Below are 56500 nucleotides of genomic sequence, written 5' to 3'. Positions count from 1 at the left end.
AGGAGAGGACGATCAGCAGAAAGCCGACGCCGATCATGGTCCGGGAAATGGGGATACGGCTGCCTTCCTGTGTGCCGTCGGCGGGAACTGCGCCGATGTCGGCTTGCGCTGCGTGAGTCATGGCGGCTCCTGAGGATGAATGGGTCGCGGCAGGGCGCGGCGGACGCATCGCCGGTACGGATCCGTACGGGCGGCTGCGACGGGACGCGATGCGGAGAGAAGAAGAGGCGGGAAGCGGTGAGCTGAACACGGACTGCGTCTGGTCGCGTCGGCGAGCGGCCGCCGGCCGGCGGCAGGGCGGCAAGCGAGCGATGGGCTGCCGTGCGGGTCGGATACCGCATGCGGAATTCAGCCGTATTTCGCCCGTCGGGGACGTCCGTGGCTATGGCGTCTTCGACAGCCGGACTTCGTGCGGACTCTTATGGGGTCACACGGTCGGCATTGGCAGAACCATGAAGGGAAGTCCGTTGCGCGTCAAGATGTGAACACCGAATTTCTTGGCGTTCCTCGTCATTCCTGGTGGCTCCCGCACTCTTGACGCAGAGAAGAGCGCCAGTGCTATCGTTAGCATCACGTGGCTGTGACAGAGTGATGCGACGTGCCCCGGCATCTCGCGACCCAGGCGTGGCGCCCGGACCGACCACAAGTCGGGGAGCGCCGGCCCCCGCCCGAGCCCAGTGAACCTCCCCACCTCACCCGCGCACGATTCTGCGAGGACGACCTTCCATGAAACCACCGAGCCGCCCCGGCACCGTGCTGCTCACCGACCACGCCTGGCCCGACGACTCCGTCGAGCGATCCGTCATCGAGCGGGCGGGCCACACCCTGGTGACGGGCCCCGCCGAGCCCGCCTCCGCCGAGGTGATCGAGGAACTGGTCGCCGAGTACCGCCCCGCCGGCGTCCTGACCTGCTGGGCGCCCGTCTCCGCCACCGCGATCGCCACCGCGCCGGAACTCCGGGTCGTCGCCCGGCTCGGAGTGGGGCTGGACAACATCGCCGTGTCCACGGCCACCGAGCGCGGGGTGTGGGTCACCAACGTGCCCGACTACTGCGTGGAGGAGGTCTCCGACCATGCCGTCGGCATGGTGCTCGCCTGGACGCGCGGACTGGCCGCGTTCGACCGGGAGGTCCGCGCGGGCCGCTGGAACCCCGCGAGTGCCCGGCTGCGCCGACTGTCCACGCTGACCTGCGGCGTCGTCGGTTTCGGCAGGATCGGCCGCGCCACGGCACGCAAGCTCGGCGCCTTCGGCTGCCGGATCCTGGCCCATGACCCGCATGCGCCGAAGGACGTCCCCGGTGTGGAGATGGTGGCGCTGGACGAACTGCTGCGCCGCGTTGACGTGGTGATCCTCCACCTGCCGCTCACACCGGACACGTTTCACGTCATCGGAGCCGAGCAGCTGGAGCTGATGCGGCCGGGCGGTCTGCTGGTCAATGTCAGCCGGGGCGGCCTGGTCGACACGGACGCGGTGATCAAGGCGCTCGACGGCGGACACCTGGACGGTGCCGCCTTCGACGTACTGGAGACCGAACCGCATGTCCCGGCAGGACTGTCCGCACAGCCCGGCGCGTTGCTCACCCCGCACGTCGCCTTCTCCTCCGACGCGTCGGTGACGGAACTGCGCCGCCGAGCAGCCGAGGACGTCGTACGGGTCCTGGCGGACCAGACGCCGGCCCACCCCTGCAACAGCCCTCAGGACCTGCCCGCCGGGCCGGGTGGACGGCGATGAGCGCGGCCTCCGCACAGATCGGACCGGGCCCCGTGCCCGACACCGGGCTGACGGACTTCCTGACGGCCGAGGGTCTCGCCGAGCCCGGTGAGACCGCGACCTGGACACCGCTGGCCGGTGGCGTCTCGTCCGACCTGTGGCGCGTGGATCTGCCGGGACGTTCCCTCTGCGTCAAACGCGCTCTGGCCAAGCTGAAGGTCGCCGCCGACTGGGAGGCACCGGTGTCGCGCAACGCCTACGAGTGGGCGTGGATGCGGTTCGCGTCCCGGCACCGCCCGGACAGCGTGCCGGAGCTGCTGGCCCACGACCCCGGAGCGGGCCTCTTCGCCATGGCCTACCTGCCCCCCGAGCGGTATCCGATGTGGAAGGCGCAGCTGCTGTACGGCGAGGTGCGGGTGGCGACCGCGGCGGCGGTCGGGAGACTGCTCGGCGCTCTGCACGCGGCAAGCGCGGGCGACGCCGCCCTCGCCGGGGAGTTCGCGACCGACGACAACTTCCACGCCCTGCGCCTCGAGCCGTACCTGCTGGCCACCGCCGCCGTACACCCCGCTCTCGGCGATGTCCTCCGGAGCCTCGCCGACCGTACCGCCGCCACGCACCTGGCGTTGGTGCACGGCGACGTCAGCCCCAAGAACATCCTCGTCGGGCCGTCGGGGCCGGTGCTGCTGGACGCCGAGTGCGCCTGGTACGGGGACCCGGCCTTCGACCTCGCCTTCTGCGTCAACCACCTGCTCCTCAAGAGCCTGGTGGTGCCGGGGCGCCGCGACGACCTGCTGCGGTCGGCTCGCGCGCTGGCCGAGGAGTACGTCGAGTGCGTCGACTGGGAGCCCCGCCCGGCCCTTCAGCAGCGGGCCGCGACCCTGCTGCCGGCGCTGCTGCTCGCTCGCGTGGACGGCAAGTCCCCCGTGGAGTACCTCACCCACGAGGGGCATCGGCTGCTCGTGCGCGGGGTCGCGTCGACACTTCTGCGGGCGCCCGTGTCCACGGTCGAGGACGTCGTGGCCGCCTGGGAAGCGGCTCTCGCGGCTCGGACCGAACCGGACACGCGGCCCTGCTGACAACGGATGCGACGGTCCGGCGACCGGCTCGACGGTCCGCCGGACGTGAGCGAGGAGAGACATATGCGCAGAGTCGTCACCGGTCACGACGAGAACGGCAGATCGGTCGTCGTCAGCGACGGCCCGGTCCCGCGCAGCCGGGAGTTCACCAGCCTGCCGGGCTGGGTGTCCCGGCTGCCCTGGGCCACGGAACCCGGCCAACCGCCCAGCAGGACCGGGGAGGACCCCACCCCCAAGGTCACCAGCCTGCTCCCCGCACCCGGCGGGACCCGGTTCATCGTGCTCACCTTCCCGCCGGAATCAGCGCTGGCCGACCCGGCCTTCGACCCGGTGGCCTTCGACCGGGAGCAGCGGGCCGACTCGCCCGGCCTCGCCGAACTCATCGAACCCGACGGCATGCACACCACTCCGACCGTGGACTACGGCATCGTGCTGACGGGCGAGATCGTCCTCGAACTGGACGACGGCCGGTGCACGCCGCTCTCGGCCGGGGACATCGTGATCCAGAACGGCACCCGTCACGCCTGGCGCAACCGCAGTGGACAGGCGGCAACCGTGGCCTTCGTCCTCATCGGTGCGGACACGACGACTGACGCCAACGACTGACGGGGACGACCGACGGGCCGAAAGGGACCGGCCGGAAGCCGTACCGACGCGTCAGGGAGCGGCGTCGAGATCCACCTCGATGTCCTCGGCGTCGGTCCAGAATCCGTCGTCCGCGTCCTGGAGGCGGGCGGCGGCGTGATCCATGTGCAGGCGTGCGGCCGTACGCGCCGCCTCGGCGTCGCGCGCCTCGATGGCGGCGAGGATGGCGTGGTGCTCCGCCCGGACCGCTTCGATGAAGTCGTTCCGGCGTGCCTCGTTCGCCCGTGTGACGCGGATGCCGCCGCGCGACACGTCGCCCAGGTACCGCAGGGTCGAGACCATCACCGTGTTCCCGGTCGACTCGGCGATGGACCGGTGGAAGGCGAGGTCCTCGTCCACGCCGTCGCCGCCGGCCGCGACCGCCGAGTCGATCGCGTCCAGGGCCTGACCCATCCGTGCCAGGTCGAGGGGCGTGGCCCGGGTGGCGGCGAGATGGGCCGCCTCGCCCTCCATGGCGCGGCGCACCTCCACGATCTGCAGCACCTTCGCCTTGGTGTCGGCGGCCTCCAGGTCGAGCGGCCGGGTGCGCCGCGGCAGGACGAACACGCCGATGCCCTGGCGCGGTTCGATCAGGCCCGCGTTGCGGAGCCGCGACAGCGCCTCGCGCACCACCGTGCGGCTGACGCCCAACTGCCTGACCAGCTCGACCTCGGTCGGCAGTCGGTCGCCCTCGGCCAGCCGTCCCGACTCGATCTCCTCCGAGAGGGTCGCGGCGACCTGATCCGCGAGCCGGACGGGACCGCTTACCTTGGAAAACATGGTTTTCAGTCTATAGGCCCGGGTCTCGTCGTTCCGCTTTCCACTAGGCCTTGACCAGGACCGCTTCAGGGTGGTCGGCGAGGTAGTCCCGCACGACCGATTCGAAGCTCGGGTCGGGCTCCAGCCCGAGCGCGGCGGCGCGGGTGTTGTCGAAGGCGGAGGGCCACGATCCCACGACCGCCTCGACGTCGGGATCGGGCGCGACGGTCACCAGATCGGCCGCGGCGTCGCCCGCCACCCGTCGCAGCGTGGCCAGCATCTCGGCGACCGAGACCGTGAGCGCGGGGAGGTTGACGGGCAGTCCGCCGTCGAGGCGGCCCTTCCCGCTGCCGCGCTCGGCTGCCGCGATCCGGAGGATCCCCTCGACCGTGCGCCGTGGTGACGCCAGGGCCACCCGCAGGTCGGGGCGTACGGGGCAGATGGCGGGGAGGCCCGCGACCGGCTCGCGGACGATGCCCGACAAGAAGCCGGAGGCGGCGGCGTTCGGCTTGCCGGGGCGTACGGACACGGTCATCAGCCGGGCGACGCGCCCGTCGATGAAGCCCCGGCGCGTGTAGTCGGCGACCAGCTGCTCGCAGACGAGCTTCTGGATCCCGTAGCTCGACCGGGGCGTGGGCAGGGTCGACTCGCTGACCACCGGCGGGAGCGGCAGTGCCGGGTCGGAACCGTAGACCGCCACGCTGCTGGCGAACACCAGGCGCGGCGCCGGCCCGCCGGCCGCCGACCGGGCCCGGGCGGCTTCGAGGAGGGCGCGGGTGGTGTCCAGGTTGGCGCTCATCCCGAGGTCGAAGTCGGCCTCGCACTCGGCCGAGACGGCGGCGGCGAGGTGGATCAGCACGTCCACCGGCTCCGCGAACACCTCGTCGAGACACTCGACCAGGTCACCCCGCACGATCTCCACCAGGGGATCGGCCGCCTGCGGCGCCCCGGGCGGGACGAACCGGTCGGTGAGCACCAGTCGGTCGATCGGCGCACCACCGAGCGTCCGGGTGCTCAGCAGGGTGCCGGTGATCTCGCGTCCCAGAAAGCCGAAGCCGCCCGTGATGACGATCCTCATGCGCTGTCTCCTCGGTAGTCGGTCAGCCAGCCGAGGCCCTCGCTCGTGCCGGCCCGGGGGATGTACTCGCAGCCGATCCACCCGTCGAAGCCCAGGTCGTCGACGACGTCGAACAGATGCCGGATGTCGAGCTCGCCGCTGTCCGGCTCGTGGCGGTCCGGCACGCCGGCGATCTGCAGATGACCGACCCGGCCGGTCGGCAGGTCGCGGCGCAGCGTCGTGGTGAGGTCCCCTTCGACGATCTGGCAGTGGTACAGGTCGAGTTGCACCTTGAGATTCGGGGCGCCCACCTCCCGTACCACCGCGTGGGCCTCGGCCTGCCCGGACAGGAAGTAGCCCGGCATGTCGCGGCCGTTGATCGGCTCGACCAGGATGTCGACCTCTGACCCGGCGGCTCGTTCCGCCGCCCACTCCAGGTTGGCCAGGTAGGTGTCGCGGTGCTCGGCCAGCTCCTTCGGAGTCACGCCCGGCGCCACGAGACCGGCCATCACGTGCAGTCGCGGGCAGTCCAGCGCGGCGGCGTACTCCAGAGCCCGGGCGATCCCGGAGCGAAGCTCCGCCTCGCGGCCGGGCAGCGCCGCGATCCCGCGTTCTCCCGACTCCCAGGCCCCGGGAGGCGCGTTGAAGAGCACCTGCCTGAGCCCGTGGTCGTCGAGCCTGCGCCGCAGCTCCGCGCTGTCGTAGGCGTAGGGGAAGAGGTATTCGACGGCGGTGAAGCCGTCCGCCGAGGCCGCGGCGAAGCGGTCGGGGAAGTCGTGCTCGGGATACATCATGGACAGGTTCGCTGCGAACCTCGGCATGCTGGCTCCTGTGAGGGGACCGGGGAGGACCGGTCAGCGGTTGACGGTCTGCTTGTCGGTGGTGAGCACCGCGGCGGCGCCGACGACGAGACTGAGCGCCAGGACGTACATCGGGAGCGATGTCGAACCGGTGGCGTCCTTCACCGCGCCGATCATGTAGGGACTGACGAAGCCGGCGAGGTTGCCGACCGAGTTGATCACGGCGAGGCCGACCGCGGCGGCGGTACCGCCGAGGAACGCGGTGGGCAGCGACCAGAACAGCGGCGAGCAGGTCAGCACACCGGCCGCGGCGACGGACAGCGCGACCAGGGACAGCGCGGTGGACCCGGCCCAGCCGGCCGCCAGCGAGAAGCCGACGGCACCCATGAGGCTCGGGACGACCAGGTGCCAGCGGCGTTCGCGGCGCTTGTCCGCCGAACGCCCGAACAGGTTCATCGCGACGAGAGCCGCCAGGAACGGCACCGCGCTGAGCACGCCGATCGCGAGGTTCCCCTCGATGCCGGTGGACTCGATGAACGTGGGCATCCAGAACGTCAGGGCGTACTGACCCATCACGAAGCAGAAGTAGATGAGGCACATCAGCCACACCCTCGGCTCGCGGAAGGCGTCCCAGACCCGTCCGTGCACGGTCTGGTGCGCGGCGTCCTCGGCGATCGCCCGCTCGACGACGTCCTTCTCCTCGTCGGTGAGCCACTTCGCGTCGCGCACGCCGTTGTCGAGGTAGAACGGGGTGGCCACGCCGATCAGAAGGGCGGGGATCGCCTCCAGCAGGAACATCCACTGCCAGCCCTGCCAGCCGTTCACACCCTGGAACCGGTCCATGATCCAGCCGGACAGCGGGTTGCCGAAGATGCCGGCCACCGGGATGGCGGACATGAACATCGCGATCACCCGGGCCCGACGCCGCGACGGGAACCAGTACGTGCAGTACAGGATCACCCCCGGGTAGAACCCCGCCTCGGCGGCACCGAGGAGGAACCTCAGGACGTAGAACATCGTCTCGTTGTGGACGAACATGAACGCCGCCGAGACGACGCCCCAGCTGATCATGATCCGGGCGATCCAGGTGCGGGCGCCGACGCGCTGCAGCATCAGGTTCGACGGCACCTCGAAGAGGAAGTAGCCGATGAAGAACAGTCCGGCGCCGAGGCCGTACGCCGCCTCGCTGAACCCGAGGTCGTCGGACATCTGGAGCTTCGCGAAGCCGACGTTGACCCGGTCGAGATACGAGACGACGTAACAGAGGACGAGGAAGGGGACGATACGCCGTACGACCTTGCGGAAGACGGCGTTCTCACGGGCGGCGTCGGGAGCTGTGGACGCCGATATAGGCATGGACATGGTGATCCTTTGAGCGGCTCAGGGGAATTCTCCGGCAGGGGAGAGGCGGGTCACCACGCGGCGTTGAACGTGGACCTCAGTTCATCGAGCGCGTGAGAGGGGAGCGGCTCGGGGCGACGGTCGGTCAGGAGCCAGAGACGTGCCGTCTCCTCGAGTTCTTCGAGGACGGCGAGAGCGGTGGCCGCGTCGGGGCCCCAGACCACGGGGCCCAGCCGGTCCAGCAGCACCGCCCTGATGGGCGTACGGCTCGCCGCGCGGTCGGCGATGAGAGCGGTCACCAGGTCGGCCACGCGGGGGTCGCCCGGCCGGTGGTAGGGGATGAGCGGGACGTGCCCGACCTTCATCACGTAGTACGGCGTGATGGGCGGCAGCACGTCCTCGGCGCTCCAGACCCCGGCCAGCGTCAGCGCGACCAGGTGCGTGGAGTGGGTGTGGACGACGAACCGGGCCGCGGGGTCGGCGGCACAGATGCGGCGATGGAGCGTCAGGGTCTTGCTGGCACGGTCGCCCGCGACCTGTTCACCCGCGGCGTCGACCAGCGCGAGGCGGCCGGGTTCGAGGAACCCCAGGGCGGCGTCGGTGGGCGTGATCAGATGGTGGTCGCCGACCTTGGCGCTGATGTTGCCCGCGCTGGCGTGGACATAGCCCCGGGCGAACAGGCTGGTGCCCACCCGGACGATCTCGTCGCGAGCCTGCTCGACGCCTTCGTCGAGTGCTGTCGGCTGCGGGTTCATGCGGCCTCCTCGTCCAGGAGTGCGAAGGAGCGGGTGAAGAAGTCGGGGCCCCCGAAGTTGCCGGACTTGAGGGTGATGTGGAGCGTGTCTCCGTCGGGCAGCGCCGCCGCGCACCAGGGCACCCCGGGGTCGATCTGCGGCCCGATCCGGAGTCCGTTGATGCCGAGCGCCTGGACGACCGCCCCCGAGGTCTCTCCCCCCGCCACGACGAGCCGGCGTACGCCGCGTTCCACCAGCCCCTGGGCGACGCGGGCGAGCGTCCGTTCCACGAGCTCACCGGCCTCGGCGGCACCGAGCCGGCCCTGGACGGTACGGACCGTGTCGGCGGACTCGGTGGAGTACACGAGCACAGGACCGTCGGCCAGGTGCGACTCGGCGAAGGCCAGGGCCTGCCCGACCACGTCCTCGCCGGCGGCCACGCGCAGCGGGTCCACGCTGAAGGCGGGGCGGCCGGTGCGCAGGTACTCGAGGACCTGACGGTTGGTCGCCGTGGAGACCGAGCCGGAGACGACGGCTCGGTGACCGGCGGGAGGCGGCAGTTCCGCGGCGGCGCGGGTGGGCTTGAACCCCCAGTTGGCGGGCAGACCGATCGCCAGCCCCGAGCCCGCGGTCACCAGTGGGAACCCCTGGACCGCCACGCCCAGACGCACGAGGTCGTCATTGGAGACGGCGTCGACGACGGCGATTCCGACCCCGTCCTCCCGGAGGGCGTCGACGCGGGCCCGGATCGCCTCGGCACCACCGGCGACGACCGTGTGGTCGACGAGACCGACCTCGCGCGTGGTCTGCGCGCCGAGGACGGAGACCAGATTGGAGTCGGTCATGGGGGTGAGCGGGTGGTGGCGCATGCCGCTGTCACTGAGGAGCACGTCGCCGACGAAGAGATGCCCCTTGAAGATCGTGCGCCCGTTGTCGGGGAACGCCGGCGTCGCCACCGTGAAGCCGGTGCCCAGGGCGTCCATCAGCGCCTCGGTCACCGGCCCGATGTTGCCGGCCGGTGTCGAGTCGAACGTGGAGCAGTACTTGAAGTAGATCTGCTCGGCGCCCATGGACCGCAGCCAGGCCAGTGCGCGCAGCGATGCCTCGACGGCGTCGGCGGCCGGGACGGTACGCGACTTGAGGGCGATGACCACGGCGTCCGCGTCCATCGTCTGCTCGTCGCCCGCCGGTGGTGGGTCGATCAGCTGGACCACGCGCATGCCCGCGCGCACCAGGTTGTTGGCGAGGTCCGTGGCGCCGGTGAAGTCGTCGGCGATGCATCCGAGTCGGATTCCCATGTCAGGCCTCCACCGGCTTCGGCAGGTCGACTCCCGGGAAGATCTTGATGACCGCGCTGTCGTCCTCGGCCCCCAGTCCGGACGCCGACGCCTGGAGGAACATCTGGTGGGCGGTGGCGGCGAGAGGGAGCGGGAACCGTTCCGGCCTCGCGGAGTCCAGCACCAGCCCCAGGTCCTTGACGAAGATGTCGACGGCCGAGAGGGGTGTGTAGTCGCCGTCGAGCACATGGGCCATGCGGTTCTCGAACATCCAGGAGTTGCCGGCGCTGTGCGTGATGACGTCGTAGAGCGCCTCGGCGGGAACGCCCACCTTGATGCCGAGGGCCATCGCCTCGGCCGCGGCGGCGATGTGCACGCCCGCGAGCAGCTGGTTGACGATCTTGACCTTGGAGCCGAGCCCCGCGCGCTCGCCCAGACGGTAGACGGTGCTGCTCATGGCCTCGAGCACCGGGTCGGCGAGGGCGTACGCCTCGGTGGAGCCCGACGTCATCATGGTGAGTTGACCGGCCGCCGCCCGGGCGGCGCCGCCGGAGATGGGAGCGTCCAGGTACAGGACCCCCCGCTCGGCCAGACGGCCTTCCAGCGCGGCGGACCAGCCCGGATCGACCGTGGAGCACATGACGAAGACGGAGCCGGGGCGGAGCCCGCCGGCCGCGCCCCCGGCACCGAACAGCACGGTCTCGACCTGCGCGGCGTTCACCACCACGCCGACCAGGACGTCCACCGAGGCCGCCAGCTCGCCACAGGTCCCGAACGCCGTCCCGCCCTCGCGAGCGAAGTCCGCGGCCGTCTCCGGACGCAGATCGTGAACGCCGACGTCGTATCCCGCCGCCCGCAGGCTCCGGGCCATCCCGAGGCCCATGGCTCCTAGACCCACCACGCCCACACGCGGTCGTCCGGGCTTGTTCTGGTCGCTCATGAACATCCTCGCCTTGCCGTACCGTCCGGCGGGCGGCTGCACTCAACCGACCGCCGTGAGATCAGGTCATATGATGACCTGAGGACAGCGAAATGAGTGGCGTGATGTCCGTCACACAGCCTCTTCGTGGGGGGCGCCTCACCCCGGCGTGCAAGGCATCGAGAAGATCGACCTGCGAGTCCACCAGATCCTGGAAGGAAGCAACGAGATCATGCGCGTCATCGCGGCCCGAAGCCTGACGGAGGCACTCGGATGACCGACGTCCTCTTCCGCACGACGGGCCGGGCCGCCCACATCGTCCTCAACCGGCCCAAGGCCCTCAACGCCCTCACCCACGCCATGGTGCGCCACATCGACGAGGCCCTGACCGACTGGGAGCGGGACCCGGCCGTCGAGACCGTCGTCATCACCGGTGCGGGGGAGCGCGGCCTGTGCGCGGGCGGCGACATCCGCGGCATCCACGACGACGCCCGCGACGGGGACGGCTCCGCCTCGGCCGCGTTCTGGCGCGACGAGTACCGCCTCAACGCCCGCATCGCCCGCTACCCCAAGCCCTACGTCGCCGTCATGGACGGCATCGTCATGGGCGGCGGTGTCGGCGTCTCCGCGCACGGCAGCGTCCGGATCGTCACCGAGCGGTCGAGGATCGCCATGCCCGAGACCGGCATCGGCTTCGTCCCGGACGTCGGCGGCACCCACCTCCTCGGCCTCGCCCCGGGCGAACTCGGCACCCACCTCGCCCTGACGGGCACCCAGATCGGCGCCGGGGACGCGCTGCTGTGCGGCCTCGCCGACCACTACGCACCGTCCGAGGCGCTGGGGCGGTTCGTCGACGACCTCGCCGGCATGCCCGTACGGGAAGCCCTGGAACGGCATGCGCAGCCCGCACCGGAAGGGGAACTGGCCGGGCAGCGCGGGTGGATCGACTCCTGCTTCGCCTCCGACACGGTCGAGGAGATCGTCGAGCGGCTGCTCGCGCACGGCGACCCGGCGGCCAAGGAGACCGCCGAGACCCTGCTGGCCAAGTCGCCCACCTCGCTCAAGGTCACCCTCACCGCCCTGCGTCGCGCCCGCCGGCTCGGCTCGCTGGAGCGGGTGCTGGAGCAGGAGTACCGGGTCTCCTGCGCTTCCCTGACCACGCCCGACCTGGTCGAGGGGATCCGTGCCCAGGTCATCGACAAGGACCGCGACCCCCGCTGGTCACCGGCGACCCTCGGCGAGGTCGGCGACGCGGACGTGGAGCGCTTCTTCGCACCCCTCGGCGAGCGCGAACTCGGCCTCGCCGGATCCGGGTGAGCCGGACACCCGCCGCGGGCTGTCGCACGTGGTGTGCGGCAGGGGCCGGGAAGTGCGAACCCGAGCAGAGCTGTGCTGGTAGGCGCCCAGTAGAGTGCCCCTCTGTCGCCCACGACAGCTGCCCCCGAATCCCGAGGTACCGCGCAGTGAACCCCGCACGTCCCGCACCGACCGCCGCCGTGACCGTCGTCGGGATCGGGGCCGACGGCTGGGAAGGCCTGACCGACGCCTCCCGTGGCGTGCTGAGCGAGGCCGAGGTCCTGATCGGCGGCCCGCGCCAGCTGGATCTGCTGCCCCCGCGGTGCGCCGGGGAGCGGGTCGCCTGGCCCACGCCCCTGCGCCCCGCGGTACCCGGCCTGCTCGCGGCACACGCCGGCCGCCGGATCGCCGTACTGGCCAGCGGGGACCCGATGTTCTACGGCATCGGACGCGCCCTCGCCGAGGAAATCGGGGAAGCGGGCGCCCTGCGCGTCCTGCCCCACCCCTCCTCCGTCTCCTATGCCGCCGCCCGCCTCGGCTGGCCGCTGGAGGACGTCGAGGTCGTCACGCTCGTCGGCCGGCCCGCCGCCCGTCTCGCCGCCGCCCTGCACGACGGCCGGCGGCTCCTCGTCCTCAGCGCGGGCGCCGGCACGCCCGGCGAGGTCGCCGCCCTGCTGCGGGACCGGGGATTCGGAGCGAGCCGGATGCGGGTCCTGGAGCAACTCGGCGGCGCGCGGGAGCGCATGACCGACGAGGCCGCCGCGGACGACTGGCCGGAGGCACGGCCACCCGGCGACCCCCTCAACATCGTCGCCGTCACCTGCCTTCGCGCCCCGGACGCCCCGCGCCTCGGTGCCGTGCCCGGCCTCCCGGACGACGCATACGAGCACGACGGCCAGCTCACCAAGCGGCACGTCCGCGCCGTCACGCTCAGCACGCTGGCCCCCGCCCCGGGGGAACTGCTGTGGGACATCGGCGGCGGCTCGGGCTCGATCGCCGTCGAATGGATGCGCACCCACCCCTCGTGCCGCGCGATCACGGTCGAGCGGGACCCGGTGCGCGCGGCGCGCATCAGCCGCAACGCCGACCGCCTCGGGGTACCCGGCCTGCGGGTCGTCACGGGCGCCGCGCCCGCCGCCCTGGCCGAACTGCCCGCGCCCGACGCCGTGTTCGTCGGCGGCGGTCTCACCGCGCCCGGCCTCCTCGACGCCTGCTGGGAGGCCCTGCCCACCGGTGGGCGGCTGGTCGCCAACACCGTGACACTCGAGTCGGAGGCGCTCCTCGCCGAGGCCCACCGTCGTCACGGCGGCGAGCTGGTGCGGCTCGCGGTGGCGCACGCCGTGCCCGTGGGCGGCTTCACCGGGTGGCGGCAGGCGATGCCGGTGACCCAGTGGGCCGCGTGGAAGACCCTCGACACCCCTTCGGGAGCCAACAGATGACCGTGTACTTCATCGGCGCCGGACCCGGTGCCGCCGATCTGATCACCGTGCGCGGCGCCCGCACCCTCGGGGCCTGCCGGCTCTGCCTCTACGCGGGCAGCCTGGTCCCGCGCGAGCTGCTGGCCGAGTGCCCGCCGGACGCACGGCTGGTGGACACCGCGCAGCTCACCCTGGACGAGATCACCGCCGAGCTGCTCCGCGCCCACGAGGCGGGACACGACGTGGCGCGGCTGCACTCCGGGGACCCGTCCGTGTTCAGCGCGGTCGCCGAGCAGATGCGCCGGCTGGACGCGGCCGGAGTGCCCTACGAAGTGGTCCCCGGAGTCCCGGCCTTCGCCGCCGCGGCGGCGTCCCTGAAACGGGAACTGACCGTGCCGACCGTCGGCCAGACCGTGATCCTCACCCGCGTCGCCCAGCGTGCCACCGCCATGCCGGACGGGGAGGACCTGGCCACCCTCGGCCGCAGCGGCGCGCTGATCGTGCTGCACCTGGCGGCCGGCTATGTGGACCGCGTGGTCGCCGAACTCCTCCCGCACTACGGCGCCGACTGCCCGGCCGCCGTCGTCGCCTACGCCTCCCGCCCGGACGAGGTGATCATCCGCGGCACCCTCGACGAGATCGCCGGGAAGACGAAGGAGGCCGGGGTGCTGCGCACGGCCGTGATCATGGTCGGCCGGACCCTGGGTGCCGAGGAATTCCGGGACAGCCACCTCTACTCGGCGGAGAGGGAGCGTCACGTGTGCTGAGCGGTTCGGGGAGACTCGTCCGGCACCCGGGCCCTCAGGCCACCGAGCTGCGCCCCACCACCGTGCCCGCCCGGTCGACGCAGATCACGTCGACCGCCACCGGCGCACCGCGCAGCACCGCCAGCGCCTCGTCACGGGCGGTCCTGGCGACCAGGTCACCGAGCGGCACACCGGCGGCCATGCACAACTGGAGCGCGGCCAGCCCGGTGTTGGCCTCGGCCACCCCGGCCCGCAGCGCCTCGTCCGCGCCGCCCCGCCGGGCCAGTTCGGCGAGGAAGCCCTTGTCGACCTGGGAGCGGGCGGAGTGCAGATCGAGATGGCCGGCGGCGAGCTTGGACAGCTTGGCGAAGCCACCGCAGATCGTCAGCCGGTCCACGGGATGGCGGCGGATGTACTTCAGCACGGCGCCCGCGAAGTCGCCCATGTCGAGCAGGGCGTCCTCGGGCAGCCCGTACTCGGCGACGACCGTCTTCTCCGACGTCGACCCGGTGCACCCGGCGACATGCGTACGGCCCGCGGCCCGCGCCACGTCCACACCCCGGCGGATGGAGTCGATCCACGCCGAGCAGGAGTACGGCACCACGATCCCGGTGGTGCCGAGGATGGACAGGCCGCCCAGGATGCCCAGCCGCGGGTTCCAGGTGGAGCGGGCGATCTCCTCGCCGTGGTCGACGGAGACGGTGATCTCGACGTCGCCGCTGCCACCGTGCCGTGCGGCTACCTCGGACACGTGCTCGCGCATCAGCCGGCGCGGGACGGGGTTCACGGCGGGCTCCCCCACGGGCAGCGGCAGGCCGGGGCGGGTGATCGTCCCGACCCCGGGCCCCGCCCTGAAGACCACCCCGGCCCCGGCGGGCAGCCGCCGTACCGTGGCCCGGACCAGCGCGCCGTGCGTGACGTCCGGGTCGTCGCCCGCGTCCTTCACGACGCCCGCCATCGCGTATCCGTCGCCCAGGTCCTCGGCCGCCAGCGCGAACGACGGTGTCTGTCCCTTGGGCAGAGTGATCGTCACCGGGTCGGGGAACTCCCCGGTCAGCAGTGCCGTGTACGCGGCAGTCGTGGCCGCCGTCGCACAGGCGCCGGTGGTCCACCCGGGCCGCAGGCCGGTGTGCTCCAGCTGGGCCCTGCGGCCACCCTTCACTTCGCTGCTCATGAACGGACCTGGACTCCCATGCACGTACTGATACTCGGCGGGACCACGGAAGCCCGCCGCCTTGCCGAACTGCTCCACGGCACACCCGGCCTGACCGTGACCAGTTCCCTCGCCGGGCGGGTGGCCGGCCCCCGGCTGCCCCCGGGCGAGGTCCGGATCGGCGGCTTCGGCGGGGTGGAGGGGCTGACCTCGTGGCTCGTCGAGCACCGGGTGGACGCACTCATCGACGCCACCCACCCTTTCGCCGGGACGATCGGTTTCCACGCGGCACGTGCCGCCGCCACCGCCCATGTTCCCCTGCTCGCGGTGCGGCGCCCCGGCTGGGTCCCGGTAGCCGGTGACGACTGGCGCGAGGCCGGCTCCCTGGAGGAGGCCGCGACGCTGCTGCCCGCACTCGGCCGCCGCGTGTTCCTCACCACCGGACGCATGGGCCTGGCCGCGTTCGCCGCCCTGGACGACCTGTGGTTCCTCGTCCGTTCCGTCGACGCGCCCGAGGCCCCCCACCCGCTCCGCATGGAAGTGCTGCTCGACCGTGGCCCCTTCACCCTCGACGGCGAGCGCGAGCTGCTGCGCCGCCATCGCGTCGACGTCGTCGTGACGAAGGACAGCGGGGGAGCCGCCACGGCACCCAAGCTCACGGCCGCGCGGGAGGCCGGGCTGCCGGTGGTCATGGTCCGCCGGCCGCCGTTTCCCGAAGGGGTGCGGGAGGTGGGGGAGCCGGAGGAAGCGGTCCGGTGGATCAGAAGCCGACGCACTTTCCCGGCTGCCGACTGAAACCTGACGGGGGCTTTGCCGCCTTGGGCTTGTACCTGCCATGAGCTCGCAGAAGTCTGGAGGGCGCGGCTGAGAACAGCCGATCGCCGATCAGTAAGGCCCACGCCTCCATGACCACCGCTCACGCACCCGCCCGCACCACGATGACCCGCAAGGAGTGGACGAGCCTCGGCGGAATGTCCGCGTTCATCCTCGCGCTGCACGTCATCGGCTGGTTCACGCTCGTGGTGATCGTCGCCCCGGAGCACTACAGCCTGGGCGAGCGGACGTTCGGCATCGGGGTCGGCGTCACGGCCTACACCCTGGGCATGCGGCACGCCTTCGACGCCGATCACATCGCCGCCATCGACAACACCACCCGCAAGCTGATGGGCGAGGGCCGACGCCCGCTGTCGACCGGCTTCTGGTTCTCGCTCGGGCACTCCTCGATCGTCTTCGTGCTCGCCTTCCTGCTCTCCCTCGGCGTCAAGGCACTGTCCGGGCCGGTCGCGAACGACGGCTCCGAACTGCACAACGCCACCGGCTGGATCGGCACGGCCGTCTCGGGAACCTTCCTCTACCTCATCGCGATCATCAACATCGTGATCATGGCGGGCATCTGGAAGGTGTTCCGCCAGATGCGCACCGGCCACTTCGACGAGGCCGCCCTGGAGGAACAGCTCGACAAGCGCGGCTTCATGAACCGGCTTCTGGGCCGCCTGACGAGGTCGATCACCCAGCCGTGGCAGATGTACCCGCTGGGCCTGCTCTTCGGCCTGGGCTTCGACACGGCCACGGAGATCGCCCTGCTGGTGCTGGCCGGTTCGGGCGCGGCCTCCGGCCTGCCCTGGTACGCGATCCTGTGCCTGCCGGTCCTGTTCGCGGCCGGGATGTCGCTGCTCGACACCATCGACGGCTCGTTCATGAACTTCGCCTACGGCTGGGCGTTCTCCCGGCCGGTGCGCAAGGTCTACTACAACCTCACCATCACCGGCCTGTCCGTCGCCGTGGCGCTGCTCATCGGCACGGTCGAACTGCTGGGCCTGATCGCCGGGCAGGCGGACCTGCACGGCCCGTTCTGGGACTGGGTGTCCGGCCTCGACCTGAACATCATCGGCTACGTCGTCGTCGGCCTGTTCGTCGTCACCTGGGCGGTGGCCGTTGTGGTGTGGAAGGCCGGACGGATCGAGGAGAAGTGGACGCAGGGCCTGGCCCGGCCCGCCCCGGCCCCCGCTTCGGTGGCCGAGGAGAGCTGAACCGGGCCCCACGTGCCTACGCCTCGGGATACCGGCGCGGAGTCCAGACGAACTCCTCGCCGTCCCCACGCCGGACGGCCCGCGTCTGCGAGGACCCGACCAGCAGGATCGTGCGCATGTCGACCTCGGCCGGGTCCAGATCGGTCAGCCGCACGATCCGGACCCGCTCACCGGAGCCGCCCACGTCCCGGGCCACCACCACCGGGGTGTCCGGCGCACGGTGCTCCAGCAGCAGCTCCCGGGCCTTGCCCACCTGCCAGGTACGGCTGCGGGAACCGGGGTTGTACAGGGCGAGCACCAGATCCGCCGAGGCCGCCGCCCGCAGCCGTTCCTCGACGACCTCCCACGGCTTCAGCCGGTCGGAGAGGGAGATCGTGGCGTAGTCGTGCCCGAGCGGTGCGCCCGCGCGGGCCGCCGCCGCGCTGGCCGCGGTCACCCCCGGCAGCACCCGCACCGGTACGTCCGCGTACTCCTTCTGAGAGGCGACCTCCAGCACGGCCGTCGCCATGGCGAAGACGCCAGGGTCGCCGCCCGAGACGACCGCGACCCGCCGCCCCCGGCGCGCCAGATCGAGGGCGAACTCGGCGCGCTCCGACTCGACCCGGTTGTCCGAGCCGTGCCGGACCTGCCCGGGCCGCCGCGGCACCCGGTCGAGATAGGTCGTGTAGCCGACCAGGTCGTCGGCGGCGGCCAGCGCACCCCGCGTCTCGGGCGTCAGCCACAGCGGACCGGCCGGCCCGGTCCCGACCACCACGACCTCGCCCCGCTCCCGGACATCGGGCCGCTCGGCGTCGACCTGGCTGGGCAGCACGGCCACCGAGAAGTACGGCACCGACTCCGGGTCCACGTCCGCCAGTTCGGCGAGCCGCTCCCCGGCCATGGTGGCCCGCTCCACATAGCGCGCCTCGCCGAGCCGTCCCGAACTCTCCAGCGCGCCGCGCACCTTGGTGAAGGTACGCCCCAGCTTCATCACCACGGCCACGTCCGTCGCGGCGAGCCGTGCGGTCAGCTCCTCCTCGGGCAGCGTGCCCGGCAGGATGGTCAGCACCTCCTCGCCCTCGGCGAGCGGCGTGCCCAGCCGGGCGGCGGCGGCCGACACGGACGTGACGCCGGGGACGACCTCGGTGTCGTAGCGGTCGACCAGCCGCTTGTGCATGTGCATGTAGGAGCCGTAGAAGAGCGGATCTCCCTCGGCGAGGACCGCGACCGTCCGTCCCGCGTCCAGGTGCGCGGCGAGCCGGGCCGACGCCTCGGCGTAGAACTCCTCCATCGCGCCCTTGTAGCCGCCGGGGTGGTCGGTGGTCTCGGTGGTGACCGGGTAGACCAGCCGCTCCTCGATGTGGTCGGCGCGGATGTGCTTCGCCGCGATCGAGCGCGCGATGGAACGTCCGTGCCGCGCACTGTGGTACGCGATCACGTCCGCCTCGGCGATGGCCTCCACGGCCCGTACGGTCATCAGGGACGGGTCACCGGGGCCGAGCCCCACCCCGTACAGCTTGCCGCTCACTCTTCCTCGCTCGCGATCGCGTTGAGCGCGGCGGCCGCGATGGCACTGCCCCCGCGACGGCCGCGCACGACCAGGTGCTCCAGGCCCGACGGGTGCGCGGCCAGGGCGTCCTTGGACTCGGCGGCCCCGACGAACCCGACCGGGACACCGATGACGGCGGCCGGTCGGGGCGCCCCCTCCTCGATCATCTCCAGCAGCCGGAACAGGGCGGTGGGCGCGTTGCCGACGGCGACCACCGAGCCCTCCAGCCGGTCCCGCCACAGCTCCATCGCGGCGGCGCTGCGCGTGGTGCCGAGCTTCACCGCCAGCTCCGGCACGGACGGGTCGGAGAGCGTGCACAGCACGTCGTTGTCGGCGGGCAGCCGCTTGCGCGTCACGCCGCTGGCCACCATCTGCACGTCGGTGAAGATGGGCGCCCCCGCGCGCAGGGCCTCGCGGGCACGGGCCACGACCCCGGGGGAGTAGGCCAGATCCCGTACGAGGTCGACCATCCCGCAGGCGTGGATCATCCGGACCGTGACCTGGCTGACGTCGGCGGGCAGGGCCGCGAGGTCCGCCTCCGCGCGGATGGTGGCGAAGGACTGGCGGTAGATGGCCGGGCCGTCCTTCTCGTAGTCGTACGTGGTCACGGTGCTCTTCTCGCTGCCTTCGGTCGTCATGGTCGTCTGAGGGGTCATGAGGTGATCGCCGCCAGCGCGGTGGCGAGTCGGGCGGGGACGCCCATCGAGGCGGTCCGGGGTTCCCGACCGCTGACGGCGGTGGAGAGCAGATAGCCGCCTCCCGGAGCGGCGACCACGTCGACGCGGTCGCCCCGGGGGTGTCCGCAGCGGCGCTCGCACCCGGACCAGTACAAGGGCAGGCCGCTCGGCCCGATCGCGTCGAGCGCCCCGGCCGCGTCGGTCCGTACGTCCGCCCGCGACTTGGCGCATCCGGGACTGCCGATGCAGGCACCGACACGGAGCCAGGGGGAGCCGGGATCGGTGACCAGGCCGGTGGCGGCGAGGCGGGTGATGGATTCCTCCAGGTCTGTCCCCTGTGTGGGAAGAACCACACCGCGCCACGGCGTGAGACGCAGCTCACCGGCGGCGACGTGCGTCAGTTCCCGCCACTGGTGCGCCGAGAGCCGTCCCAGCGGAACGTGCACCGAGAGGCCGGCACCGAGGGTCCCCGGGGGCGGACCGGCCGTGCGGCCGGTCTCCCGGCTCCGCCGCTCGTGCCGGACACCCTCGGCCCGCAGCCGCTCACCGACCGCGTCGAGCAACTCGTCGCCGGAAAGGGACAGTTCATCCACGCGCCAGACGCGTGCCCCGCTCGTCCGCGACGCTTCCAGGAAGGTCTCCGCGGCGACCAGCGCGGCCCGGGCCGCTTCCGCCACACCGACGTGCAGCGCTTCCCCGGCCGCTCCGAGCGCGAGTTCCGCGCCGCCGTCCGCCGTCGCCCGCACCGTCACATCGGCACCGAGTCCGGCCACGTCGCCGCGGCCGTCGTCGAGCGCGAACAGGAAACGTCCCGACAGGTCCCGCGCCGCCTCGCTCGCGCACAGCGCCGCGTCGAGGGCCGTCAGCCAGGGGCGTACGTCCAGCACGCCCCGCCCGTCGAGTCCGGACAGGGGTGAGGCCACGATGTTGCGCACCCGCTCGTGCCCACGCGAGGGCAGCAGCCCGGCCGCGTCCAGCGACTCGGCCAGCTCCCCGGCGCATCCGTCCGGCAGACCCCGCAGTTGCGCGTTGCCGCGCGAGGTCAGATGCAGGTCTCCGTCGCCCAGCTGTTCGGCCACCTCCACGAGCGTCTCCGCCTGCGCAACGGTCAGCACACCACCGGGAATCCGGACGCGAGCGAGCGCTCCGTCGTCCGCCGCGTGCAGCCGCAGCGTCCCCGGACAGGCGTCACCGCGGTCTCGTGGGACCGCTGTGGCCTGGGGCGATGAGCGCGGGGCAGCCGTGGACATGGCGGCGAGCATACCTACCATCACACCTGGTGTATGCCGTGCCCTCTTCCCCTGGCACTTACTATGATCGCGGCGGGTCATCCGGTCCGCCATCGCCACGACGGCGACAGGGGAGGAAGCCGGTGCGAGTCCGGCGCGGTCCCGCCACTGTGAGTCCGGCCCATGCGGCCGGGCGAGTCAGGAACTCCCTTCCCCGAGCGCTCGGCATCGCCCGAGCAGGGGAGACCCCATTTCGAACCACCCGGGGCGCGGACACCCCGAGGAAGGCCGACGCCGCATGATCCTGCTCCTGTCGACGTCCGACACCGATCTGCTGAGCGCCCGCGCTGCCGCGGGTCCGGTGCCCTACCGCTTCGCCAACCCCTCCCGTCTCGCCCTGGACGACCTCCCCGGCCTCCTCGACGGGGCCGACCTGGTCGTCGTACGTCTCCTCGGCGGCATCCGGGCCTGGCAGGACGGCCTCGACCTGCTGCTGGCCGACGGCCGCCCGGTGGTCGTCCTCACCGGCGAACAGGCCCCGGACGCCCAGCTCATGGAAGCCTCCACGGTCCCCGTCGGCATCGCCGCGGAGGCGCACGCCTACCTCGCCCACGGCGGCCCGGCCAACCTGGAGCAACTCGCCCGTTTCCTCTCCGACACGGTCCTGCTCACCGGCCACGGCTTCGAGGCACCGGCGGCGGCACCCACCTGGGGCCCGCTGGAGCGCACGCCCCGCGATGGCGCCGACGGTCCGACCGTCGCCGTGCTCTACTACCGGGCCCACCACATGAGCGGCAACACCGCCTTCGTCGCCGCCCTGTGCGACGCCATCGAGGACGGCGGCGGCCGGGCCCTGCCTCTGTACGTCGCCTCCCTGCGCGCCCCCGAACCCGAGCTGATCGAGGAACTCCGCGCCGCCGACGTGATCATCACCACGGTCCTCGCCGCGGGTGGCACCAAGCCCGCCCAGGCATCGGCCGGCGGCGACGACGAGTCCTGGGACGCCGGCGCGCTCACCGAGCTCGACGTCCCGATCCTCCAGGCCCTGTGCCTCACGGGGTCGCGTGCCGCCTGGGAGGAGAACGACGAGGGCGTCTCCCCGCTCGACGCGGCCAGCCAGATCGCCGTCCCCGAGTTCGACGGCCGCCTCATCACCGTCCCGTTCTCCTTCAAGGAGATCGACGAGGACGGCCTCCCGGCCTACGTCGCCGACCCCGAGCGCGCGGCCCGCGTCGCCGGAATCGCCGTACGCCACGCCCGGCTCCGCCACATCCGGCCCGCCGACAAGCGCCTCGCCCTGGTCCTCTCCGCCTACCCGACCAAGCACTCCCGCATCGGCAACGCGGTCGGCCTCGACACCCCCGCCAGCGCGGTGGCCCTGCTGCGCCGCCTGCGCGAGGAGGGCTACGACTTCGGCACGGACGCCGAGGTGCCGGGCCTGGCCTCCGGCGACGGCGACGAGCTGATCCGCGCGCTGATCGAGGCCGGCGGGCACGACCAGGACTGGCTCACCGAGGAGCAGCTGGCCCGCAACCCGGTGCGCATCCCGGCGGCCGACTACCGCCGCTGGTACGCCACGCTCCCCGAGGAACTGCGCACGTCGGTGGAGGAGCACTGGGGTCCGGCGCCGGGCGAGATGTTCGTCGACCGCAGCCGCAACCCGGAGGGCGACATCGTCCTCGCGGCCCTGCGCTTCGGCAACCTGCTGATCCTCATCCAGCCCCCGCGCGGCTTCGGCGAGAACCCCATCGCCATCTACCACGACCCGGACCTCCCGCCGTCCCACCACTACCTGGCCGCCTACCGCTGGATCGCCGCCCGCGCCGAGGACGGCGGCTTCGGCGCCGACGCGATGATCCACCTCGGCAAGCACGGCAACCTGGAGTGGCTGCCCGGCAAGAACGCCGGCCTGTCCGCCGCCTGCGGCCCCGACGCCGCCCTCGGCGACCTGCCGCTGATCTACCCGTTCCTGGTCAACGACCCCGGCGAGGGCACCCAGGCCAAGCGCCGCGTCCACGCCACCCTCGTCGACCACCTCGTGCCGCCCATGGCCCGCGCCGACTCCTACGGCGACATCGCGCGCCTGGAGCAACTGCTCGACGAGTACGCCCAGATCTCCTCCATGGACCCCGCCAAGCTCCCGGCGATCCGCGCCCAGATCTGGACCCTCATCCAGGCCGCGAAGCTCGACCACGACCTCGGCATGGACGACCGCCCCGACGACGACGGCTTCGACGACTTCCTGCTGCACGTCGACGGCTGGCTCTGCGAGGTCAAGGACGCCCAGATCCGCGACGGTCTGCACGTCCTCGGCAACCCGCCCACCGGTGACGACCACGTCAACCTGGTCCTCGCCGTGCTCCGCGCCCGCCAGATCTGGGGCGGCACCACGGCCCTGCCCGGCCTGCGCGAGGCGCTCGGCCTCGACGAGTCCGCCGCCACCCGCACCACCGCCGACGCGGCGGAGGAGAAGGCCCGCGCCCTGGTCCAGGCGATGGAGGACGCGGGCTGGGACCCGGCCGCCGTCCCCACCGAGCACGGTGAACAGGTCGCCGCGATCCTGGAGTTCGCGGCCCGCGAGGTCGTGCCCCGCCTCGCCGGGACTACCGCCGAGATCGACCACACGGTCCACGCGCTGAACGGCGGCTTCGTCCCGGCCGGCCCGTCCGGCTCCCCGCTGCGCGGACTGGTCAACGTCCTGCCGACCGGCCGCAACTTCTACTCCGTCGACCCCAAGGCCGTCCCCTCCCGCCTCGCCTGGGAGACCGGCCAGGCACTCGCGGACTCCCTGCTGGAGCGCTACCGCGCCGACAACGGCGAATGGCCCACCTCCGTCGGCCTGTCCCTGTGGGGCACCAGCGCCATGCGCACGGCCGGCGACGACGTGGCCGAGGCCCTCGCCCTGCTCGGCATCCGCCCCGTCTGGGACGACGCCTCCCGCCGTGTGACCGGGCTGGAGCCCGTTCCCGCTGAGGAGCTGGGCCGCCCCCGCATCGACGTCACCCTGCGCATCTCGGGTTTCTTCCGGGACGCCTTCCCGCACACCATCGGACTGCTCGACGACGCCGTACGCCTCGCGGCGTCGCTCGACGAGCCGGCCTCCGTGAACCACGTCCGGGCCCACGTCCAGGCGGACGTGGCGGAACACGGCGACGAACGCCGCGCCACCACCCGTATCTTCGGCTCCCGCCCCGGCACCTACGGCGCCGGTCTGCTCCAGCTCATCGACTCCCGCGACTGGCGCACCGACGCCGACCTCGCCGAGGTCTACACGGTCTGGGGCGGCTACGCCTACGGCCGCGAACTCGACGGCCGCCCGGCCCGCGAGGAGATGGAGACGGCCTACAAGCGCATCGAGGTCGCCGCGAAGAACACGGACACGCGCGAGCACGACATCGCCGACTCCGACGACTACTTCCAGTACCACGGCGGCATGGTCGCCACGGTCCGCGCCCTGCGCGGCACGGCGCCCGAGGCGTACATCGGCGACTCCACCCGCCCCGAGACGGTCCGCACCCGCACCCTCGTGGAGGAGACCTCGCGCGTCTTCCGCGCCCGCGTGGTCAACCCCAAGTGGATCGAGGCGATGCGTCGCCACGGCTACAAGGGCGCCTTCGAACTCGCCGCCACGGTGGACTACCTGTTCGGCTACGACGCCACCACCGGCGTGATCGCCGACTGGATGTACGACAAGCTCACCGAGACCTACGTCCTGGACGAGACCAACCGCGAGTTCCTCCAGCAGGCCAACCCCTGGGCCCTGCACGGCATCGCAGAGCGGCTGCTGGAGGCCGAGTCGCGGGGCATGTGGGAGAAGCCCGATCCGGCGGTGCTGGAGGGGCTGCGCCAGGTCTACCTGGAGACGGAAGGGAACCTCGAGGGCGAGGACTGACCGCTCCGGCTCCTCGTCGCACCTGCCGTCACACAGGGGTGCGGGACTTCGTCCCGCACCCCTGTTCGCGTTTCCCGCACGGCGACACGGCCCTGGTCCTAGGTCCAACGCCTGATCGAAAATCTATCGCTCCTACTGTTAGCGTGCAACTGCACACTGTTCGCAATAACGTCGGAGGATGTTTGACATGGCGGTTTACACGCTCCCGGAGCTTCCGTACGACTACTCGTCGCTTGCGCCGGTGATCAGCCCCGAGATCATCGAGTTGCACCACGACAAGCACCACGCGGCGTACGTGAAGGGCGCGAACGACACGCTCGAGCAGCTCGCCGAGGCGCGGGACAAGGAGACGTGGGGCTCGATCAACGGCCTGGAGAAGAACCTGGCCTTCCACCTCTCCGGTCACATCCTGCACTCGATCTACTGGCACAACATGACCGGCGACGGCGGCGGCGAGCCGCTGGAGAAGGACGGCGTGGGCGAGTTGGCGGACGCCATCGCCGAGTCCTTCGGTTCTTTCGCGGGCTTCAAGGCCCAGCTGACCAAGGCGTCGGCGACGACGCAGGGTTCCGGCTGGGGTGTCCTCGCCTACGAGCCGCTGAGCGGCCGCCTCATCGTCGAGCAGGTCTACGACCACCAGGGCAACGTCGGCCAGGGCTCGACCCCGATCCTGGTCTTCGACGCCTGGGAGCACGCCTTCTACCTGCAGTACAAGAACCAGAAAGTGGACTTCATCGAGGCGATGTGGCAGGTCGTCAACTGGCAGGACGTGGCCAAGCGCTACGCCGCCGCCAAGGAGCGCGGCGACAGCCTGCTGCTCGCGCCGTGATGCCGTAGCACCCCGCGGTCGTCCTGCTCGTGATCGTCTTCTCAACGGCACCGGGCAGGCGGAACGACGAAGGGCTCTCGCATGGACGTGACATGCGGGAGCCCTTCGCCATGTCGTCAGCTCGCCGTGCACGTGCCCTCGTCGAGCAGTCCGCGGCAGGCCGGGCAGCGGGCGAGGAGGTCCCGGGCTCCGGCTCTACGACCGCGACCGGACCTTCGAACCCTTCCAGCGGCTCGGCGACACCGACAGCGCCACGAGTTCCTGTGTCGCGTCCAGGACCAGGGATCCCGCGGCGACCAGGCTGGTGCGCCTCGGTCTCCCTCGGCGACGAGGTGCGGGCGGTCACCGTCTGCCCTCCCGACACCGAGGACCGGGCTCAGGCCCACGCCCTGGCCCGTGACTGGGCCGACTGGAACCCCGGGGTCCGCCTGATCCCGCTCACCTACGAGCACCGGGCCCTGGGCCGTCCCATCGCCGCGTACGTCCGGGAGACGGCCGCCGCCGAGCCGGACGCGCAGGTCACCGTCCTGATCCCCGAGGTGGAGCCGGAGCGCCTGTGGCAGCGGCTGCTGCAGAACCAGCGGGGCGCGGTTGTGGCCCACGCGGTGCGGCGGGACACCGACGCGGTGATCTGCCGGCTGCGCTTCCGGCTGGGGTGAGCGCTTGCCGCGCAAGAGCCTCGTCAAAGGCGTCGGCGCCGCCAGGGAGACGTCAACGAGGCTCGATTCCGGCCACAGAGGCGGTTTCGTCTACTCGTCCGTATCCGTTTCGACCCTCTCCCAGGAGTTCGCGATGGCCGATCTGGCCTTCGTCGTCGCCGTGCTCGCGGGTTTCGCGCTGGCGGCCCTCGTCGCCAAGGGGGCGACGAAGCTGTGACTGCCGAGAACGTCGTCGGTCCGGCCGTGGCCGTCGCCCCGCTGGGCTGTCTCGTCCTCGCCCAGAGCCTGTTTCCAAGCCCGGCCACGGCGCAGGGCAGCAGGCCAGTCACTTGGTCCGTCGCAAGATCGGTCGTCGAGCTGTGCTTCTCGTCTCGTTGGCAGCCCTCAGCCGGACGTGGGAGGTGCGGCGTGGTGGAGAGGTTCCAGGTCTCCGCGCAGGGCGGCGTGGAGTGCGGCGCGCAGTCATGCGAGGGCCGGTCTTCCCCCGCTGGCGCCCCCGCCGCTGACCGACCACCAGAAGGCGGAGGACCCCGGCGAGCAGATCTCGCCGGGGTCCTCCAACTTCGAGATCAATCTCACCGATAACCGCTGTACCGATGTTCCCCAAGGCCGACGACCGCCTCATGATGGCGTCGCTGCGCGTCGCTGCGCGTCGCTGATCGCGAGTCTGTGATGCTGCTGCCCGTCCGGAGCAGTTGGCGGTGCGCTTCGTCGAGCACCACCTCGTCGTCCGGGCCGCGCATCCGCCCCGGCGTCGGTCGCTCAGGCGGCGAGGGCGGTGCGGCCTGCGGCGTAGACGCGGGCGACCTCGACGACGCGCTTGCCGAGCTCGGCGGCGGTGGCGATGTCGGCCTTGTGCACGCCCTCGGCTCCCTGGTCCTGGTTGCCCTGGGCGGCGGCGCCGAGAAAGAAGCCGAGGCGGTTGAGGTCGTTCTCGGACGCCGTGGAGGTGTTCCAGCCGGGCATCAGGCCGAGGCCGACCCAGTGCATGTGGTGCTGCGCGGCGAGCACGGTGAAGTACTGCAGGGTGTTGAGCTTGTCGCCGCTCTTGCCCGCGGAGATGGTGAAACCGGCGGCGATCTTGTCCTTCCACGCCTGGTTGAACCAGCGCTTGGAGCTGGTCTCGGCGAAGGCGTGGAAGACGGCGGAGGCGGTGCCCATGTAGGTGGGCGAGCCGAAGACGATCGCGTCCGAGGCGTCGAGCAGGCTCCACTGCTCCTCGGAGATCTCCTCGACGTTGATCAGGTGGGCGGTGGCGCCGGCGGTGGTCACCCCATCGCGGACGGCCTCGGCGAGGACGGAGGTGTGGCCGAAGCCGGAGTGGTAGGCGATGGAGACGACAGGGGTGGTCACGTTACTTGCTCCTTCGGATGTGCATGTCGGGCCGCGCGGGATCCGGGACGCGGGGCCTGTGAGTACTCTTCGCTCAGCCGGCGTTGAACGCGTCGGCGACGGTCAGCGTGTCCTCGTACTGGTGCAGGCGAACGATCCGGCCGTCCTCGACCGCCAGGTGCATGGCCACCGGTGTGGTGAACTCCTTGCCATTGGCCGCGACGGTGTGTGTGAAGACCGCCAGCAGCGCCACGTCACCACCGTCGACGATGGCGCGCTCCAGCACGGCCTTGCTCCTGCCGTGCGCGAAGTGCGACCACATCGTGGTGAAGTACGGCGCGACCTCCTCACGGCGGGTACGGCGCCCGGTCCAGGGCAGCGCGTCACTGCCGGGGACGTGCCAGTCGATCTCCTCGGCGAACAGTTCCTGGATGCCGTCGGGGTCATGCCTGCCGAGGCGCTCCACGAACTCCTTGGCCACGGTCCGTGAGGTCTGCGTATCTGTTGCCATTGTCCTTGTCCTTTGTCTCTTCGTTTGCATCAGGTGTCGGTCGGGCCTCAGCCCTGGAACAGGAAGTGCTTGCGGCTCAGCGGCCCGCCGAGCCGCATGAGCCCCGTCTTCACGCGGCGCGCCAAGGTCGACCGGCGCGAACCCGAATTCGGCTCTTCATGACTCACTCCCTGCTGTGTCGTTGTGTCGGATCCGTTGCCCTGGCGACGGTCGCAAGTACGCGGCGCAGACGTCCTGGGGTATCGGATGCGTCCAGCGATTCGGCGCCTAGAGCTGTGTGGCTCCGCCGTCGACGAACAGTTCCGCGCCGGTGGTGAAACTGCTTTGGTCGCTGGCCAGGTAGAGGGCGGTGGCGGCGACCTCGTCGGGACGGCCGGCGCGGCCGAACGGGGTCGGTGGGGCGGGCTCGGCCGCGGTGGGCCGATCACCGGGCGGGAAAGCGGCGTGGAGCTCGTCCAGGCCCGGGGTCTCGACAGGGCCTGGGGTGAGGGTGTTGACGCGGATTCCGCGGCCGGTCAGCTCGGCGGCCCAAGTGCGGGCGAGGCTGCGGATCGCGGCCTTGGTTGCGGCGTAGACGCCCAGGCCCGGGCGCGCCCGCAGGGCCGAGCTGGAGGAGAGCAGCATCACCGAGGCACCGGCCGTCAGCAGCGGCAGCGCCTTTTGGACGGTGAAGACCGTGCCCTTGATATTGATCGAAGTAGTGCGGTCGTACTCCTCCTCGGTGATCGCGCCGAGCGGGCTGTAGTCACTGACCCCGGCGTTGGCCACCACAATGTCCAGGCGGCCGCTGCGGTTCGCGATCTCGGCGAAGAGCCGGTCGAGGTCGCCGAGGTCCGAGGCATCGCCCTGGATGGCGATGCCTCGGGCGCCGACCTGCGCGACGGCGGCGTCCAGCGCGGCCTTGCGACGGCCGGTCAGGTAGACGGTCGCGCCCTCGGCGGCGAAACGGCGGGCGATCGCCAGGCCGATGCCGCTGGAGGCGCCGGTGACGAGGGCGGTCTTGTCGTCCAGCTGTCCCATGAGATTCTCCGATTCCTTGACGTAGCCGGCATGGCCCGCGCGGCGCGTGCCGCCCGCCTTGCAGGTCCGGTGCCTCAGGCCCGGCCGGCCTGCGGGTTGGTGAACATGTGGTTGCCCGCCACCGCGTCCTTCGCGGGCACTTCGTCCTGCAGGACGTCCCAGTGCTCCACCACCAGGCCCTCCTCGAAGCGGAAGATGTCGACCACCACGAGGGGCGTCTCGGTGCTGCCGGAGTACCTGCCGTGGATCATGACCAGGTCTCCCTCGGCGATGACCGCTCCCGGCTCGTACCGGCTGGCGTCGGGCAGGTCCGCGATGAACTTGCGAAGCCCGGCCCTCGCCGGCGGGATGAACGGGTTGTGCTGGATGTAGTCGGGGTGCAGGTGCCGGTCCAGCGCGGTGAAGTCCTTCGAGTTGAACGCGGTCGTCAGGAATTCGAGGACGGCGGCCTTGTTCCGCTCCGTCTCCGTCTTCGTTCGGCTCTGAGCCATCAGTCCTCCACAGGATTGCCGACTGACGCGGCTTTGTTGACCAACTGGACCACAATGGAAGCATGAAGTGGTCCAAGCGGTCAACAAACCGAAGAGCGCCAGGCGATCCGTCCGCGCCGGCATGGAGGGCCGCCTCGCCGACCGTTCTGGTCCAACTGGACCACAATGAGGTATCGTGAGGCCATGGGGCGAAACCGAGGCTTCGACGAGACCACCGTGCTCGATGTCGTCCGCGACCGGTTCTGGACCACCGGATTCGACGGCACGTCCACCTACGACCTCATGGATGCGACCGGCCTGGGCAAGGGCAGCATCTACAAGGCGTTCGGCAACAAGCACGCCCTTTATGTGCGCGTCTTCTCCGACTACTGCCAGGGCCTCGTCGCCCAGGCCCGCGAGGAGCTGCGGGAGGGCCCGAACGCGGCGCTCACCTCGCCGATGGCCCGCCTGGAGCGCTACGTCGTCTCACTCGCCGACGCCTTCGCGGCCGAGTCGCCCCGCCGGGGATGCTTCCTCAGCAAGGTCACCGCGGACCGCGCCGGAGAGGACGACATGGTGGCGGGCACGGCCCGTCGCGCGTTCGAGGATCTCGCCGGCGCCCTCGCGTCCGCGATACGCGACGCCCAGGACGCGGGAGAAGTGGCCGAGCACGTCGACGCCACGGCCCTTGGATATCTGCTGCTGAGCGTGGTCAGGGGCATCGACAACATGGCCAAGGCGGGTGTCGACGGCACGACGCTCCGGCAGACGGCCCGGTCGGCGCTGGAGCTGATCCCCAGAGCGGACGCACGTACGGGCGGCGCTGACATTTCTCCCTCCCGTCCAACGACGGACATGCCGCGACGGTGACTGCTCATGCCCTGATCCCGGCCCAGCGCAAAGCCCGCCGCGAGGACGAGAACCGCGTCAACGCCCTCTCTGCCGACACCCGCCCCTATTAGGGCCCTTCTGATGGATCTCCGCGGCGTCGCGACGCCCGGCACGCACTTTCGCCGCACCCGACGAAAGACCTGGTAGCTCCGCTACGAGGGCTTCCGCCCGGCACGCCGGGAGCACGCACCGAACGCCGCCCCTTCCACGGAGATCCATCAGAAGGGCCCTAGCGGAGCTGTTCGATGAACTCGGGCAACGGGCCTTCCCGGCGCGCCTGTTCCGCCGTGACGAGTTCCCGGCCGCGCTGCCAGGCTCGTGCGGGCGGCTGATCCGCGGACCCGGGGCAACGGGGCGGACGATACCGACCCCCTGGGGCAACCGCCGGTGAGGGCGCCTCGTGGTTCCGCGCGGCATGTGCGTGCGGCGGCGGAGAGGGCGGGAGGCCCGGGCGCATCGTGGCCGAGTTGATGACCGTGGGCTCGCTGGTCGACCTTCAGCCGTTGTCGGGTGACAATACTTGCCGGCATCAAGTCCGAGGCCGGCCGGGCCATACGATGAGACCTTCGTAGGCGGCCGGTGGGGGAACGCCGTGGGCGTTCGGGGAGAGGGAGAGCATGGACAAGGCGGGGACCGCGATCCAGGATCCGAGCGCAGTGCCGGGGGAGCCGGAGCTGCGGCGGTTGCTGGCCGGGCTGACGGCGGTACGCGACGGCGACTTCGGCACCCGGCTGCCGGAAGAGGCCGGCGGCCTGCTCGGCGAGATCGCGTCCGTGTTCAACGGCATGGTCGACCAGCTGTCGCTGTTCACCTCGGAGGTGACCCGGGTGGCACGCGAGGTCGGGACCGAGGGCACGCTGGGCGGCCAGGCACAGGTACCCGGGGTTTCCGGAACCTGGGCCGACCTGACCGACTCCGTCAACGCCATGGCCGGCAACCTGACCACCCAGGTGCGTGACATCGCCCAGGTGGCCACCGCCGTAGCCAAGGGCGATCTGTCGCAGAAGATCGACGTCGACGCCCGGGGCGAGATCCTGGAGTTGAAGAACACCATCAACACGATGGTGGATCAGCTCTCGGCGTTCGCGGACGAGGTCACGCGGGTGGCTCGGGAGGTGGGTACCGAGGGCCGGCTGGGCGGTCAGGCGGACGTCAAGGGCGTGCGGGGTACCTGGCGGGACCTGACCGACTCGGTGAACTTCATGGCGGGGAACCTCACCGGTCAGGTCCGCTCCATCGCCCAGGTGGCCACCGCCGTAGCCAAGGGTGACCTGTCGCAGAAGATCACCGTCGACGCCCGGGGCGAGATCCTGGAGTTGAAGAACACCATCAACACGATGGTGGATCAGCTCTCGGCGTTCGCGGACGAGGTCACGCGGGTGGCTCGGGAGGTGGGTACCGAGGGCCGGCTCGGCGGTCAGGCGGACGTCAAGGGCGTACGGGGTACCTGGCGGGACCTGACCGACTCGGTGAACTTCATGGCGGACAACCTCACCGCCCAGGTCCGCTCCATCGCCGAGGTGACCACCGCCGTGGCGCAGGGCGATCTGTCGCAGAAGATCCGCGTGGACGCCCGGGGCGAGATCCTGAAGCTCAAGGAGACCATCAACACGATGGTCGACCAGCTGTCGTCCTTCGCCGACGAGGTCACCCGGGTCTCCCGCGAGGTGGGCACCGAGGGCAACCTCGGCGGCCAGGCCACCGTGCGCGGGGTGTCCGGCACCTGGAAGGACCTGACCGACAACGTCAACGTGATGGCCTCCAACCTGACCGGTCAGGTCCGCTCCATCGCCCAGGTGGCCACGGCCGTGGCCCGCGGCGACCTGTCCCAGAAGATCACCGTGGAGGCCAAGGGCGAGGTCGCCGCGCTGGCGGGAACGATCAACACCATGGTCGACACCCTGTCCGCCTTCGCCGACGAGGTGACCCGGGTGGCCCGGGAGGTCGGCACCGAGGGACGCCTCGGCGGCCAGGCCCACGTGCCCAACGTCGCCGGGACCTGGAAGGACCTCACCGACAACGTCAACTCGATGGCCAACAACCTGACCGGCCAGGTCCGCAACATCGCGCTGGTGACCACGGCCGTGGCCAACGGCGACCTGTCCAAGAAGATCGACGTCGACGCGCGCGGCGAGATTCTGGAACTCAAGACCACGATCAACACGATGGTCGACCAGCTCTCGTCGTTCGCCGCCGAGGTCACCCGCGTGGCGCGGGAGGTGGGCAGCGAGGGCCGGCTCGGCGGTCAGGCCGAGGTCGAGGGCGTCTCGGGCACCTGGAAGCGCCTCACCGAGAACGTGAACGAGCTGGCCGGCAACCTGACCCGGCAGGTGCGGGCGATCGCCGAGGTGGCCAGTGCCGTCGCCGAGGGCGACCTCACCCGGTCGATCACGGTGGACGCCTCCGGTGAGGTGGCCGAGCTCAAGGACAACATCAACGCGATGGTGGAGTCCCTCCGGGACACGACCCAGGCCAACCAGGAACAGGACTGGCTGAAGTCCAACCTGGCCCGGGTGTCCTCCCTCATGCAGGGGCACCGGGACCTGGGCGTCGTCGCCGAACTCATCATGGACGAGCTGACGCCGCTGGTCTCCGCGCAGTACGGGGCGTTCTACCTGGCCGAGGAGACCGGCAGCGGCGTGGAGCTGCGGCTCATCGGCTCCTACGGCTATCCCGCCGACGGCGACCGCCTGGAGCGCGTCCCCCTCGGGCACACCCTGATCGGCCAGGCGGCACGCAGCCGCCGCACCATCACCGTGGACGAGCTCCCGGCCGACTACGTGACCATCTCGTCCGGGCTCGGCAGGACGACCCCCACCTCGCTGACGGTGCTGCCCATCACCGTCGAGGAACAGGTGCTCGGCGTCATCGAGCTGGCCTCGGTCACCCGGTTCACCCAGATCCACCAGGACTTCCTGGGGCAGCTGAGGGAGACCATCGGCGTCAACGTCAACACCATCCTCGCCAACGCCCGCACCGACGAACTGCTCGGCGAGTCCCAGCGACTGGCCGAGGAACTGCGCGTCCGCTCGGACGAGTTGCAGGCCGGCCAGGGCGAGCTGCAGCGGTCCAACGCGGAGCTGGAGGAGAAGGCCACCCTGCTGGCCGCGCAGAACCGGGACATCGAGGCGAAGAACCTGCAGATCGAACAGGCCCGCCAGGAGCTGGAGGACCGCGCCAAGCAACTGTCGCTGGCCTCGAAGTACAAGTCGGAGTTCCTGGCCAACATGAGCCACGAACTGCGCACCCCGCTCAACAGCCTGCTCATCCTGGCCCAGCTGCTCGCCCAGAACCCCTCCCGGAACCTGACGCCGAAGCAGGTGGAGTACGCGGGCATCATCCACTCCGCAGGCTCCGACCTGCTGCAGCTCATCAGCGACATCCTCGACCTGTCGAAGGTCGAGGCGGGGAAGATGGACATCGCCCCGGAGCGCGTGCCGCTGGGCCGCCTGCTGGACTACGTCGAGGCCACGTTCCGGCCGATGACCACCCAGAAGGGCCTGAGCTTCGCCATCACCAGGGCCCCCGGCGCGCCCGCCGACCTGGTCACGGACGACGCGCGGCTGCGCCAGGTGCTGCGCAATCTGCTGTCCAACGCGGTGAAGTTCACCGAGCGGGGCGGTGTCGAGCTGCACATCGAGCCCGCGGCCGACGACGACGTACCCGAGATCGTGCACCGCGGCGGCCCCGTGGTGGCCTTCCGCGTCGAGGACACGGGCATCGGCATCCCCGAGCAGCAGCTGGAGACCATCTTCGGCGCCTTCCAGCAGGCGGACGGCACCATGAGCCGCAAGTACGGCGGCACCGGTCTGGGCCTGTCCATCACCAGGGAGATCGCCCACCTCCTGGGCGGCGCGGTGACCGTGGACAGCAACCCGGGACAGGGCAGCACCTTCACGCTCTACCTTCCGGTGGCGCGCGCCGACTTCGAGGACCTCTCCGCCGCACCTCGGCCGGACGGGACGCAGGAGGACGACAGCGCCGTCGGACCGGCCGAGGGACAGCGCCCGGGTACGGCTCTCGCGCTGCCCGTACCGCACACCCGACGGCTGCTGATCGTCGAGGAGCGGGTGCGCGGGCTGCTCTCCGTGGTCGCCGAGAGCGCCGTCGCCGACCTCGACCAGAGCCGCGCCGCGCGGGACCAGCACGACGCCGTGGAGATCGTCACCGCCATGGACGCCCAGGAGGCGGCCTCCGCCCTGGCCGCCGGGCCGTGCCACTGCGTGGTCCTCAGCATGGATCTGCCCGACGGCGAGGGCCCGCGGCTGCTGGAGGCCGTGGACGGCGACGCCGCGCTGGCCACCGTCCCGGTCCTCGTCCACAACAACCACCGTCCGAGCGCGGCCCAGGAGGCCGCCCTGCAGGCCCGGGCGGACAACCGCCCCCTGGAGGTGCTGTCGAGCCTGGACGAGCTGAAGGAGCGGATCACCCTGCATCTGTCGGCCGAGCAGCCCGGGGACGTGGTGCCGCTCGTGCGGATGGAGGAGAGCCTGGGCAGGGCCCCGGAGGTCGACATCACCCTGGCGGGACAGACGGTGCTCGTCGTCGACGACGACGCCCGCAACCTGTTCGCCCTCAGCGGCATCCTCGAACTGCACGGCCTGCGGGTGCTGCACGCGGAGAACGGCCGCAAGAGCATCGACATCCTCACCGCGCACCCCGAGATCCGGCTCGTGCTGATGGACGTGATGATGCCGGAGATGGACGGGTACGCAGCGACCGCCGAGATCAGGAAGATGCCCGAGTACCGGGGCCTGCCGATCATCGCGGTCACCGCCAAGGCCATGCCGGGCGACCGGGAGAAGAGCCTGGCGGCCGGAGCCAGCGACTACGTGACGAAGCCCGTCGACGCCAACGACCTCATCGCCTGCGTGCGGCACTGGCTGTCCGCGTGACGCCGAAGCCCACAGTCATCACGACGTCTCCCACACGGTGTGCGGGTCAGAAGGAGCAAGCGTCCACGTGAGCAACACCGATCTGTCCGGGGACCCCTCCCGGGACGATGAGCCGCGACGCCATGCCGCCGCGGAGGGCCCGCCGGCCGCAGAGGCCGCCGGGAGCGATGTCATACCGGCAGCAGAGCCGCCCGGCGGACCGCTGAGCTCCCCGGTCGGCCGACTGGCCGTCACGGTGGAACGCCTGCGCCACGAGGTGCAGGCGGCGCACGCCGCCGCCGACGGACGCGCCCTCATGGATCTCGCCAAGGGCGTGCTCGTCGAGCGTCTGCACTGCGGTCCCGCGGAAGCCGCCCGGCAACTGGCCGAACTCGCCGAACAGTCGGCGATGACCCCTCTCGAACTGGCCGTCGACATCATCAATCAGGCGGCACGCGACCGCCTGACCGAAGTCGCGGTCGACTTCGCGACGGCGGTCCGGGGCACCCCGCCCGCCGCGCCGGCCGCCGTGTCCGCCGTACGGCTCCGCACAGCGGAGAGCGGCGCCCTGGCCGCCGAGGACACCCAGGCCGTCGCCGACTCCCTGCTGCAGCACGCGCTGGAACCGCTCGGGGCGACCGGCGTGGCGATCTGGGCGGTCGGCGCCGACGGTTCGCTGACCCTCGCGGGCAGCTCCGGGTTCCCCGAGGGCGAGGCGGAGCGCTGGCGCTATGTGCCACCGGGCGTGGCGACCGTCGCCCGCACCGCGCTGACCGAGCGCAGGCCCGAGTGGATCCGGTCCCTGGCAGCGTCCGGTCCTCCGTCCATCGGCCGCACCCACCACCCCGAGGGCGGCAGGGTCGCCGTCCCCACCGGCGTGGGGGGACGGATCCACGGTGTGCTCGAGATCTGCTGGCCGACCCCGCTGGTCGAACAACCGGCGGCCGTTGTACGCCAGTTCGAGGCACTGGCGGAACTGTGCGCCCACACCCTGGAGATCCACTCGTCCTCCACCCTGCCGCTCGACGGCCCTCCGCTGAGGACCGGCCTGTCGGAACTGGCTGACCTGGCCGACTCGCTGTACGACCCCGCGCTGGTGCTCACCCCTCAGGTGGACGACGACACCGGACACCTCACCGACTTCCGCATCCACCACGTCAACCACCGCTTCCGCGACCCCGCGGGACGCCCCCGCAGCACCGTCGACGGCGCACTGCTGCTGGAGGCGTATCCCCTGGCAGCGGACGAGAACGGCCTCTTCAGCCACCTGGAGCGCGTCTACGCCACGGGCGAGCCGTTCCGGGCCGGCCACATGACACTCACCGCGCTCGTGGACCAGGTGCCGCTGTCCTCCGTCGCCGAGGTCAGCATGACCCGGCACGGCGACAGCGTGCTGCTGATCTGGCGGATCGAGGACGAGATGGCTCGCCTCGCCAACCTGCTCGAACATGCGCAACGCCTCGGCCGGATCGGCGGTTTCGAGGAGAACTTCGTCACGGGCGAGATCACCTGGAACAGCCAGCTGTTCGCCCTCTACGGCAGGGCGGAGTCCGACGGGCCCGCCCCCGTCGAGGAACTGCGGGCCCACGCCCACCCGGACGACGCCGTCGCCATCGGCCGCTTCCTGCGGACCGTACTGCACCACCGCAAGCCGGCGTCGGCGGCCTTCCGCCTGCTGCGCCCCGACGGCGTGACCCGCCACATCCGGGTGGTCGCCGAACCCGTCGTGGACATCGCCGACAGCCTCCTCGCCGTGCGGGGCGCCTATCAGGACGTCTCCGCCCAGCACTGGACGGAGGTCGCCCTCGCCGCCACCCGCGACCAACTCGCCCACTCCGAACAGCAGATCGCGGAGCGGAACCGGCTGGCCCTGCAACTGCAACAGGCCATCATGCCCTCCACGGCGGCACCCCTGGACGCGCCGGGACTGCGCACGGCCGTGCGCTACCGGCCCGCCGAGACCGATCACCTCGTGGGCGGCGACTGGTACGACGCCGTGGTCCTGCCCTCGAAGCACATCCTGCTGAGCGTCGGAGACGTCGCCGGGCACGGCATCGAGGCGGCGACCAGCATGGTCGTGCTCCGCAACGCCCTGCGCGGACTGGCCGTCACCGGAGCGGGCCCGGCCCAGCTGCTGTCCTGGCTGAACAACGTCGCCCACCACCTCTCCGACTCGGTGACGGCGACCGCGGTCTGCGCGCTGTACGACCCCTCCCGCCACGTCCTGCGCTGGGCCCGAGCCGGACATCTGCCGCCGGTTCTCGTACGGGACGGACAGGCGACGACCCTGCCCCTGCTCAAGGGTCTGCTGCTCGGCGCGGCGTCGGACATCACCTACCAGGAGGAGGAGATGCGGCTGGAGATCGGCGACACGTTGCTGATGTACACCGACGGACTGGTGGAACGCAGGGACCGCTCCATGGAGGAGTCCCTGAAGCACCTCCTGGTGACCGCCAGCGCCAAGAAGACCACCCTCGACCAGCGCCTCGACCACCTGCTCACCTACAGCAGGTCCGACACGGACGACGACACCTGCATCATCAGCATCGAGGTCATGTAGGCGGCCTCAGGCCGTAGCGGGGGAGCGGCGGCCCAGTGCGGCGTCAGGCGCTACCACCGTCACCTGCGTGACCTGATCATCGAGAGCCGTGCGCGGCACGGACGCACGCGCCGACCGAATTGACATGGTTTGCGCACAGGGTGAACCTGGAATTACACGCCTTGTACGGCCCCTCAGAAGTCTGCACTGCAAGCAGACTTGCATGCGTCTACTCCGGCCGCGCCCGAGAGGAGACCGACCCGCATGCACGGTCATGTGCGAACCATCACCGGGGACGAGCCGAGTGCCCGTCGGTGAGACGGTCACCGTCCGGTTCGACAGCCCTCCTGGAGCACTTCATGGAGCAGGCCGACGCCTGATGGGTGGCACCTGACCCGGCTCATGGCCATCGGCCGCTCCCTCTCCTCGTCGGCCGCCGGACCCTCTGTTACGCGAAGTTGCGCACCTGAAAGGACGGCGTCATGCCCGAGAACTACGTCGACAACGAGGACGTGAAGGCGGCCATCGAGAGGCCCGACACCGGCGACGGACCCGGTACCGACAACCTTGACGACCTTCCGGAGAGCGACTTCGTCGGCTTCGCCGAGGACGACGCGGGAGCCGGCCCCCAAGCCACCCCCACCATCCCTTACGACTGTCCCGTCGCGAATTTCATCGACCAGCTCAGCGCGACAGGCCACGTCACCCACGTGTCGTACAGAAAGACGTCGGTCACGCTGCACCACAACGCCGGCCGACTGTCGCACCAGGGTGTGCTCGACGTCTGGAAGGTACGTCCGGCTTCGGCCCACTTCGACGTGGACGGCGCCGGCGCCGTCGCTCAGTACGTCAAGGTGAACGAGTACGCCTGGGCCGTCGGCAACACGGCCGGCAACCAGAGCTCGATCAGCATCGAAATGGCGAACGCAACGCTCGCGCCGAACTGGACGGTCGGCGTGGCCACCTGGAGAAACGCCGCACGTCTCGCCGGCTGGCTCTTCGCCGAGGTGATCGGCGAACGCCCCAGCGGGAGCAACCTCTTCTACCACCACCACTGGCGCTCGACCGTCTGCGCCGGCCCGTTCATGGACCAGATCTACGACGAGGTACTCGCCGCGGCACAGGTGGCGTACGACCACTTCCAGGATGCACACCCCACCCTCCGGCCGGATTCCGAGCCGGTACCGGTCGAGCGTCAACGCTGACCGGCCGGGACGAGCTCAAGGTCCGCCCAGTCGGGTTGGCGGGCGAACTTCGCGAGGTCGCTCGGCGTGGAGATGACCCCTCCTGCGGCTCCGCCCCAGGAGGGGAGGGACCGTGTGGCGTCGATGACCTTTCCGTTCTCCAGCCTGCTGAGCGTGTAGCCACAGCCTCTGGAGGTTCTCCAGGCCGATGCCTTACGGGGGCCGACCTGCCCTTGGCGGGAGGGGGAGCGAATGCCGCTCGGACCGTGTGCGTCAGGGGCGTCGCCGGGGCACTGGGCAGGGCCTCAGCCGGGAGTCTCGTCCAAGCGGTGGTGCAGAGTCGAATCCACGGACACCACGCCGTCGACGCCGCGGCACAGCCGCTCGATGACGGGGATGATCTGCTCGGTCTCCACCCGGCCCTTGAGGGTCACACGGCCGTCGCGCACGTCGACGGCCACGTCGGAGGGGGCGAGGCCCAGAGTCCGGACCAGGACGTCACCGGCGATCTCGTCGCGCAGCGCGTCGTCCCGGCGCAGGAAGACGCGCAGGAGATCACCACGGCTGACGATGCCGACCAGTGTCTCCCCCTCGTCGACCACGGGCAGCCGCTTGACGCCTTGGGTGTCCATCAGACGCGCGGCTTCGACGACCGTCCACTCCGGCCGCGCGCAGACCGCGGGAGCGCTCATCAGCTGCTCGGCCGTGATGCCGTCGCTCGCGGCCGGGGCCCCGTTCGACGCGTACGGCAGCTGCGGCAGGCCTTTGGGGTCGGGCCGTGCCGCGACCGTGCGGAGCAGGTCGGCTTCCGACACCACTCCGACCGGGTGGCCGAGGTCGTCGACCACGGGCAGGGCGGTCACCTCGTTCTCGGCCAGCAGGCTGACGATGTTCTTGAAAGGTGTGTCCCGTCGCGCCAGGACGACGCCGTGGGTCATGAGGTCTCCGACGGTGCGGTGCTGCATGACGCTCCTCCCTCCGGTCCCGCGACCGACTGCGGCGCGCGCCGACCCGGCGGTCGTCCGCATGTCTTCGCACCTTCAGCCTGACCGGTGGCCTTGGCCTTGCGCATGGGGCCTTCGTGCAGAACACGGGGTCTGTTCGTCCCGGTCCGCCGGGACCTTTGGTCCGTTGGTGCCGGACTCGTCCCCGCGTGATGCTGGAGGGAGAGAGCCATCGACGGAGAGGGCACGGTCATGCACGCCCACCTTGGCGACCGGCTGATCGTCGAAAGCCCGTCCACCGGCGTCGTCCGGCGCGACGGAGAGATCGTCGGCCTCCACCACGAGGACGGGACACCGCCGTACGACGTCCGGTGGTCGGACACGGGCGATGTCACGCTGGTCTTTCCGGGGCCGGACGCCCACATTCACCAAGGAGGCGTGGAGGAGCCCGCATCGAGCGGACCGCCACCGGCAGGCGACACGGCAGTCTCCTCTCGGTCGGGTGACATCGGCCGACGCGTCGCTGCGGTCCGGCTGCGGCAAGGACTGAGCCTCGAGGAGACCGCCCGCCGCGCCCGCATGTCACCGGAGTACCTCGCCTACCTCGAGACGCACGCGTCCGACCCGAGCCTGGGGACGCTTCTGCGCGTGGCCGACGCCCTGGGGACCACGCTCCTGGAACTGCAGGGCGGCGACCAGGAGCGGCCCTCAGGGCAGGGAAAGGCGCTCTACCACCCCCACCTGCGGGACCTCGGTGAGCAGGAGTGCCGCGCACTGCTCTCGACGCACGGCGTAGGGCGGGTCTCGCTGACCACACCCCGTGGACCTGCCGTCTTCCCCGTCAACTATGAAGTGGTCGACGACGCCATCGCCTTCCGTACCGCACCCGATGCCTCCCCGGCCACCGCGGTGGGGAACACGGTGGCCTTCGAGGTCGACCACGTCGACGATGCCCTTGGCCAAGGCTGGAGCGTCCTGGCGGTCGGCAGGGCCCGGGCCGTCACCGACCTCGACGCGATCCGCACCCTCGACGAGCAGGCGCACACGGAGCCCTGGGCCGGAGGCCGGCGCACGCTGTGGGTGTCGATCGGCGTCGACCGTCTGACCGGGCGCCGCATCACTGCCGACGACGCGTGAGGGCACGCGCGTCTGGGAGGACATTCGGCACACGGCAGGGACTGTTCGGCCCCAGACAGCTCCGCGGGGAGGAGGGTGCACTGGGAAGTGCCTGGCCGTCGCAGGAGGCCGACAGGGAGCCGTGATGAAGATGAGAACGCGTTGTGGCCGCACGATCAATGTCACCCGCTTCGCCCCGCCGGGGCTGCCGACTCCGATGGGACGAGTCGTCCTCGACGCCTCCTTCGCACCCCATGACGAGGGCGAGCTGTGGGCGTCCCTCACGGCCGAGGAGGCTCGGCGCCTGGCCGGACTGCTGCTGTTCCATGCCGCCGCGGTGGATCCGGAACCCGAGGGCCCGCCAGGAGCGGCCGAGGTGGTGCCCATCGCGGGTGACGCCTACGAGATACGTGTCCGCGGACACGTGCTGACGGTCGACCAACCACTTGCCGACGGAGGCAAGGACACCGCGCCCACCCCGGTGGAGCTCTTCGTCGCGGCGGTGGCCTCCTGCGCGGCGCACTACGCGGGCCGTTACCTCGACCGGCACAGCGAGAGCCGGGACGGCATGTCCGTCCGCGCGGAGTACCGCATGGCCGACGACCGGCCGCCCCGTGTAGCAGCCCTCTCGCTGGCCGTCACGGCCCCGGCCCTGCCTCCGCAGCGGCTGGCGGCACTGCGCGCGGTGGTCTCCCACTGCACAGTGACGAACACGCTGGTCCAGGCCCCGGAGGTGGAGCTGGAGGTCCGGTGCGCCACCGACGACGAGGCGGTCCGGGAGACGGGGGCGAGCCCGGGATGACCATCCGCTGATCTCGCTCGTGTCCACGACCCACGGCACGTGAACCTCTACGACGGACTGGGCATCCCGGCGGTCTGCGACGTCACCTGGTCCGTGCACCGCATCCACCAGCTGCTCCTGCACCGCGACCTGACGCCCGACGTCAGATTCGGCGACGGCGAGACGCTCCTCGTCCGCTCCGCCCTGCCGCCCTACCTCACCGGACGGCACATCACCGAGTTCGAGGTCGAAGGCGAGATCAGAGTGGTCGAGGTGACGCGCGGAGGCCGCTCCCTGCTGCCCCTGCACGGCACGCTCGCCACGCCGGACGACATCGTCACCTTCGCCGTCGCAGCGACGTCACTGCGCAGACTGCGCGGCTTCCTGGACAAGGAGCTGGGGACATGAACGTACTGATCGCGGGGGCGGGCAGACTGGGCACACGGGTCGCCCAGGTGCTCGCGGCCTCAGGGAACGGCGTCACCCTCGTCGACGTCGACGAGGCACGTGTCGACGCACAGCGTGGACAGTTCGAGGCCCGTCTCGTCGTCGGTGACGGCAGCGAGGCCGCCGTCCAGGAACGGGCCGGTGCGGCTCATGCCGACCTGGTGGTCGCCGCCACTGGGCGGGACGAGGACAACCTCGTCATCAGTCTGCTGGCCAAGCGCCGCTTCGCCGTGCCCCGCGTCGTCGCCCGGGTCAACGAGAACGAGAACTCCTGGCTGTTCGAGCAGAGTTGGGGCGTGGACAGCGCCGTGCCGGCAGCCGCCCCGATCGTGTCCCTCATCGAGGAGGCCACCGGGGCAGCGGACACCGTGGCCCTGCTGCGACTGAGCAGCGCGGGCCTCGGGATCATCGAAACCGCCATCACGGCCGGTTCGAAGGCCGTCGGCCAACCGCTCGGTGCCGTCGAACTGCCCGAGGGCACCTTGGTGGCGACCATCGTCCGGAACGGCGACCCCACCGCGCCCACTCCCCAGACCGTGCCGCGGCCCGGTGACGAACTCCTGCTCGTCTCGCACAGCGCCGGCGAGGAAGAGATCCACGAGGCCTTTCAGTGAGGGACATCGCGGGGGCCGCGATCAGTGGGCGGGATCCTTCTCCTGATGGACCACGACGACCGGGCATGCCGCGTGCTGGGCACATCGCTGGCTGACGGACCCCAGCATCGCCCGGGCGAAGCCGCCGATTCCCCTTCGGCCCACGACGAGAAGCTCGGCCCCTTCGGAGGCCTGGATCAGCGCCTCTGACGGGTCGCCCTGGACAAGGTGTTCCTGCAGTCGCGGCGGAGGCTCGCCCGGAAAGACGGCGCGCAACTCCTCCGCGAACCGCTCCCGCGCCTGCTCCAGGTCGAAGTCCGGGTCGACCACCGGTCCGCTCCAGCCCCGGGCGGACGGCGTGTCCCACACGTAGATCGCCTCCACGGCGACGCCGGCCATCCGTGCGTGGTGGACCGCCCACCGCAACGCGGCATGGGAGGCGGGAGATCCGTCCACGCCCACGACCACCCGTGGTACAAGTTCTGAGGATTGCATGGTGACCTCACTCGGCAGTGGCTGTCCCCGTACTTCACGCTGCCCGGACCGGCGCGCCGGAGGAAGGGCCGACCGGCCCCCCGGTGGGGCCGTCGGGGGTGGGAGCGGGTCGGGCCGTTCGGCCCATGACGTCCCGGGGGGTATGGGCGAGCCTGGAAGTGGTGGGAGACCTTTTCAGGCAGTGGAGGACGTCATGCACGGCTCTGTGTACACAGTGAGCGATGTGATGACCCGCACCGTTGTCGCTCTGGCCGCCGGGGCGACCTTCAAGGAGATCGTGCGGACCGTGGAGGGGCGGCGGATCAGCGCACTGCCCGTCGTTGACACCCGGAACCGGGTGGTCGGCGTCGTCTCCGAGGCGGATCTGCTGCGCAAGGAGGAGTTCCGCGACAGCGCCCCCGACCGTGGACCGCGGGCCCGGCCCCCGGAAGGCCTTGAGAAGGCGCAGGCGGTCACCGCAGCCGATCTGATGACCTTCCCGGCCGTCACGGTCCACCCCGGCGCGACCCTCGCCCGGGCCGCCCGCATCATGGCCCGGCGCAAGGTCAACCGGCTGCCGGTCGTCGACCACGACGGTGTGCTGCGTGGGATCGTCAGCCGCTCGGATCTGCTCCGGGTGTTCCTCCGGCCGGACCGCGACATCGCGAAGGAGATCCGGCACGAGATCCTGGCCGGCCGACTGCCCGACGGTATCGAGTCGGTCCGCGTCGAGGTGGACGAGGGCGTCGTCACGCTCACCGGCCGTGTACCCGACACGTCCGTCGTGCCGCTGGCCGTGCGTCTCGTGCGCTCCGTCGAGGGAGTGGTGGACGTACGCCCCGAGCTCACCGGGCCCCGGCACCGTCCCGCCCTCGAACCGGATCTCGCGCAGGACGAGGAAGGCCGGCGATCCACGCCACAGCCGAGGGTATGAGCGTCCTGCGGGGGACAGGCCGGGCAGCCCTGTAGGGCAAGGCCGTTCGGCCCTCGCCAGGTGAACTCGGCGGACGCAGACTGGGATTGTAGGAAGGAGGGTGACATGAGCAGCATGCTGGAGCGACTGCCGGGCTGGCCCGACCTGTTCGGCTGGGTGGAGACGGGGCTCCCCGGGGCGCACGTCGCCCCCGGGCTGCACGGCATCCGCATCGAGGAACACCTCGGGGACGGCACGTACGTCGTGCGGGCCGAACTTCCGGGCGTCGACCCCGACAAGGACGTCGAGATCACCGTCGAAGAAGGGCTGCTGACACTGCGCGCCGAGCGCGCCGAGCAGACCACCGAGAAGCACCGCACCGAGTTCCGCTACGGCACCTTCGCCCGTGCCGTCCGGCTTCCCGCCGGTGCGCGGGGTGACGAGGCGACCGCGGAGTACGAGGACGGAGTCCTGACCATCACGGTCCCGGTCCCGGAGGCGAAGACGGGAACCAGGGCCATCCCGGTGCGGCACGTCTGAGAGCGGCGGGCGTCCGCACCACAACCGTGTGCGCGGCCGGTGTGACACCGGCCGCGCACACACCTGTCCGGACCCCGGGTGCTCCTGGCGTCTCAGCAGATGCGCGGTAGTTGCTCGCCCAGAGGCATGTCCACCACGCGCCGGGCGCCGACCAGCGTGCGCAGGACGACCCGGCCGGCCGGCCCCTGAGGGAACACCTCTCCGATGTGTACCGCCTGTCGTCCCTCGGGGAGGGATCGCAGACCGGCGAGGGCCTCTTCTGCCGCCGACGGGGCGACGAAAGCCACCAGACAGCCCTCGTTGGCGACGATCAGGGGATCGAGGCCGAGCAGGTCGCAGGCGGCGCCGACGGCCTGAGGTACCGGGACGGCGCTCTCCTCGATGTGGACGGTGACGTGCGAGTCACGGGCGATCTCGTTGAGGGCCGCGGCCAGTCCGCCGCGGGTCGGGTCGCGCAGGCAGTGCACGTGGCCGCCGAGGGGCGCGAGGGCGTCGACCAGGCGGTGCAGGGGGCGGCTGTCCGAGGCGATGTCGCTCTCGAAGCCGAGCCCTTCGCGTGTGGACAGGACGGTCGTTCCGTGCACTCCGATCGGACCGGACAGCAGCACGGCGTCCCCGGGCCGGGCGAGTGCGGCGGACGGGCGCAGCCCCAGGTGCCGGTGACCTACGCCCGTGGTGTTGACGAAGATCTTGTCCACGGCGCCACGGCCCACGACCTTGGTGTCACCGGTGACCACGGGCACCCCGGCGTCACGAGCTGCCTTGCCCAACGACTCGACCACGCTGCGCAGTTCGGCCAGCGGGAGACCCTCTTCGATGATCAGGGCCACGGACAGCGCGATCGGCCGCGCTCCACGCATGGCGAGGTCGTTGACCGTGCCGTGCACGGCCAGGGACCCGATGTCGCCGCCGGGGAAGAACAGCGGGCTGACGACGAAACTGTCGGTGCTGATCACGAGGTCCGGGCGGCCGGGCAGCAGGGCGGCGTCCTCCAGCGGGCCGGGGTGCCCGTCGAGGGCGGGCAGCACCAGCGTGTCGAGGAGTTCGGCGGTCAGCCGCCCTCCCGCGCCGTGACCGAGCAGGACGACGTCGTCCTCGTGGTGGGGGACGGGACAGTCGAGGGTCATGGCTGAAGCACTTCCTTCGTGCGGCCGGCGGCGTGGAAGGCCGCGCAGGTGCCCTCGGCGGAGACCATCGGTGCGCCGAGCGGATGGCGGGGCGTGCAGCGGGTGCCGTATGCCGGGCAGTCCGTGGGCAGCCGGGCACCGGTGAGCACGGCACCGGCGATGCACTCGGGATCCTCGACGGTGCGCAAACCGCCGACGTCGAACCGCCGCGCGGCGTCGAAGCGTGCGTACGTGCCGGTGAGTTCCAGGCCGCTGCCCGGCAGCTCGCCGATGCCCCGCCAGGCACGGTCGGTGACACGGAACACGGTACGGACCGCGTCCTGCGCCTCGGTGTTGCCCGAGCGGCGCACGGCCCGCACGTACTGGTTGTTGACCTCGCAGCGGCCCTGTTCCAGCTGGCGTACGGCCATGAGGACGCCCTCCAGCAGGTCGAGCGGTTCGAAGCCGGTGACCACGATGGGCACGCGGTAGCGGGCGGCGATCGGTTCGTACTCGCGCCAGCCCATCACCGCGCACACGTGCCCGGCCGCGAGGAAGGCCTGCACCTCGCAGTCGGGGTCCTCCAGCAGGGCGGTCATGGCGGGCGGCACCAGGACGTGACTGACCAGCATCGAGAAGTTGGCCAGGCCGAGCCGCGCGGCGTGCAGCACCGCCATGGCGTTGGCCGGCGCGGTCGTCTCGAACCCGACGGCGAGGAAGACGACCTCGCGCTCCGGGCAGTCCGCGGCGATGCGCACCGCGTCCATCGGCGTGTACACCACCCGTACGTCCGCGCCGCGCGCCCGCAGCGACAGCAGGTCGGTGTCCGTGCCGGGCACGCGCAGCATGTCGCCGAAGCTGGTGAGGATCGTGCCGGGGCGGCCCGCGATGGCCATCGCCCGGTCCAGGGTCTCCAGCGGGGTGACGCACACCGGGCAGCCCGGCCCGTGGATCATGCGGATGCCCGCCGGCAGCAGTTCGTCGATGCCCTGGCGGACCAGGGTGTGGGTCTGGCCGCCGCAGACCTCCATGATCCGCCAGGGCGTGGACGCGGTGCGGCGCAGCTCGTCCAGCAGCCGCCGGGCGAGCGCCGGGTCACGGTACTCGTCGAGGTACTTCATCCGGGGTCCCTCACACGCACCCCTCCGGACAGGGCCATGTCGACGTCGACCACGCCTTCGACGGAACGCACCAGACGGGTGACGACGGGCACCAGGGACGTGTCCCGCACCCGCCCGGTGAGGGTGACGACTCCGTCGGCCACGTCCACCTGGACGGGCTCCGGAGGAGCCGGGAAGACGGGGGTCAGGATCTCCTGCCGGATCTCCTCGGCGATCTCGTCGTCGGTGCGCAGGAACACCTTGAGCAGATCGGCCCGGCTGACCACGCCTTCGAGGAGACCCTCGTCGTTGACGACGGGCAGCCGCTTGACCTTGCGCTGGGCCATGGTGCGGGCCGCCTGCGCGAGCGTGGCGCCGGGATGGACCGTGACGGCCGGTGTGCTCATCACGTCCGCGGCGGTCATGCCCCCGGCCTTGGCCAGGTCGGGCAGTCGGCGCAGCTGGGTGAAGCGGTCCGGATCGCTGTCGCGGAACTCCTCCTTGACCAGCAGGTCGGCCTCGGACACGACGCCGATCACCCGGCCCTCGCCCTCCAGCACGGGCAGGGCGCTGACCTTCCACTCCTGCATGAGCTTGACGATGTCCTTGAACGAGGCGTCACGGCCCACCGCCACGACGGTGTGGGTCATGACGTCGCTGACGATGTGCGGGCTGACGTGCATGGTGTCCTCCTCGGAGGTGTCAGGAGCGGTCGATGGTCAGGTCCAGGAAGTGCGTGGAGCACGAGATGCACGGGTCGTGGTTGCGGATGGCCCGCTCGCACAGGTGCGTCAGCTCCTCGTCGGACGGTTCGCCCTCGGCGAGGACCCGCTCGACGGTCCGGACCAGGTCGTCCTCGATGGCGCCCTGGTTCTGCGCGGTGGGCGGCACCAGGCACGTGTCCGTGACGGTCCCCTCGGCGTCCAGCCGGTAGCGGTGGTAGAGCAGCCCGCGCGGTGCCTCGGTGGCGCCATGGCCGGTGCCGGCGACGGGGGGAACGTCGACGTGGGGACGTTTCGGGGGCTCGTAGGCCTCGATGATCCGCAGTGCCTCGTCGACCGCGTAGACCACCTCCACGGCCCGCACCAGCACCGAGCGGTACGGGTTGCGGCAGGCCGCACGGAGGGCGGGATCGCCCAGCCCCGCCTCGCGGGCCGCCTCCCGCGCCGTGGGCGAGAGCCTGTCGCCGCCGACCGCGAACCGGGCGAGCGGGCCGGTGAGATGGCGTCGGCCGTCGAGCCGGGAGTGCAGCGCGGTCGAGTGGGGCACCTGCTCTTCGCGCACGTGGTCCAGGAAGGCTCGGACCGGGAACTCCACCCGTCCACCGTCGCCGCGCAGCACGGTCGGGACGCCGTCCTCGATGGCGTACGTCGCCGGAGCGGTGAGGGCCAGGAAGTCGGCGTCCAGGTCGGCGTCCGGGAGGTCGAAGCCCGCGACCCAGCGGACCGTGTCCCAGGCGTCGTCGGCGGCCCGGCGCAAGCGCTCCCGCAACGGCCGCAGCTCGGCCCGGGCGGGCGCCCGGTGAAAGCCGCCGAGCCGGACGTTGACCGGATGGATCGCACGGCCACCGAGCTGTTCGAGGATCGCGTTGCCCGCCTGCTTCAGCCGCAGCCCCCGCTCCACGTCAGCGCGCCGGATGCGGGCGAGGTCGACGGCGCTGTCGCAGCCGAGGAAGTCCGGGGCGTGCAGGAGGTAGATGTGGAGGGCGTGGCTCTCGATCCACTCGCCGCAGTACAGCAGTCGGCGCAGTTCGCGGATCGGACGGTCGACCGTGATGCCACAGGCGTCCTCGATCGCCCGGCAGGCGCTCATCTGGTACGCCACGGGGCAGATCCCGCACACGCGGGCGGTGATGTCGGGCGGCTCGGTGTACGAGCGGCCGCGCAGGAACGCCTCGAAGAAGCGCGGGGGTTCGTAGATCCGCAGCCGTGCCTCCTCGACCCTGCTGCCGACGACGCGCAGGTGCAGGGCTCCCTCCCCCTCCACGCGGGCGAGCGAGCCGACCCGCAGGACGCGGGAGCCACGGTGGGTCATGACCGGGCCTCCTTGTCGAACTCGGGCGCGTTGAAGGTGCGCAGGAGGCGTTCGACGTCGCGGTCGTCCAGGCCATCGCGGTGCAGCAGCGGGATCAGCGCGCGCAGGATCGGCGAGCGTGAGGGACCGAAGCAGCCGTAGCAGCCGCGTCCGTACGCCGGGCAGATCGCCCCGCACCCGGCGTGCGTGACGGGGCCGAGGCAGGGGGTGCCGTGAGCCACGGTGACGCAGACCGTGCCGCGGCGCTTGCACTCGAAGCACACACTGTGGTTCGGGACGTCCGGCTTGCGCTGCGCCAGGAAGGCGGTGATCACCTCGATGAGCTGCCTGCGGTCGATGGGGCATCCGCGCAGCTCGAAGTCCACGTCCACGTGGTCCGCGACGGGCGTCGAGGTGGCGAGGGTGTCGATGTAGTCGGGCCGTGCGTACACGGTGCGGGTGAACTCCTCGACGTCCGCGAAGTTCCGCAGCGCCTGGATGCCCCCGGCCGTGGCGCACGCGCCGATGGTCACGAGGAAGCGGGACTGCGCGCGGATCTCCCGGATCCGCTCCGCGTCGGCGGGTGTGGTGACCGACCCCTCGACGAGCGTGAGGTCGTACGGGCCGGGTTCCACCGCGCTGGACGCCTCCAGGAAGTGGACGATGCGCACTTTCCCGGCGAGCGTGAGGAGCTCGTCCTCGCAGTCCAGGAGCGCGAGCTGGCACCCGTCGCAGGACGCGAGCTTGAACACCGCGAGCGTGGGGACGGTCATGTCACAACTCCCTCACCGAGAGCAGGGCTTCGGCCCGGTCCCAGCCGATCACGGGACCGTCGCGGCACAGCAGCACACCACCGAGCTGGCAGTGGCCGCAGTGCCCGGTGGCGCAGCGCATGTTCCGCTCCAGCGAGACCCGGACGCGGTGCGCGGGCACTCCGCGGTGGAGCAGGTCGCGCGCGGTGGCCCGGATCATGACCTCGGGGCCGCACACGTACGCCGTGGTGTTCTCCGGCGTGAACCGGGCGGTGTTCAGCAGCGTGGTGACGAGCCCGACTTGGCCCCACCAGCCCGGGGACGGCCGGTCGGCCGTGACCCAGCAGTGCGGCGGGTCGGGAGAGATCGCCCAGGTGCGCATCCGTTCGGCGTACAGGAGATCGTCGGGAGTGCGCGTCCCGACGAGCAGGTTCAGCCGTCCGTAGGTCCGTCGAGCCGCCAGTGCGGTCAGCACGAGAGGCCGCAGCGGCGCGAGACCGATCCCGCCCGTCACGGCCACGACGTCCTGACCGGCCGCGCGCTCCAGTTCCCAGCCGGTACCGAAAGGGCCGCGCAGGCCGACCTCCTGCCCCGGCCGGAGCGCGCACAGCGCGGCCGAGACCGCGCCCACCGAGCGGATCGTGTGGACCAGTTCCCGGTGTCCGATGCGGGACACCGATACGGGGATCTCCCCGACCCCGAAGGCGTACACCACGGCGAACTGCCCGGGGGCGAAGGGCTCGAGTTCCTCCTCGCCGGCGGGCGTGAGCGTGAGACTGACCGTGTCGGCCGTCTCGCGCGGCACTCGGGTCACCCGGTAGGGGACGGGGAGCTCGTTCATGCCGGGCTCCCGCTGCCGTGGGGCGCGTACAGGTCCAGCAGGCGGATCCGCGAGGCCTGCAGCCGGTGTGCCACGACCCGGCCCACCCAGGTCGCAACTGCCCGGCCGAACTCGGGATCGCGCGCGCACATGGCCCGTACGGCCTCCGCGTCGAACTCCCAGGCGCGCACGGGGCTCAGAGCCTCCGCACCCAACTGCCAGCGGTACGGAGCGAAGTGCCAGGACCAGCCGAGGAGCTCGCCGTGGCTCAGGGACTCGATGACGGCGGCACGGCGGCCGGGCACATGCATGTCGAGGAGGACGGTGCCCGTACGGATGATCCAGAACCGGTCGGCGCGACGACCCTCGTCGAAGAGGCGTTCTCCGGCTTCGAAGGAGACCTCTCGGGCGAGGCGCATCAACTGGTCGCGGTGTTCGACCGGAAGAGCCATGGAGAGAGTGGTGGTGGTCATTGTTCCGTCTCCTTCTGCTCTTCTCTCTGCTTCTCGCGCCGCAGGCGGTCGGCGAGTTCGTCGTGCAGCGCGGCGGCTTCCTCGGTGATGTCGATGCCGACCGGGCACCAGGTGGCGCAGCGTCCGCAGCCCACGCAGCCGGAGCTGCCGAACTGCTCGTACCAGGTGGAGAGTTTGTGGGTGAGCCATTGGCGGTAGCGGCTGCGCGCCGAGGACCGCACGGGCCCGCCATGGAGGTAGGAGAAGTCCATGTCGAAGCAGGAGTCCCAGCGCAGCCACCGCTCGGCGTGGTCGCCGGTGAGGTCGGTGACCTCCTCGGTGGTCGTGCAGAAGCAGGTGGGGCACACCATGGTGCAGTTGCCGCAGGTCAGGCAGCGGGCCGCGACGTCGTCCCAGCGGTCGGCCTCCAGGCTCCCGCCCATCAGGGTCCGTAGGTCCACGGGCGGCATGGCCCGTCCCATCCGGTCCCGGGCGGCGTCGACCGCGGCACGGGCCGCGTGCTCCGTCGCCCGGTCGGCCGGTTGATGGGAGACATGCGCCAGGACTTCCTGTCCGGCCTCGCTGCCCGCGCGGACGAGGAAGCGGTGACCGGTCTCGTCCAGGACCTCGGTCAGGGCGAGGTCGAACCCGGCGTCCGCGGCAGGGCCGCCCCCCATGGAGACGCAGAAGCACGTGGCACCCGGTTCGGTGCACTCGGCGGCGATCAAAAAGGCTCCCGTGCGCCGTTCCTCGTAATCCCTGTCCCGGTACCGGCCGCCGGCCAGGACCCGGTCCTGGATCGCGATGGCCCGCAGGTCGCAAGGGCGTACGCCCAGGAAGGCGTACGACGGCTGCTCGGGGTTCTCCTCGGTGATCGACAGGCGGCCGTCCGGCGTCCGCTCGGCACTCCAGAGCTTCTCCCGCTGCGGGTGCAGGAACGTCTTCCACGACTGAGGGCCGGCCGTGTGGGCGAACACGGCACCGTCGGCACGCGGCACGAGGCGGTAACGGCCGGCCTCGACCTCCGTGCCCCAGCCGAAGGGCAGGTCGTCGGCCGACGCTATCTCGTCGAGAACGACGGCTCCGTCCCGGACCGTGGGGCCGATGACCGTGCGACCCCGCGCGCCCAGGAGCCGGACCAGGGCACTCAACCCGTCCCTGTCCAGGACGCCGTTCGTCGGGCTGTTCGTCATCGTCGCCCTCCGCATACCGATCGAGCCCCCTGCTGTCAGCCTGTTCCTCCAGGGAGTGCGACACCACGGGCCGCCCGGGCACCGTCATGGGGACCTTCGGCCTCGATGAGGCGGTCGCGGCGGGTCGGGCGCGCGGGGCAGCGTGGCACGTGAACAACGGGAAGGACATCCGCTTCTCGCGGATCCGGATTGCGCGGTGCGCGGCCATAACCGCTTTCTCCGCGTCTCACTCTCGTCCTTCCCGTCACCTTCAGCACACCGCGTGACCGGTCGGCCCACCAGGGCCGATCGGCCTCGATCCGCCCGGAAAGGTCATGGGCGCGGACCACGCTCAGCAGGGCATAGGGCGTCCGGAAGGTGTCCGCAGGTCGGGAGGCTCTGGCCGCTGCGGAGGCCGGGGACGCTTCGTTTCCTGGATCCTCTTCATGGTGATCGCCCCGGGTCGTGGCCCTTCGCGTCTGTTCCAGCCTGGTAGGTCGCCGACGGTTCGGTAAGGGGCGAGTGGCCCCTTTCCCGGACCCCAGCGGGTCCTCTGCCTGAGACGGGCCGAACGTCCTCCGTCCGGGCCCGACCGCCCCTGCCCCTGATGGAGCCGGAGTGGGACCGTGGACGGGAGACCCTCTGCTGCACGTGATGGCAGCCCGAGAGATTGGCGGTGGGGATCATGGAACTGCCCTTGATCGTGGGCGTCGACGGATCGGACGGCAGCATCCTGGCCATCGACTGGGCGGTGGACGAGGCCGTCCGCCATGGTCTGCCGTTGCGGCTGGTCTATGCCTCCCTGTGGGAGCGCTATGAAGGTGCGTTGCCGTCGCTGGGCCGAGAGCGCCCCTCGGATCGGGTGATGGCGGACCACATAGTGGCTTCCGCCGAGGAACGCGTTCGACGGCTCAGCCCCGACCTGAAGGTGACGGGCGAGGCGGTGGCCGCGGAAGCGGTGTCCGCCCTCCTGAGCGAAGGAGACAACGCCTCTGCCCTGGTGACCGGGTCGCGCGGTCGTGGAGAGCTGAAGGGAGCGCTGCTGGGCTCGGTGAGCCTCGCTGTCGCGGCCCGTGCGTACTGTCCGGTCGTCGTGGTCCGGGGCGACAAGGCCGGTCTGGCCGGTACGCACGGTCGGATCCTGCTCGGTGCCGGGGACCCCGACACGAGCGGCGAGGCCGTCCGGTTCGCGTTCCGTGAGGCGGAGGCCCGTGGGTGTGAGCTCGACGTCGTCCGCGCGTGGCGCCTTCCGGTGAACGAAGGCGCCGACCCCCCGGCACCGGCCGAGGCTCCCGTGTACGAGCACGAGGCGCAGGCCTCGGACCTGGTGGACCAGCTGGTGGCCCTCGTCGTGGCCGACTACCAGGCCGTGCGGGTGCGCCGGGCCACGGTCGAGGGACCGGCACGCAAGGTGCTGGTGAACCGCTCGGCCGCCGCCGACCTGGTGGTCGTGGGCGCGCGGCGCCGGACCGGCCACTTCGGCCTCCAACTGGGCCGGGTGAGCCACACCCTGCTGCACCACGCGCACTGCCCCGTCGCGGTCGTGCCCCAGCGGACATGACCGCCGGAAGGCCTGAGCCGGGCCGAGGAGCCCCCTTTCACGGCTCCGGGGCCGGGTGGTGAGCACGGCACGCGCATGTGTGCTGTCGCCCTCTTCGAAGGTGTACATCCGGACGGTCCACTGCTTGGCTTCCATGGTGATCGCTTCCGTACCGGAGCCGCCTTGCTCCCGTCCTGCGCGCCGGCGGGCCGGCGGACGGCCGCGCCAGTGCCGAACGGTCCCCCGGCACTCACGGCGCCAGGGAGAAGTAGCTCTCCTCTTCCTGTGTGAAGTGCAGGCGCAGCACGGTGTTCAGGCCGTAGAGGCAGGAGCGGAGGTCGTCGAGCTGGTCGGGGGCCAGGCCACCGGCGACGTGGGCAAGGTGCAGATGGGTGGCGATGCGACGGGAGAGACGCTCGATCTCCGTGTGGGCACGGCTCATGGTGGCGGTGGCCTCGGGGCCGCCGAGAGCGGGAGCCAGGGCGGGGTAGAGCCGGTGTTCCTCGGCGTACTCGTGCGGCAGCAGCCGCTCCGTGAGCAGCCGGTGTGCCTCCTCGACCGCCGCGAGGGCCTGAGGTCCCGGGGCGTCGGACAGCCGGTCGGCGGCGGTGCGCACGGCTTCGAGAACATCCTGCAGGTCGTCGTGTTCGGCGGCGAAGCGGTGGATCAGCGCCTCGGTGTCCGGGGGGAGGGCGGGACGCACGGCCCGGTCCACGCGCAGGGCGCGCAGCGCGTTGAGGATGACGGCGGCGTCGATGCCCTCCTGGAGCAGCGCACCGGCGGCCGGCGGGAGCCGCCCGGCCGCCGCCGCGGCCATCGCGGCGAGGGACAGCAGCATGCCGCCGAGGGCGCTCTGCACAGCGATGCGCCGGGCGCGTACGGCGATGGAGAGGGCGTCGGCCAGACGGTCGACGCGGTCGGTGGTCAGGACGATGTCGGCGGCTTCGGAGGTGGCGGTGGAACCCCGGGCGCCCATGGCCACGCCGACATCGGCGGCGGCGAGGGCGGGGGCGTCGTTCACACCGTCGCCGACCATCACGGTGACCGCACGGTCCCGCTCGGCACGCACCGCGGCGACCTTCTCCGCCGGGCCGAGCTCGGCGCGTACGTCGTCCAGACCCAGGACGGCGGCGACCTCGCGGGCGGGTTCGGCGCGGTCCCCGGTGAGCATCAGCACCCGGTCGATACCTGCCGAACGAAGGTGGCGCAGGGTACGTGGGGCGTCATGGCGCAAAGCGTCGCGCAGAAGGACGGCGCCGGCCGGTTTCCCGTCGACGGTGAGCCAGGCGACGGCCGCTCCGTCGAGAAGGGCACGGTTGTCGACCGCGCCGGCCCAGGCCGGCCGGGCCTCGCCGGAATCGGCGCGACCGATGGCGACGCGGTGTCCGTCCACCGTTCCGGTGGGGCCCCGGCCGGGTTCCTCGGTGACGTCGGCGGGAACCGTCAGATCCAGCTTGCGATCCCGTGCGGTGGCGACGATCGCCCGGGCGAGCACGTGGGGCGAGTACTGGTCGACCGATGCGGCCAGGCGGAGTACTTCGGAGGTTGTCCAGCCGGGTGCGGCGGTGACGTCGACGACGCGGGGACGGCCGCGGGTGAGGGTGCCGGTCTTGTCCAGCAGCAGGGTGCGGGACCGGCCAAGATTCTCCAGCGCGCCACCGTCCCTGATGACAACGCCCAGGCGGGAGGCACGGGAGAGACCCGAGACGATCGCGACCGGCGCGGCGAGCAGGAGCGGACACGGAGTGGCGACGACCAGGACCGCGACCGCCCGGACCGCGGAGCCACTGATCAGCCAGGCCAGTCCCGCGACGGCGAGGGAAAGGGGCAGGAACCAAACCGCGTAGCGGTCGGCCAGCCGCACGACGGGCGCGTTCTGCGCGCCCGCCTGCTGAGCCAGCCGCACGATGCCGGCGTACGTGCTGTCCTGCTCGGCCGCGGTCGCCCGCAGTTCGAAGGCACCCCCGGCGTTGACGACGCCGCTGCGCGTTGTCGTGCCTCGGGGGCGTTCGACTTGCAGGGGCTCACCGGTGAGCACGGACTCGTCGAGGACGGCGGCGGAGCTCTCCAGGGTGCCGTCGACGGGGACCACCTCGCCGGGGCCGACCACGAGCAGGTCGCCGACGCCGATCTCGGCCAGTGGCACGGAGCGCACCCCGTCCTCCGTGCGGCGACGTGCCGAGCGCGGGGCATGTTCCAGCAGGGCCCGCAGGTCGTGGGAGGCGCGCTTCCGGGCAGTTGCTTCCAGGGTGCGGCCGGTGGCCAGCATCAGCCCGATCAGGGCGCCGGCCAGGTACTCGCCGACGGCAAGGGTGCCCCCCCAGGGCAAGCACGGCGATCACGTCCACGCCGGCATGCCCGCGCCGCAGCGTCGACCACACCCATCCCACCGCGGGCACGACCGCGGAGACTGTGCCCAGACCCCACAGGAGGTCGGCGAGAGGGTCGGCACCGACGAGCCAGGCGATGCCGCCGGCGGTCACGGCCGTCGACGTGACGACCAGAAGAGCAGATTCCAGCGAGGCCGCCGATGCCAGGCGGCCCAGCCGGGCCGTGAGGATGGAGGGTTTCATGGCACACCTCGGTCCGTCCGAAGCGGCGACCGTCGCGCAGGTCCCCCCACCATGACAGCGCGGCTCACGGTGCCGGCGGCAGGGGACGAACGGCCCTAGGTGTGCTGACCGGACAGGTTGGTGACGCCAGACGGGCTTGATCACGGCGAAGGCCTCCGTGTGTGGTGGAGGTGTCGAATCTTCACCGCACGGAGGCCTTCGTGTTCCACCGTAATGCCCGGCTGACCGTCCATGGCAGGCGGCTGCTGGTTGAACGTGTCCGCACCGGACGCCCTGTCGCCCATGTTGCCGCCGAGATGGGCATCTCCCGCGTCACCGCGCACAAGTGGATGCGCCGCTGGCGGGCCGAAGGCGAGCAGGGACTGCACGACCGGTCCAGCCGTCCGCGCACGACACCGCACCGCACGGCAGGGGCGATCGAGGCGCGCGTGTGCCGCCTTCGGCAGGATCGCAAGCTCGGCCCGGCCCGCATCGGCCCGATCCTGGGCCTGCCCGCCTCGACCGTGCACCGCGTCCTGGTCCGCCACGGCCTCAACCGCCTGGCCTGGCTGGATCGGTCCACCGGACAGCTCATCCGCCGCTACGA

General features: G+C 71.5%; 49 protein-coding genes, 2 pseudogenes and 1 riboswitch (1 of these 52 cut by a window edge). Of the genes and pseudogenes, 24 read left to right on the top strand and 27 right to left on the bottom strand.

The window, feature by feature from the left end:
• Nucleotides 1-121, bottom strand: partial view of an MFS transporter gene (locus tag ACFZBT_RS23280; RefSeq protein WP_391106393.1) — the start only. 1148 nt of this gene lie to the left of the window's left edge; 121 of the gene's 1269 nt are visible here — the first part of the coding sequence; its start codon is at nt 119-121; its stop codon lies beyond the left edge, outside the window.
• A gap of 605 nt (nt 122-726) precedes the next feature.
• Between ACFZBT_RS23280 and ACFZBT_RS23275 the strand changes: the two genes are divergently transcribed.
• The 3 genes from ACFZBT_RS23275 to ACFZBT_RS23265 all read left to right on the top strand — a co-directional run bounded on the left by ACFZBT_RS23275 (nt 727) and on the right by ACFZBT_RS23265 (nt 3395).
• Complete coding sequence (locus ACFZBT_RS23275) at nt 727-1731, top strand: NAD(P)-dependent oxidoreductase (protein ID WP_391106391.1); 1005 nt, start codon at nt 727-729, stop codon at nt 1729-1731.
• The gene (locus ACFZBT_RS23270; RefSeq protein ID WP_391106389.1) at nt 1728-2789 is read left to right on the top strand and encodes a phosphotransferase; all 1062 of its coding nucleotides are present in this window, start codon (nt 1728-1730) and stop codon (nt 2787-2789) included. The genes ACFZBT_RS23275 and ACFZBT_RS23270 overlap by 4 nt, the downstream gene beginning before the upstream one ends.
• Before the next feature lie 63 nt (nt 2790-2852).
• Entirely contained in the window at nt 2853-3395 is a 543-nt protein-coding gene (locus tag ACFZBT_RS23265) for a cupin domain-containing protein (protein WP_391106387.1), read from the top strand.
• 51 nt (nt 3396-3446) lie between these two features.
• Here ACFZBT_RS23265 and ACFZBT_RS23260 read toward each other — a convergent pair whose 3' ends face one another.
• From ACFZBT_RS23260 to ltnD, 7 genes are read right to left on the bottom strand one after another with little or no spacing between them, the layout of a single operon-like run.
• On the bottom strand, nt 3447-4193 hold the full coding sequence (locus ACFZBT_RS23260; RefSeq protein ID WP_391106385.1) for an FCD domain-containing protein: 747 nt from the start codon (nt 4191-4193) through the stop codon (nt 3447-3449).
• 43 nt (nt 4194-4236) lie between these two features.
• Nucleotides 4237-5250, bottom strand: coding sequence for a D-erythronate dehydrogenase (denD, locus tag ACFZBT_RS23255; RefSeq protein ID WP_391106383.1), 1014 nt, complete (start codon nt 5248-5250; stop codon nt 4237-4239).
• Nucleotides 5247-6050: a 2-oxo-tetronate isomerase gene (otnI, locus tag ACFZBT_RS23250; protein ID WP_391106381.1), complete on the bottom strand. Its 804-nt coding sequence runs from the start codon at nt 6048-6050 to the stop codon at nt 5247-5249. The genes denD and otnI overlap by 4 nt, the downstream gene beginning before the upstream one ends.
• A 33-nt stretch (nt 6051-6083) precedes the next feature.
• Entirely contained in the window at nt 6084-7385 is a 1302-nt protein-coding gene (locus ACFZBT_RS23245) for an MFS transporter (RefSeq protein WP_391106379.1), read from the bottom strand.
• A gap of 56 nt (nt 7386-7441) precedes the next feature.
• Nucleotides 7442-8125, bottom strand: a complete 684-nt coding sequence (locus tag ACFZBT_RS23240) for an aldolase (protein WP_391106377.1) — start codon at nt 8123-8125, stop codon at nt 7442-7444.
• On the bottom strand, nt 8122-9402 hold the full coding sequence (gene otnK, locus ACFZBT_RS23235) for a 3-oxo-tetronate kinase (protein WP_391106375.1): 1281 nt from the start codon (nt 9400-9402) through the stop codon (nt 8122-8124). Before otnK ends, ACFZBT_RS23240 begins: the two co-directional genes overlap by 4 nt.
• 1 nt (nt 9403) lies before the next feature.
• A complete protein-coding gene (gene ltnD / locus ACFZBT_RS23230; protein WP_391106373.1) occupies nt 9404-10321 on the bottom strand; it encodes an L-threonate dehydrogenase in 918 nt (305 codons plus the stop codon).
• A 252-nt stretch (nt 10322-10573) separates the two neighbouring features.
• Between ltnD and ACFZBT_RS23225 the strand changes: the two genes are divergently transcribed.
• From ACFZBT_RS23225 to cobM, 3 genes are all read left to right on the top strand, one after another.
• The gene (locus ACFZBT_RS23225) at nt 10574-11617 is read left to right on the top strand and encodes a 3-hydroxyisobutyryl-CoA hydrolase (protein ID WP_391106371.1); all 1044 of its coding nucleotides are present in this window, start codon (nt 10574-10576) and stop codon (nt 11615-11617) included.
• A gap of 146 nt (nt 11618-11763) precedes the next feature.
• Nucleotides 11764-13035, top strand: a complete 1272-nt coding sequence (gene cbiE / locus ACFZBT_RS23220) for a precorrin-6y C5,15-methyltransferase (decarboxylating) subunit CbiE (RefSeq protein ID WP_391106369.1) — start codon at nt 11764-11766, stop codon at nt 13033-13035.
• The gene (gene cobM, locus ACFZBT_RS23215; protein ID WP_391106367.1) at nt 13032-13781 is read left to right on the top strand and encodes a precorrin-4 C(11)-methyltransferase; all 750 of its coding nucleotides are present in this window, start codon (nt 13032-13034) and stop codon (nt 13779-13781) included. Before cbiE ends, cobM begins: the two co-directional genes overlap by 4 nt.
• A 34-nt stretch (nt 13782-13815) precedes the next feature.
• Here cobM and ACFZBT_RS23210 read toward each other — a convergent pair whose 3' ends face one another.
• On the bottom strand, nt 13816-14934 hold the full coding sequence (locus ACFZBT_RS23210) for a cobalt-precorrin-5B (C(1))-methyltransferase (protein WP_391106365.1): 1119 nt from the start codon (nt 14932-14934) through the stop codon (nt 13816-13818).
• Between the two features lie 18 nt (nt 14935-14952).
• On the opposite strand from ACFZBT_RS23210, the gene ACFZBT_RS23205 reads away from it, so the two are divergent.
• Both ACFZBT_RS23205 and ACFZBT_RS23200 read left to right on the top strand, forming a co-directional pair.
• On the top strand, nt 14953-15708 hold the full coding sequence (locus ACFZBT_RS23205; protein WP_391106363.1) for a cobalt-precorrin-6A reductase: 756 nt from the start codon (nt 14953-14955) through the stop codon (nt 15706-15708).
• Between the two features lie 110 nt (nt 15709-15818).
• Nucleotides 15819-16943 (top strand): HoxN/HupN/NixA family nickel/cobalt transporter, encoded by a 1125-nt coding sequence (locus tag ACFZBT_RS23200; protein WP_391106361.1) that lies wholly within the window; start codon nt 15819-15821, stop codon nt 16941-16943.
• Between the two features lie 16 nt (nt 16944-16959).
• On the opposite strand, the gene ACFZBT_RS23195 is transcribed toward ACFZBT_RS23200, so the two are convergent.
• Genes ACFZBT_RS23195 through cobG form a run of 3 tightly spaced genes read right to left on the bottom strand, consistent with a single transcriptional unit; the run spans nt 16960 to nt 20410 of the window.
• Nucleotides 16960-18450, bottom strand: coding sequence for a precorrin-2 C(20)-methyltransferase (locus ACFZBT_RS23195; RefSeq protein ID WP_391106359.1), 1491 nt, complete (start codon nt 18448-18450; stop codon nt 16960-16962).
• On the bottom strand, nt 18447-19127 hold the full coding sequence (locus ACFZBT_RS23190; RefSeq protein WP_391106357.1) for a precorrin-8X methylmutase: 681 nt from the start codon (nt 19125-19127) through the stop codon (nt 18447-18449). Before ACFZBT_RS23190 ends, ACFZBT_RS23195 begins: the two co-directional genes overlap by 4 nt.
• A complete protein-coding gene (gene cobG / locus ACFZBT_RS23185; RefSeq protein WP_391106355.1) occupies nt 19124-20410 on the bottom strand; it encodes a precorrin-3B synthase in 1287 nt (428 codons plus the stop codon). The genes ACFZBT_RS23190 and cobG overlap by 4 nt, the downstream gene beginning before the upstream one ends.
• A gap of 100 nt (nt 20411-20510) precedes the next feature.
• Nucleotides 20511-20585: riboswitch (cobalamin riboswitch) on the top strand.
• A 90-nt stretch (nt 20586-20675) separates the two neighbouring features.
• On the opposite strand from cobG, the gene cobN reads away from it, so the two are divergent.
• The 4 genes and pseudogenes from cobN to ACFZBT_RS23165 all read left to right on the top strand — a co-directional run bounded on the left by cobN (nt 20676) and on the right by ACFZBT_RS23165 (nt 25974).
• A complete protein-coding gene (gene cobN / locus ACFZBT_RS23180; RefSeq protein WP_391106353.1) occupies nt 20676-24269 on the top strand; it encodes a cobaltochelatase subunit CobN in 3594 nt (1197 codons plus the stop codon).
• A gap of 187 nt (nt 24270-24456) precedes the next feature.
• Nucleotides 24457-25098, top strand: coding sequence for a Fe-Mn family superoxide dismutase (locus ACFZBT_RS23175; protein WP_391106351.1), 642 nt, complete (start codon nt 24457-24459; stop codon nt 25096-25098).
• A gap of 308 nt (nt 25099-25406) precedes the next feature.
• A pseudogene (locus tag ACFZBT_RS23170) lies at nt 25407-25757 on the top strand (amino acid permease); the annotation flags it as partial.
• Between the two features lie 4 nt (nt 25758-25761).
• Nucleotides 25762-25974 carry a hypothetical protein gene (locus ACFZBT_RS23165; RefSeq protein ID WP_391106349.1) on the top strand — a complete coding sequence of 71 codons (213 nt, stop codon included), beginning with the start codon at nt 25762-25764 and terminating at the stop codon, nt 25972-25974.
• A 545-nt stretch (nt 25975-26519) separates the two neighbouring features.
• Here ACFZBT_RS23165 and ACFZBT_RS23160 read toward each other — a convergent pair.
• The 4 genes from ACFZBT_RS23160 to ACFZBT_RS23145 form a co-directional block, all read right to left on the bottom strand.
• On the bottom strand, nt 26520-27110 hold the full coding sequence (locus ACFZBT_RS23160; protein WP_391106347.1) for an NAD(P)H-dependent oxidoreductase: 591 nt from the start codon (nt 27108-27110) through the stop codon (nt 26520-26522).
• Between the two features lie 73 nt (nt 27111-27183).
• Nucleotides 27184-27600 (bottom strand): nuclear transport factor 2 family protein, encoded by a 417-nt coding sequence (locus ACFZBT_RS23155; protein ID WP_391106345.1) that lies wholly within the window; start codon nt 27598-27600, stop codon nt 27184-27186.
• Between the two features lie 267 nt (nt 27601-27867).
• On the bottom strand, nt 27868-28620 hold the full coding sequence (locus ACFZBT_RS23150; RefSeq protein ID WP_391106343.1) for a glucose 1-dehydrogenase: 753 nt from the start codon (nt 28618-28620) through the stop codon (nt 27868-27870).
• Between the two features lie 74 nt (nt 28621-28694).
• Nucleotides 28695-29111 (bottom strand): nuclear transport factor 2 family protein, encoded by a 417-nt coding sequence (locus ACFZBT_RS23145; RefSeq protein ID WP_391106342.1) that lies wholly within the window; start codon nt 29109-29111, stop codon nt 28695-28697.
• Nucleotides 29112-29294: 183 nt separating this feature from the next.
• Here ACFZBT_RS23145 and ACFZBT_RS23140 point away from each other — a divergent pair, with 183 nt between their 5' ends.
• The 4 genes from ACFZBT_RS23140 to ACFZBT_RS23125 all read left to right on the top strand — a co-directional run bounded on the left by ACFZBT_RS23140 (nt 29295) and on the right by ACFZBT_RS23125 (nt 38599).
• On the top strand, nt 29295-29960 hold the full coding sequence (locus ACFZBT_RS23140; protein WP_391106340.1) for a TetR family transcriptional regulator C-terminal domain-containing protein: 666 nt from the start codon (nt 29295-29297) through the stop codon (nt 29958-29960).
• A gap of 638 nt (nt 29961-30598) precedes the next feature.
• Nucleotides 30599-34876 (top strand): HAMP domain-containing protein, encoded by a 4278-nt coding sequence (locus tag ACFZBT_RS23135; RefSeq protein ID WP_391106338.1) that lies wholly within the window; start codon nt 30599-30601, stop codon nt 34874-34876.
• Nucleotides 34877-34943: 67 nt separating this feature from the next.
• Nucleotides 34944-37415 carry a SpoIIE family protein phosphatase gene (locus tag ACFZBT_RS23130; protein WP_391106336.1) on the top strand — a complete coding sequence of 824 codons (2472 nt, stop codon included), beginning with the start codon at nt 34944-34946 and terminating at the stop codon, nt 37413-37415.
• 461 nt (nt 37416-37876) lie between these two features.
• Nucleotides 37877-38599 (top strand): N-acetylmuramoyl-L-alanine amidase, encoded by a 723-nt coding sequence (locus tag ACFZBT_RS23125; protein ID WP_391106334.1) that lies wholly within the window; start codon nt 37877-37879, stop codon nt 38597-38599.
• A gap of 284 nt (nt 38600-38883) precedes the next feature.
• Here ACFZBT_RS23125 and ACFZBT_RS23120 read toward each other — a convergent pair whose 3' ends face one another.
• On the bottom strand, nt 38884-39543 hold the full coding sequence (locus ACFZBT_RS23120) for a CBS domain-containing protein (RefSeq protein WP_391106332.1): 660 nt from the start codon (nt 39541-39543) through the stop codon (nt 38884-38886).
• Nucleotides 39544-39774: 231 nt separating this feature from the next.
• Here ACFZBT_RS23120 and ACFZBT_RS23115 point away from each other — a divergent pair, with 231 nt between their 5' ends.
• The 4 genes from ACFZBT_RS23115 (at nt 39775) to ACFZBT_RS23100 (ending at nt 42480) form a co-directional block, all read left to right on the top strand.
• Nucleotides 39775-40659: a DUF1918 domain-containing protein gene (locus ACFZBT_RS23115; protein ID WP_391106330.1), complete on the top strand. Its 885-nt coding sequence runs from the start codon at nt 39775-39777 to the stop codon at nt 40657-40659.
• A gap of 130 nt (nt 40660-40789) precedes the next feature.
• Nucleotides 40790-41440 carry an OsmC family protein gene (locus ACFZBT_RS23110; RefSeq protein WP_391106328.1) on the top strand — a complete coding sequence of 217 codons (651 nt, stop codon included), beginning with the start codon at nt 40790-40792 and terminating at the stop codon, nt 41438-41440.
• A gap of 39 nt (nt 41441-41479) precedes the next feature.
• A complete protein-coding gene (locus tag ACFZBT_RS23105) occupies nt 41480-41827 on the top strand; it encodes a hypothetical protein (RefSeq protein ID WP_391106326.1) in 348 nt (115 codons plus the stop codon).
• A complete protein-coding gene (locus tag ACFZBT_RS23100) occupies nt 41824-42480 on the top strand; it encodes an NAD-binding protein (RefSeq protein WP_391106325.1) in 657 nt (218 codons plus the stop codon). Before ACFZBT_RS23105 ends, ACFZBT_RS23100 begins: the two co-directional genes overlap by 4 nt.
• A 21-nt stretch (nt 42481-42501) precedes the next feature.
• On the opposite strand, the gene ACFZBT_RS23095 is transcribed toward ACFZBT_RS23100, so the two are convergent.
• Nucleotides 42502-42954, bottom strand: coding sequence for a universal stress protein (locus ACFZBT_RS23095; RefSeq protein ID WP_391106323.1), 453 nt, complete (start codon nt 42952-42954; stop codon nt 42502-42504).
• A 193-nt stretch (nt 42955-43147) separates the two neighbouring features.
• Here ACFZBT_RS23095 and ACFZBT_RS23090 point away from each other — a divergent pair, with 193 nt between their 5' ends.
• Complete coding sequence (locus ACFZBT_RS23090; protein ID WP_391106321.1) at nt 43148-43867, top strand: CBS domain-containing protein; 720 nt, start codon at nt 43148-43150, stop codon at nt 43865-43867.
• 105 nt (nt 43868-43972) lie between these two features.
• On the top strand, nt 43973-44386 hold the full coding sequence (locus ACFZBT_RS23085) for an Hsp20 family protein (protein ID WP_391106319.1): 414 nt from the start codon (nt 43973-43975) through the stop codon (nt 44384-44386).
• A gap of 92 nt (nt 44387-44478) precedes the next feature.
• Here ACFZBT_RS23085 and hypE read toward each other — a convergent pair whose 3' ends face one another.
• The 8 genes from hypE to ACFZBT_RS23045 are packed head-to-tail and all read right to left on the bottom strand — an operon-like array spanning nt 44479 to nt 51822.
• Nucleotides 44479-45513, bottom strand: coding sequence for a hydrogenase expression/formation protein HypE (hypE, locus tag ACFZBT_RS23080; protein WP_391106317.1), 1035 nt, complete (start codon nt 45511-45513; stop codon nt 44479-44481).
• On the bottom strand, nt 45510-46613 hold the full coding sequence (hypD, locus tag ACFZBT_RS23075; protein WP_391106315.1) for a hydrogenase formation protein HypD: 1104 nt from the start codon (nt 46611-46613) through the stop codon (nt 45510-45512). Before hypD ends, hypE begins: the two co-directional genes overlap by 4 nt.
• Nucleotides 46610-47275 (bottom strand): CBS domain-containing protein, encoded by a 666-nt coding sequence (locus tag ACFZBT_RS23070; RefSeq protein ID WP_391106313.1) that lies wholly within the window; start codon nt 47273-47275, stop codon nt 46610-46612. The genes hypD and ACFZBT_RS23070 overlap by 4 nt, the downstream gene beginning before the upstream one ends.
• Nucleotides 47276-47294: 19 nt before the next feature.
• The gene (locus ACFZBT_RS23065) at nt 47295-48626 is read right to left on the bottom strand and encodes a nickel-dependent hydrogenase large subunit (protein WP_391106311.1); all 1332 of its coding nucleotides are present in this window, start codon (nt 48624-48626) and stop codon (nt 47295-47297) included.
• Nucleotides 48623-49378 carry an oxidoreductase gene (locus tag ACFZBT_RS23060; protein WP_391106309.1) on the bottom strand — a complete coding sequence of 252 codons (756 nt, stop codon included), beginning with the start codon at nt 49376-49378 and terminating at the stop codon, nt 48623-48625. Before ACFZBT_RS23060 ends, ACFZBT_RS23065 begins: the two co-directional genes overlap by 4 nt.
• 1 nt (nt 49379) lies before the next feature.
• Nucleotides 49380-50198: an FAD/NAD(P)-binding protein gene (locus ACFZBT_RS23055; RefSeq protein ID WP_391106307.1), complete on the bottom strand. Its 819-nt coding sequence runs from the start codon at nt 50196-50198 to the stop codon at nt 49380-49382.
• Nucleotides 50195-50650 carry a cyclic nucleotide-binding domain-containing protein gene (locus tag ACFZBT_RS23050; protein ID WP_391106305.1) on the bottom strand — a complete coding sequence of 152 codons (456 nt, stop codon included), beginning with the start codon at nt 50648-50650 and terminating at the stop codon, nt 50195-50197. The genes ACFZBT_RS23055 and ACFZBT_RS23050 overlap by 4 nt, the downstream gene beginning before the upstream one ends.
• Nucleotides 50647-51822 (bottom strand): 4Fe-4S dicluster domain-containing protein, encoded by a 1176-nt coding sequence (locus ACFZBT_RS23045; RefSeq protein ID WP_391106303.1) that lies wholly within the window; start codon nt 51820-51822, stop codon nt 50647-50649. The genes ACFZBT_RS23050 and ACFZBT_RS23045 overlap by 4 nt, the downstream gene beginning before the upstream one ends.
• Before the next feature lie 664 nt (nt 51823-52486).
• On the opposite strand from ACFZBT_RS23045, the gene ACFZBT_RS23040 reads away from it, so the two are divergent.
• Entirely contained in the window at nt 52487-53362 is an 876-nt protein-coding gene (locus ACFZBT_RS23040) for a universal stress protein (protein WP_391106301.1), read from the top strand.
• A gap of 229 nt (nt 53363-53591) precedes the next feature.
• On the opposite strand, the pseudogene ACFZBT_RS23035 reads toward ACFZBT_RS23040, so the two are convergent.
• Nucleotides 53592-55914, bottom strand: a pseudogene (locus tag ACFZBT_RS23035) (heavy metal translocating P-type ATPase).
• 200 nt (nt 55915-56114) lie between these two features.
• On the opposite strand from ACFZBT_RS23035, the gene ACFZBT_RS23030 reads away from it, so the two are divergent.
• On the top strand, nt 56115-56500 hold a 386-nt coding region (locus tag ACFZBT_RS23030; RefSeq protein ID WP_391106299.1), incomplete at its 3' end, for a leucine zipper domain-containing protein.

Source organism: Streptomyces sp. NPDC008137 (genome assembly GCF_042957035.1).
In the GTDB taxonomy this organism is placed as follows: Bacteria; Actinomycetota; Actinomycetes; order Streptomycetales; family Streptomycetaceae; genus Streptomyces.
The sequence above is the reverse complement of the archived record's forward strand: the minus strand, read 5'-3'. Positions and strand labels throughout refer to the sequence as shown.

Coding starts and splice junctions, on each gene's coding strand:
- ACFZBT_RS23275 (WP_391106391.1), top strand. CDS start 727: ATGAAACCACCGAGCCGCCCCGGCACCGTGCTGCTCACCGACCACGCC.
- ACFZBT_RS23270 (WP_391106389.1), top strand. CDS start 1,728: ATGAGCGCGGCCTCCGCACAGATCGGACCGGGCCCCGTGCCCGACACC.
- ACFZBT_RS23265 (WP_391106387.1), top strand. CDS start 2,853: ATGCGCAGAGTCGTCACCGGTCACGACGAGAACGGCAGATCGGTCGTC.
- ACFZBT_RS23260 (WP_391106385.1), bottom strand. CDS start 4,193: ATGTTTTCCAAGGTAAGCGGTCCCGTCCGGCTCGCGGATCAGGTCGCC.
- denD (WP_391106383.1), bottom strand. CDS start 5,250: ATGAGGATCGTCATCACGGGCGGCTTCGGCTTTCTGGGACGCGAGATC.
- otnI (WP_391106381.1), bottom strand. CDS start 6,050: ATGCCGAGGTTCGCAGCGAACCTGTCCATGATGTATCCCGAGCACGAC.
- ACFZBT_RS23245 (WP_391106379.1), bottom strand. CDS start 7,385: ATGCCTATATCGGCGTCCACAGCTCCCGACGCCGCCCGTGAGAACGCC.
- ACFZBT_RS23240 (WP_391106377.1), bottom strand. CDS start 8,125: ATGAACCCGCAGCCGACAGCACTCGACGAAGGCGTCGAGCAGGCTCGC.
- otnK (WP_391106375.1), bottom strand. CDS start 9,402: ATGGGAATCCGACTCGGATGCATCGCCGACGACTTCACCGGCGCCACG.
- ltnD (WP_391106373.1), bottom strand. CDS start 10,321: ATGAGCGACCAGAACAAGCCCGGACGACCGCGTGTGGGCGTGGTGGGT.
- ACFZBT_RS23225 (WP_391106371.1), top strand. CDS start 10,574: ATGACCGACGTCCTCTTCCGCACGACGGGCCGGGCCGCCCACATCGTC.
- cobM (WP_391106367.1), top strand. CDS start 13,032: ATGACCGTGTACTTCATCGGCGCCGGACCCGGTGCCGCCGATCTGATC.
- ACFZBT_RS23210 (WP_391106365.1), bottom strand. CDS start 14,934: ATGAGCAGCGAAGTGAAGGGTGGCCGCAGGGCCCAGCTGGAGCACACC.
- ACFZBT_RS23205 (WP_391106363.1), top strand. CDS start 14,953: ATGCACGTACTGATACTCGGCGGGACCACGGAAGCCCGCCGCCTTGCC.
- ACFZBT_RS23200 (WP_391106361.1), top strand. CDS start 15,819: ATGACCACCGCTCACGCACCCGCCCGCACCACGATGACCCGCAAGGAG.
- ACFZBT_RS23190 (WP_391106357.1), bottom strand. CDS start 19,127: ATGACCCCTCAGACGACCATGACGACCGAAGGCAGCGAGAAGAGCACC.
- cobG (WP_391106355.1), bottom strand. CDS start 20,410: ATGCTCGCCGCCATGTCCACGGCTGCCCCGCGCTCATCGCCCCAGGCC.
- cobN (WP_391106353.1), top strand. CDS start 20,676: ATGATCCTGCTCCTGTCGACGTCCGACACCGATCTGCTGAGCGCCCGC.
- ACFZBT_RS23175 (WP_391106351.1), top strand. CDS start 24,457: ATGGCGGTTTACACGCTCCCGGAGCTTCCGTACGACTACTCGTCGCTT.
- ACFZBT_RS23155 (WP_391106345.1), bottom strand. CDS start 27,600: ATGGCAACAGATACGCAGACCTCACGGACCGTGGCCAAGGAGTTCGTG.
- ACFZBT_RS23150 (WP_391106343.1), bottom strand. CDS start 28,620: ATGGGACAGCTGGACGACAAGACCGCCCTCGTCACCGGCGCCTCCAGC.
- ACFZBT_RS23145 (WP_391106342.1), bottom strand. CDS start 29,111: ATGGCTCAGAGCCGAACGAAGACGGAGACGGAGCGGAACAAGGCCGCC.
- ACFZBT_RS23140 (WP_391106340.1), top strand. CDS start 29,295: ATGGGGCGAAACCGAGGCTTCGACGAGACCACCGTGCTCGATGTCGTC.
- ACFZBT_RS23135 (WP_391106338.1), top strand. CDS start 30,599: ATGGACAAGGCGGGGACCGCGATCCAGGATCCGAGCGCAGTGCCGGGG.
- ACFZBT_RS23125 (WP_391106334.1), top strand. CDS start 37,877: ATGCCCGAGAACTACGTCGACAACGAGGACGTGAAGGCGGCCATCGAG.
- ACFZBT_RS23120 (WP_391106332.1), bottom strand. CDS start 39,543: ATGCAGCACCGCACCGTCGGAGACCTCATGACCCACGGCGTCGTCCTG.
- ACFZBT_RS23115 (WP_391106330.1), top strand. CDS start 39,775: ATGCACGCCCACCTTGGCGACCGGCTGATCGTCGAAAGCCCGTCCACC.
- ACFZBT_RS23110 (WP_391106328.1), top strand. CDS start 40,790: ATGAGAACGCGTTGTGGCCGCACGATCAATGTCACCCGCTTCGCCCCG.
- ACFZBT_RS23100 (WP_391106325.1), top strand. CDS start 41,824: ATGAACGTACTGATCGCGGGGGCGGGCAGACTGGGCACACGGGTCGCC.
- ACFZBT_RS23095 (WP_391106323.1), bottom strand. CDS start 42,954: ATGCAATCCTCAGAACTTGTACCACGGGTGGTCGTGGGCGTGGACGGA.
- ACFZBT_RS23090 (WP_391106321.1), top strand. CDS start 43,148: ATGCACGGCTCTGTGTACACAGTGAGCGATGTGATGACCCGCACCGTT.
- ACFZBT_RS23085 (WP_391106319.1), top strand. CDS start 43,973: ATGAGCAGCATGCTGGAGCGACTGCCGGGCTGGCCCGACCTGTTCGGC.
- hypE (WP_391106317.1), bottom strand. CDS start 45,513: ATGACCCTCGACTGTCCCGTCCCCCACCACGAGGACGACGTCGTCCTG.
- hypD (WP_391106315.1), bottom strand. CDS start 46,613: ATGAAGTACCTCGACGAGTACCGTGACCCGGCGCTCGCCCGGCGGCTG.
- ACFZBT_RS23070 (WP_391106313.1), bottom strand. CDS start 47,275: ATGCACGTCAGCCCGCACATCGTCAGCGACGTCATGACCCACACCGTC.
- ACFZBT_RS23065 (WP_391106311.1), bottom strand. CDS start 48,626: ATGACCCACCGTGGCTCCCGCGTCCTGCGGGTCGGCTCGCTCGCCCGC.
- ACFZBT_RS23060 (WP_391106309.1), bottom strand. CDS start 49,378: ATGACCGTCCCCACGCTCGCGGTGTTCAAGCTCGCGTCCTGCGACGGG.
- ACFZBT_RS23055 (WP_391106307.1), bottom strand. CDS start 50,198: ATGAACGAGCTCCCCGTCCCCTACCGGGTGACCCGAGTGCCGCGCGAG.
- ACFZBT_RS23050 (WP_391106305.1), bottom strand. CDS start 50,650: ATGACCACCACCACTCTCTCCATGGCTCTTCCGGTCGAACACCGCGAC.
- ACFZBT_RS23045 (WP_391106303.1), bottom strand. CDS start 51,822: ATGACGAACAGCCCGACGAACGGCGTCCTGGACAGGGACGGGTTGAGT.
- ACFZBT_RS23040 (WP_391106301.1), top strand. CDS start 52,487: ATGGAACTGCCCTTGATCGTGGGCGTCGACGGATCGGACGGCAGCATC.